This is a genomic window from Agromyces sp. NPDC055520 (genome assembly GCF_053619715.1).
Genome location: NZ_JBSHJY010000021.1, coordinates 1 through 53,989, shown reverse-complemented (window position 1 = coordinate 53,989; position 53,989 = coordinate 1). Strand labels below are relative to the sequence as shown.

Genomic DNA, 53,989 nt, shown 5'->3' with positions numbered 1-53,989 from the left:
ACGTAGCCCGAGTTCACGCCCTTGGCGAAGGTGATGAGGTCGGGCCGCACGTCGTACCCGTCGAACGCGAACCAGCGCCCGGTGCGGCCGAACCCGGCCATGACCTCGTCGAGGATGAGCACGATGCCGTGCCGGTCGCAGAGTTCGCGCACGCCCGCGAGGTAGCCGGGCGGCGGCACGAGCACACCGGCCGTGCCGGGGATCGTCTCGAGCAGCACCGCCGCGATCGACGACGGCCCCTCGGCCTCGATCACCCGGCGCAGGTGCGTGAGCGCCCGCTCGGCCTCTTGCTCGGGCGTCGTCGCCCAGAACTCCGAGCGGTACAGGTAGGGCCCGAAGAAGTGCACGTGCCCCCGTGCGTATTCGTTGGGGATGCGACGCCAGTCGCCCGTCGAGACGATCGCCGCGCCGGTGTTGCCGTGGTAAGAGCGGTAGGTCGAGAGCACCTTGTCGCGGCCCGTGTGCACTCGCGCCATGCGGATGGCGTTCTCGTTGGCATCGGCGCCGCCGTTCGTGAAGAACACCTTGCGGAACCCGGATGGCGCGCGCTCGACGATGCGCTTGGCGGCCTCGCCGCGCGCGAGGTTCACGGTCGACGGCGCGACCGTGGTCAGCAGTTCGGCCTGCTCCCTGATCGCCTGCACGACCGAGGGATGCTGATGGCCGATGTTGACGTTAACGAGCTGGCTCGAGAAGTCGAGGTACTCGCGGCCGGCGTGATCCCACACGCGGCAGCCGCGGCCGCTCGCGATCACGAGGTTCGAGGGGGTGGCCTGCGCCGACCACGAGTGGAAGACGTGGGCTCGGTCGAGCTCGCGCGCGACCTCGTCGAGGCCGGCCGTGAGGCTGCCTCCGGTGTTCGTGTCGGTCATGGCTTCGCTGCCCTTCCTACCCGTTCGCTTCAGTGGGGTGGATGCCGCGTGGCCGGCGCGTGATCGTCGGCCACGCGGCATCCGCTATTCATGTTCTGTTGTGCGTGCGCTCAGTTGCCGCCCTCTTGGAGTTCGACCTCGATGGGCTTGAAGTTCTCGCCCGTGACGTCGACGCCGTCGGCCTTCAGCTCGTCGAGCGCCTTCGTGATCCACTCGTTCGACCACGCCGATGCCGGCGGCTCTTCGGTGATGGGGCTCGCGCCCGACTCGTTCACGGCGCTGAGCGCGCCCTTCACGGTCGCGTCCCAGGCGGACTCGTCGATCATGCCGATGCCCTCGGGCGACGGCCAGATGAGCTTGTTGGTCTCGTTGACCATCCACAGCTCGTGGCTCGGCCCCCAGCCCGACCCGGCGGCGATCGTGATGTCGGATGCCTCCTGCGGGTTCTCGGCCGCGTAGATCCAGCCCTTGATGACGGCCTTGAGGAACTTGACCGTCGTGTCCTGGTAGTCGGTGTCGTCGGCGAGGCGCGCGGTGTCGGCCCAGATCGCGTCTTGCAGCATCGCACCCACGGTGTCCTGGTACGAGATGACGTTGAAGTCCTCGGGCTGGTACAGCTCGCCCGTGTCGGGGTTCGGCGTCTCGAGCAGTTGCGCGTACTCGTTGTAGGTCATGGCCTGCGCCGCGTCGATGTCGCCCTGCAGGAACGCGTTCATGTTGAAGTCCTGCGTGATGATCTGCACGGTCGAGGAGTCGAGGCCCTCGGCGGCCATCGCCGCGAAGATCTCCCACTCGTTGCCGAAGCCCCACGAGCCGATCTTCTTGCCCTCGAAGTCGGCGACCGAGTCGATGCCGGAGTCGGCCCACGAGACCTGCAGGGTGCCCGACTTCTGGAAGATCTGGGCGATGTTCGTGAGGTTCGCACCCTGTTCGATCGAGCCGAGCACCTTCGGCACCCATGCGATCGCGTAGTCGACGTCGCCGTTGGCGAGCGCGTCCTGCGGCACGATGTCGCCGCCCGACGGGATGATCTCGACGTCGAGCCCCTCGTCTTCGAAGTAGCCCTGGTCGGCTGCCGCGAAGTAGCCCGCGAACTGCCCCTGGGGCAGCCACTGCAGCTGGAGCTTCACCGGCGTGAGGTCGCCGCCGCCGTCTCCGGTGTCGCCGCCGGCGTCACCGCCGCCGCTCGAACACGCCGTGAAGACGAGGGCTGCCGCGAGGGCGAGCCCGCCGATCGTCGCCGAGCGACGCATGCTGTGCTTCATGTCAGTCCTCTTTCTCTCACTTGCGATTGGTGGTGCGATTGGTGCGGGTGGTGCAGTTGGTGCGGTCGGTGCCGGTCATCGGGGGCCTCCAGACCCGCGGCGCTGCAGCAGCCGTTCGAGGGCGAGCGTCGCGAGATAGAAGATGAGACCGAGGGCGATGGATGCCACGACGTACGCCCATGCCCGTGCGTACGCGCTCGATGCGGCCGACGTCGAGATGAGTCCGCCGAGGCCGCCGCGCGGCCCGCCGAAGTACTCGGCGACGAGGGCGGAAATCACGGCGAGCGACGAGGCGATGCGGATGCCGGTGAGGATGAAGGGCCGAGCGGTCGGCAGGGTCAGCGCGCGCAGCACCTGGCGCGGGCTCGCCGCGTACGCCTTCATGAGGTCGCGGTGCACGGGCGTCGTCTGCCGGAACCCGCGGAGCGTGTTGATGAACACGGGCACGAACGAGGCGAGCGCGGCGATCGCCTGCCGTCCGAACTGACTGTCGGCGCCGAACATCGAGTTCAGCACCGGGGCGAGCGCGACGATCGGGATGACGGCGAGCGAGGCCACGACGGGCGCGCTCATCTGGTCGATCGGGCGCCACCGCGCGGCGAGCGCGGCGATCACGATGCCGAAGATCGAACCGACGATGAGGCCGAGCAGGGCGTTGGTGCCGGTGAGCAGCGTCGCCTGCACGACCGAGGGCCAGTAGGCGATGAGCTCTTCGACGATCGACGCCGGGCTCGGCAGCAGGTAGTCGCTGACGCCCACGACGCTCACGAGGAACTGCCAGATGCCCAGCCCGATGACGCCGACCGCGATCGGCGCGACGACGCGCAGCGTCGACTCGGTGCGCGGGCTCATTCCGGTGCTCGTGCTCTGGCCGGTGCTCGTGGCGACGGTCGACATCAGCGCGTCTCCACTCCGCGCGGTCCGGCGCCGACCGGCGATCCCGAGCCGCCGTGCAGCGCCTCGCGCACCGCGGTGACCATGTCGAAGAAGCCGCGCTCCTCGCGGAGCTCTTCGGTGCGGGCCGCCCGCTGCGCTTCGACGCCGAGCCGCATCGGCACGATCTCTTGGATGCGCCCCGGCCGCGGTGACATGACGACAACGCGGTCGGAGAGGAACACCGCCTCGGGAATCGAGTGCGTCACGAACACGACGGCCGCACCGGTCTCGGCCGAGATGCGCACGAGCTCGGTCTGCATCTTCTCGCGCGTCATCTCGTCGAGCGCACCGAACGGCTCGTCCATGAGCAGCAGTCGCGGCTGCTCGGCGAGCGCGCGGGCGATCGCCACGCGCTGCTGCATGCCGCCCGAGAGCTGGTCGGGGTAGCGGTCGGCGAAGTCCGAGAGGCCCACCATGTCGAGCAGTTCGGTCACGCGGGCACTTCGAGCAGCGCCGTTCCGACCTCGCCCAGAAGATGGCGCGCCGTGCAGTTCGAGCGGCAGCGCGACGTTGCCCGCGACCGTGCGCCAGGGCAGCAGCCCTGCCGACTGGAACGCGATGCCGTACTCCTGGTCGAGCCGTGCCTGCTTCGCCGACTTGCCGAACACCGAGACCGTGCCCGAGCTCGGCTGGTCGAGATCGGCGACGAGGCGCATGAGCGTCGACTTGCCGCAACCGCTCGGGCCGATGAGCGAGACGAACTCACCCGCCGCGACCGTGAGGTCGATCGAGTCGAGCGCCTGCACCTGCCCACTGCGGGTCTCGAAGACCTTGTCGACCCCGCTGATCTCGACGGCGCTGATCTCGACGGCGTTCATCACCCCGGCTGCATCGGTCATGCGGCCTCCTCCGTTCGTCGGTAGTTCTTGAGGATCACGCCGAGCAGCGCGACCGACCCCGCGGCCACGAGCCCGAGCACGATCGAGCCGAAGATCGGCCCCCACGCCTTCGCCGGGTCGCCCGACGCCTGCCCCGCGAACTGGATGAGGATGCGGCCGATACCGCCCTGCAACCCCGTCGAGACCTCGGCGACGACGGCGCCGATCACGGCGTTCGCCGCGCCCAGCCGCAGCGCGGGCAGCAGGTACGGCACGGATGCCGGGAAGCGCAGCTTCACGAGCGTCGGCCAATATCCCGCGGCATAGGTGCGCATGAGCTCGGTGTGGATGCGGTCTGGCGACTGCAGGCCCTTGAGCGCACCGATCGCGATCGGGAAGAACGCGAGGTAGCTCGCGATGAGGGCGACCGACATCCAGTCCTGCCACTCGAACGAGCCGATCTCGACACGCGAGCCCCAGCTCTTCACGACCGGCGCGAACGCGATCAGCGGCACGGTCTGGCTCAGCACGATCCAGGGCAGCAGCCCCCACTCGGCGAGCCGCCAGCGCTGCATCACGAGGGCGAGTCCGATGCCGACGACGACGCCCACGAGCCATCCGACCGCTGCGATGCCGAGCGTCGTGAGCGCGGCCAGCGCGACGACGGCCCAGAGCGGCAGCGCATCGTCGGCCCGGGTGACCGGCTCTGCGAGCCGGGTGCCCATGCTCCACACGTGCGGCATCGCGAGATCGGTCGTGCGCGGCAGCACTCGGAGGCCGGCGATGACGACACCGTCGGCCGGGGCCAGCAGCTTGTACAGCTCCCAGACGGCCGCGACGACGAGGATGCCGCCGAGGCCCCATGCGACCTTGGCCATCATCGGTGGTCGAGTAGCGCCGCGCGGAGCGCGACGCGTATCGAGACCACGCGCGTCGGATCTCGATACGCGGCCGCCTTCGGCGGGCGCTACTCGATCACCGGTCACCGTCATGCCTTGGCCGTCAGGTGCTCGGAGAGCGCAGGGATCACGGTCTCGCCGTAGACCCGCAGCGTCTCCTCTTTGTTGTCGTGCTGCAGGTAGCCGGCGAACTGGTCGACGCCGAGCGCCTTCAGCTGCTCGAGCTTCTCGATGTGCTGCTCGGCGGTGCCGAGCAGACAGAACCGGTCGACGATCTCGTCGGGCACGAAGGTCGTGTGCGCGTTGCCGGCGCGGCCGTGCTCGTTGTAGTCGTAGCCCTCGCGCGCCGTGATGTAGTCGGTGAGCGCCTCGGGCACCGTTCCCTGCGCGCCGTACTTCGTGACGATGTCGGCGACGTGGTTGCCCACCATGCCGCCGAACCAACGGCACTGATCGCGCATGTGCTGCCAGTCGTCGCCGATGTACATGGGCGCGGCGACGCAGAACTTGATCGACATCGGGTCGCGACCCGCGGCCTCCGCGGCATCCCGAACGTGCTTGATCATCCAGGCCGCGATGTCGACGTCGGCGAGCTGCAGGATGAATCCGTCGCCCACCTCGCCCGCGAGCGTGAGCGCCATCGGGCCGTAGGCCGCGACCCACATCTCGAGCTCGGAGCCGCGGCTCCACGGGAACTGCAGCTGCGAGCCGTGGTACTCGACCGGGCGCGAGTTCGCGAGCTCGCGGATGACGTGGATCGCCTCGCGGAGCTCGGCGATCGTCACCGGCTTGCCGTTCGTCACCCGCACGGCCGAGTCGCCGCGGCCGATGCCGCACACGGTGCGGTTGCCGTACATCTCGTTGAGCGTCGCGAACACCGAGGCCGTGACCGTCCAGTCGCGGGTCGCCGGGTTCGTCACGAACGGGCCGACCTTGATGCGCTGCGTCTGCGCGAGGATCTGGCTGTAGATGACGTACGGCTCCTGCCAGAGGATGTGCGAGTCGAAGGTCCAGACGTGGCTGAACCCGTGCACCTCGGCGAGCTTCGCGAGTTGAACCGTGCGCGATGCCGGGGGGTTGGTCTGCAGGACCGCTCCGAATTCCATGTTGTTCCGTTCTGTCCGGTTCTGTCCGGTCTCGATACGCTCGCTGCGCTCGCTACTCGACCACCGGGTTGTTCAGATGAGGGATGTGTCAGATCAAGTACGTGCTGAGGCCGCGCTTGAGGAACCGGCCGTCGCCCTTGGCGCCGAGGTACTCGTCGCCGTCGACGATGACCCTGCCGCGCGAGAGCACGGTGTCGACGTGTCCGTCGATCTCGAAGCCCTCCCACGCGGAGTGGTCCATGTTCATGTGGTGCGTCTTCTCGTACCCGATCGAGGTGTGCCCGTTCGGGTCGTAGACGACGACGTCGGCGTCGGCGCCCGGCTGGATCACGCCCTTCGTGCCGTAGAGGCCGAACATGCGGGCCGGGGTCGTCGAGGTGAGTTCGACCCAGCGCTCGAGCGTGATCTCGCCGGTCACGACACCCTGGTACATGAGGTCCATGCGGTGCTCGACCGAGCCGATGCCGTTCGGGATCTTGCGGAAGTCGCCGAGCCCGAGCTCTTTCTGGTCTTTCATGCAGAACGGGCAGTGGTCGGTCGAGACCATCTGCACGTCGTTCGTGCGCAGCGCCTGCCACATCGCGTCCTGGTGCCGCTCCTCGCGCGAGCGCAACGGCGTCGAGCACACCCACTTGGCGCCCTCGAAGCGCCCCCACTGCTCGCTCGATGCGCCGAGCTGCTCTTCGAGCGAGAGGTAGAGGTATTGCGGGCACGTCTCGCCGTAGACGTTCTGCCCCTTGTCTCGGGCCCAGGCGAGCTGCTCGACGGCCTGCTTGGCCGACACGTGCACCACATAGAGCGGGGCGCCCGTGAGCTTGGCGAGCATGATCGCCCGGTGGGTCGCCTCCTCCTCCATCTCCCAGGCGCGAGCGACACCGTGGTAGAACGGGTCGGTCTTGCCCTGCTCGGCCAGCTGGGCGGCGAGCACGTCGATCGCGGGGCCGTTCTCGGCGTGCATCATCGTGAGCATGCCCGTGTCGCGCGAGACCTGCATCGCCTTCAAGATCTGCGCGTCGTCGGAGTAGAAGACACCCGGGTAGGCCATGAAGAGCTTGAAGCTCGAGATGCCCTCGTCGGGCAGGCGGCGCATCGCCGCGAGCGAGGCGTCGTTCACGTCGCCGACGATCTGGTGGAATCCGTAGTCGATCGCGCAGTTGCCCGCCGCCTTCTCGTGCCACGCCGCGAGGCCGTCTTCGATGCGCTGCCCGTAGGTCTGCACCGCGAAGTCGATGATCGAGGTCGTGCCGCCCCATGCGGCGGCGCGGGTTCCGGTCTCGAAGGTGTCGGATGCCTCGGTGCCGCCGAACGGCAGCTGCATGTGCGTGTGCGCGTCGATGCCGCCCGGGATGACGTACTTGCCGGTCGCGTCGATGACGCGGTCGACGTGAGCCGCGACATCCGTGCCCAGAATGCTCGAGCCCGGCTCGAGTACGGCACGGATCGTCTCGCCGTCGACGAGCACGTCGGCGGCGCCGCGACCCGTGGCGCTGACGACGGTGCCGCCGGTGATGAGGGTGGTGGTCATGTCTGCTCCTTACCCTTACGGCTTCGCGATCTTCGTGTAGGAGTCGGGGCGGCGGTCGCGGTAGAACTGCCAGTCGTCGCGCATCTGCTGCACCATGTCCATGTCGAGGTCGCGCACGAGTACCTCTTCGTGGTCGCTCGAGCCCCGCTCGCCGACGAAGTTGCCCCGCGGGTCGATCACCTGGCTCGTGCCGTAGAAGTCGACGGCGAGCTCGCCGTACTCGTTGTCTTCGCGGCCGACGCGGTTGGGCTGCAGCACGAAGTACCCGTTGGCGACGGCGGCGCACGGCCCCTCGACCTCCCACAGGCGGTTCGAGAGCCCCGGCTTCGTGGCGTTGGGGTTGAAGACCATGTGCGCGTCGTTCAGGCCGAGTTCGCGCCAGCCCTCGGGGAAGTGCCGGTCGTAGCAGATGTACATGCCGACCCGGCCGACGGCGGTGTCGAACACCGGGTAGCCGAGGTTGCCGGGGCGGAAGTAGAACTTCTCCCAGAACCGGTCGAGGTGCGGCAGGTGATGCTTGCGGTACTTGCCGAGGATCGTGCCGTCGGCGTCGACCAGCACCGAGGTGTTGTAGTAGACGCCGGTCTCGGCCTCTTCGTAGATCGGCAGCACCATGACGGTGCCGAGCTCTTTCGCGACATCGGCGAAGCGCTGCACGATGGGCCCCTCGGCCGACTCGGCGAAGCGGTAGTACTTCTGGTCTTGCGTGATGCCGAAATAGGGGCCGTAGAACAGCTCTTGGAAGCACACGACCTCGGCGCCCTGCGCCTTCGCATCCCGCGCGAACTGCTCGTGCTTGTCGAGCATCGAGGCCTTGTCGCCGGTCCAGGTCGTCTGCGTGATGGCCGCTCGGACGATCGTCATGTCATCTCCTCCGTCGGTCGGCGTCGTTGCCGTGCACTCGGTGGGCGTGGAACAGAACTGCTCACCGGGTGGTGCCATGACGCCGAGATCGTGTTTCCGGACCACCTCGTCCGGAATTACCGAACGGGTGCGCGACCCGTTCTGTTATTGTTCGGCGTGAACATTTCTCTTGTGTTTCACAATGTGTCGTTGTGGTTACTCATCTTGTCCCTCCCGCCGCGTTGAGGCAATGGTCGCGACGGGTTTCGCACGATTGGATGTCGCATGGCCGGTGTTCGAATCGACGGCGCAGAGCTCATCGCGCTCGCTGAATTCGGCGAGCCGACGCCCCGCGGCATCGCCGGAGTGATCGCGCGACTCGTGAACTCGGGCGAACTCGCCGTGGGCACGCGCCTGCCGACGGTGCGCGAGCTCGCGAGCGAACTCGGCGTCAGCCCCGCCACCGTGAGCGGGGCCTGGCAGGCGCTCTCGCGCAGCGGCCTCATCGAGTCCCGCGGTCGCGCGGGCAGCTTCGTGCGCCCGCTCTCGCAAGTGTGGCTCGCGCCGCGGATGCGCGGCATGGCCGCACCGAACGACCCCGTGCGCCTCGACCTCTCGCGCGGCACGCCCGACCCGTTGCTGCTGCCGGCGCTCGGCCCGGCGCTGTCTCGCGTCTCGGCCCGCGCCGAGACCGGCAGCTACCAGGCCGAGCCAGTGATCCCCGGGCTCGCCGCGGCGCTCGCCCGATCGTGGCCGTCGGAGGCCGAGGCGATCATGGTCGTCGACGGCGCCCTCGACGCGGTGTCGCGCACCCTCGACGAGGTCGTGCGCTACGGCGACCGTGTCGTCGTCGAGAGCCCGGGCTTTCCGCCGTTCCTCGACCTGCTCGACCTGCTCGGGGCCGAAGCGGTGCCCGTCGACGTCGACGACGAGGGCATGACGGTCGACGGGCTCGCCCGGGCGCTGCTGCAGCAGCCCGTCGCGGTGATGCTGCAACCCCGAGCGCAGAACCCCACCGGTGCGTCGATGACGGCCGCCCGGGCCGAGGCGTTGGCGCGCGTCATCCGCTCGCCTGAAAGCGCCGATGGTGCCGGCGGCGTCGTCGTGATCGAAGACGACCACTCGGGCCTGATCTCGATCGCTGGCGACGTGACGCTCGGCACCTGGCTGCCCGACCGCGTCGTGCGCGTGCGCAGCTTCTCGAAGTCGCACGGGCCCGACCTGCGCATCGCCGCCGTCGGCGGGCCGCGCGACCTCATCGACCGCATCGCCGCGCGCCGCATGCTCGGGCCCGGTTGGACCTCGCGGATGCTGCAGACGATCCTGCTCGAACTGCTCACCGACGGCACCTCGCTCGACGAGGTGGCCGAGGCGCGGCGGCAGTACTTCACCCGGCAGCGGTCGCTCGGCGACGCGCTCAGGGCGCGCGGCGTGCCCGTCGCCGCGGCCGACGGGGTCAACCTGTGGATGCCGGTGCTGAGCGAACGCTCAGCGCTCGTGCAGCTCGCGGCCGACGGCATGCGGGTCGCGGCCGGCACGCCGTTCCTCGCCGCCGGCTTGGAGGCCGGCAACGGCCGCGCGCGGCCCGGCAGCGAGTTCGTGCGGGTGACCGTCGGCATGGTGCGCGGCGACTTCGACGAGGTCGCGGACGCGCTCGCGACGGCCGCGCAGCACGTCGTGGCGGGCGGGTACTGAGTCGCGGGGGCTCAGCGGGTGCGGTCACCCCGCCGCGACGCCGCCCGGCACTCGCGCGTAGTGGTCGGGGCTCATCGTGAGCTCGGCCTGACCCCCGGTGATCGAGCGGAGCTCGAGCACGTAGCGCGCGAGCTCGGCCTCTGGCACGTTCGCCACGATGCGGGCGCGACCGCCGTCGGCGAGCTCGGTCGCGCTGACCCGCCCGCGGCGGCCCGAGAGGTCGGTCAGCACCGTGCCCTGCAGTTCGCTCGGCACCGTGACCGTCACGAGCGACACCGGTTCAAGCAGCACCGTGCCCGCCTCGGCGAGCGCCGCCTTGACCCCGATCGATGCGGCCGTGCGAAAGGCCATGTCCGACGAGTCGACCGAGTGCGACTTGCCGTCGACGAGTTCGACGCGCACGTCGACGACCGGATGCCCCTGCGGACCCCCTGCCCCGAGGGCGTCGCGTGCGCCCTTCTCGACCGCGGGGATGTACGAGCGCGGCACGGCACCGCCCACCACGGAGTCGACGAACTCGAACCCGCCGCCGAGCGGCATCGGCGAGACCTTCAATTGCACGACGGCGAATTGGCCGTGCCCGCCCGACTGCTTCTTGAGACGCCCCTCGACCTCGGCGCCGCCCGCGATCGTCTCGCGGTACGCGATGGGCGCCGGCGAGGTCGTGACGTGCACGCCGAACACGCGCGCGAGCCGCTCGACGGCGACGTCGATGTGGGTGTCGCCGAGGCCGCGGAGGATCGCCGCGCCGCCCGTGTGGTCGATCTCGAGGGTCGGGTCTTCGGCGACGATGCGGGCGAGCGAGGCCATGAGCTTCTCGTCGTCGGACTGCGTCACGGGTGCGAGGCTCACCGCGAACACCGGTTCGCGCCGCGGCAGCGCCGCGGGCCGCGCGGTGCCGTTGGCGCGCGTCCACAGCAGCGATCCCGTCGGCGAGTCGGTGAGTTTCGCGACGGCGCCGATGTCGCCGGCCCGCAGCACGTCGGCCGGCAGGTGTTCGGCTCCCCGCAGCCGGAAGAGCCCGTGCAGTCGCTCGTCGGCACCGGTCGTGGCGTTGGTCAGGCGGTCGCTCGGGTGCACGACGCCCGAGAGTACCTTGAGCATCGACACGTGCCCGACGAAGGGGTCGGCGACCGTGCGGAAGACGTGCACGAGCGTCTCGCCGTCGAGGTTCGGGGCGACAGCCACCTCGGTGCCGCCCATCGTGATCCGGCCGTCGTGGTCGAGCGCAGTCGGCGCGAGGGCGCAGACGAGGTCGGCGACCCGGTCGACACCGGTTCCGGTCGTCGCCGAGCAGACGACCACCGGGATCGCAGTGCGGGTCGCGACCTCGCGGGCGAGGGTCGCCTGCAGGTCGGATGCCGCGGGCTCGCGCCCCTCGAGATACGCCTCGAGCTGCTCGTCGTCGTGCGACACGATCTCTTCGGTCACCTCGACGTGCAGCCGGTGCTCTTCGGCCTCGGCGGAGGCAGGCATCGCCTCGTCGTGATGGCGACCCGTCTCGTCGTACACGAGCGCCTGCTCGCTCAGCACGTCGGCGAGCGCCGTGAAGTCGTGCTCCTCGCCGAGCGGCAGTTCGAGCGGCACGATGCGATCACCGAAGGCTTCTCGTAGTTCGGCAAGCACCCGGTGGAAGTCGGCGCGGGCCTTGTCCTCCTGCGTGATGACGACGACGAGCGGCACACCGGCCGACTGCGCCGCGGCCGCGGTCGACCTCGTGCCCGCCGTCACGCCGTCGACCGCGCTCACGGTCAGCACCGCGACATCCGCCACCGCCAGTGCGGTGTCGAGGCCGCCGACGAAATCGGGGTGCCCCGGGGCGTCGGCGAGGGTCATGGCGTGTTCGGTGCCGTCGGGGGCCGTCCACGCCAGGTACGCGAGGGAGAGCCCGAGGGTCATGCCTCTCGCGATCTCCTCGGGCTCGTGGTCACCCGTCGTGGTGCCCTGTTCGACGCTGCCCGCCCGTGGGATCGCGCCGGCGCGGAGCAGCAGCGCTTCGAGCAGGGTCGTCTTGCCGGAACCCGCTGCGCCCACGAGGGCGACGGTCCGGTGGGTCGGGGTCGATGCCGAGTTCATGGGGCCTCCCGCGCCGGCGGTGCTGTCCGTCCATCGTGTACCCGGCGGGCGACGAGCGCCAGCCCCCTGCGTTCGGCGTGCGCTTGGCGTGCGCTCGGCGCGCGCTCAGCGTGCGCTGACGAACCGCACGCCGACCTGCTCGAGCTCGCGCATCGCGGGCGAGGCGGCGTCGGCGTCGGTCACCACGCCCGCCACGTCGTCGAGCGGCAGCACGCGATAGGTCGAGGCGGCGCCGATCTTCTCGGTGCTCGCGAGCACGTAGGTCTCGGCGGCCGATCGCGCGAGCGCGCGCTTCATGGCCGCCTCCTCGGCATCGCCGGTGGTGAGACCGGCCTCGGCGTGCACGCCGGTGACGCCGAGGAAGAACAGGTCGGCGCTCACCTCGCGCAGCGCCTCGACGGCGATCGCGCCGCAGGTGACCATCGAGTGCCGGTAGACCCGGCCGCCGATGAGCTGCAGCTCGATGTTCTCGTGCTCGCCGAGCGCCACGGCGATCGTCGGGCTGTGCGTGATGACCGTCGCGTGCAGCGAGCGCGGCAGCGCGCCCACGAGGGCGAGCGTGCTCGTGCCGCCGTCGAGCAGCACGGTCGAGCCGGGTTCGACGAGGTTCGCGGCGGCGGCGGCGATGCGGTGCTTGCTCTCGGGCGCGATGCGCGTGCGCGCCTCATAGGGCTCGACGGCGGGCGACGCGGGCAGCGCACCGCCGTAGACCCGCTGGCACAGGCCTGCAGCCGCGAGCTCGCGGAGGTCACGGCGAATGGTGTCCTCGGAGATGCCCAGATCGGCCGCGGCATCGGCGGCCACGATTCGGCCGTCGCGCTGCAGCAGCTCGAGCAGCAGTTCACGGCGTTGCGCGGCGAGCATGCACGTTCCTCCTTGTTTTTGTACATTCTTGCACGTTATGGTGGCCGACATGTCGAAACCACTGCTCATCCTCATCGCCGGCCCCTACCGATCGGGCACCGACGGCGACCCCGCCCGCATCGCCCGCAACCTCGAGCGCCTCGAAGAGGCGTCGTGGCCGATCTACGAACGCGGCCACGTGCCGATGATCGGCGAGTGGGTCGCGCTGCCGATCCTGCGGGCGGCCTCGACGGATGCCGCGCTGCCCGGGGCGCCCGACGGCGACGTCATGTACACCACCGCCCACCGCCTGTTGCAGCACTGCGACGCCGTGCTGCGTCTGCCCGGAGCCTCCCACGGCGCCGACCAGGACGTGCGCATCGCGGAGGCACGCGGCATCCCGGTGTATCGCTCGATCGATGAGATCCCGGTACGCGCCCCCGAGGCCGCCGCCTAGGCTTGGCGGGTGCAGATCACGGTGCTCGCTGGCGGAGTCGGAGGCTCGCGCTTCGTGCGCGGTGTGCGCGAGGAGTGCGCGCGGCGCCGGCCCGACCCTTCGACAGGCTCAGGGCACCGCGCCGACGTGGGCACCGAGGCATCCGTCACCGTCGTCGTGAACACCGGCGACGACCTCTGGCTCGCCGGCCTGCGACTCATGCCCGACTTCGACTCGCTGCTCTACTCGCTCGCGGGCGTCAACGACACCGAGCGCGGCTGGGGTCGTGCGGGCGAGACCGAGCGCGTCTCGGCCGAGCTTCGAGAGTGGGGCGTCGGCTGGCCGTGGTTCACCCTCGGCGACCTCGATCTCGGCACGCATCTCGCGCGCACGGCGTGGCTCCGCGAGGGCGCTACGCCGAGCGAGGTGGCGCATCGTCTGCAGCAGCGCTGGCCGCTCGGCGTGCATCTGATCCCTGCGACCGACACCGAGGTCGACACGCACGTGCTCGTGGCCGACCCCGACGAGCTCGGCGGCGAGCGCGAGATGCACTTCCAGGAGTGGTGGACCCGCTACCGCGCAACCCTGCCCGCGATCGCATTCCGTCAGCGGAATATCGAGCGGGCTCGCCCGGCACCCGGCGTCATCGAGGCGATCCTCGGGGCCGACGTCGTGCTCATCGCCCCGTCGAACCCCGTCGTCTCGATCGGCACGATCCTCGCCGTACCCGGAATCCGCGAGGCGCTCGCCGAGACCTCGGCCCCCGTCGTCGGCGTCTCGCCGATCATCGGGGGCAAGGTCGTGCGCGGCATGGCCGACGCGTGCCTCGCCGCGATCGGCGTCGAGACGAGCGCCGAAGCGGTCGGCCGACACTACGGCGCGCGGTCGGCCGGTGGCCTGCTCGACGCCTGGCTCGTCGACGAAGCGGATGCCGCGGCGCTCGCGTCGCTCGAAGAGGCAGGGCTCGACGCGGCATCCGCCCCGCTCTGGATGCACGACCTCGACACCTCGGCCGCTCTCGCCGGCGCGGCCATCGACCTCGCGGTCGCTCGGCGCTGACGCGAGCGGTGGTCGATCCCCTCGATCGGGCGTAGCCTGTCGAGGTGGTCGAGAGCGTCGGCGAGGCGTCCCGCGAGGGGATGACCGCCGCCGAATGGGTCGTCGAGAATCGCGGCGAACTGCTCAACTTCGTGCACCGCGACGAGTCCGGCCAGCAGCAGCGAGTTCCTCCCTCTCCACTCCGGCCATCGTTCCATGGAGCCGCTCGCGGACGTAGGATGTGAGCGACCGCCGGTGGGATTTCACCGGTCGCGATGGCCCGGGATTGGGCCGTGTGTCACCGACCTCGTCGGATTCGTTTCGCACGCACTCCCGGAGGCCTCATGCCCGTTCGTCGTTCTCGCCGCCCGTTCCACGCCCGTCTCGCGTCGGGCCTCGCCGCCCCCGCCGTCGCGACCCTGCTGCTCGCGGGCTGCGCGAGCACCGTGGCCGCGAGCCCTGGCGGCGACCCCGCGGCATCCGACACCGCGAACGCGGCGTACCCGCTCACGATCGACAACTGCGGCACCGAGGTCACCTTCGACTCGGCGCCCGAGCGCGTCGTGGCGATCAAGTCGTCGACCCTCGAACTGCTGCTCGCGCTCGGCCTCGAAGACCGCGTCATCGGGTCGGCGTTCAGCGACGGGCCCGTGCCCGAGGCGTACGCAGACGCCGCGTCGGGCATCGACGTGCTTTCAGACAAGGTGCCGTCGCAAGAGGCGACGCTCGCGGCGGAGCCCGACCTCGTCTTCGCCGGCTGGGAGTCGAACCTCTCGGCCGAGGGCGCGGGCGACCGCGAGACGCTCGCGAAGCTCGGCGTCGCGAGCTACGTGGCACCGGCGGCGTGCAAGGGCGAGGGCTACATGCCGAATCCGCTCACCTTCGACGAGGTCTTCCGCGAGTTCGCAGAGGCCGGCGACATCTTCGGCGTTCCGGATGCCGCGGCCGACCTCGTCGCGTCGCAGCAGGCCGAGCTCGGGGCGATCGAGCCGAACACCGAGGGGCTCACGGCACTCTGGTACAGCTCGGGCGACGAGACGCCGTTCGTCGGCGCGGGCATCGGCGCGCCGCAGATGATCATGCAGGCCGCGGGCCTCGAGAACATCGCGGGCGATGTCGAGGACACGTGGACCTCGATGGGCTGGGAGGCGATCGTCGCCGCGAACCCCGACGTCATCGTGCTCGTCGACGCCGCCTGGAACACCGCCGAGCAGAAGATCGCGCACCTCGAGTCGAACGCGGCGACCGCGGCGCTGCCCGCCGTGCAGGCGAAGCGGTATCTCGTGGTCGACTTCCCGGCGACCGAGGCGGGCGTGCGCAACGTCGGCGCGGTCGCGTCGCTCGTCGAGCAACTCGGGTCGCTCGGCTGATGACACGCACCCCCGGTGGTCGAGTAGCGAGCGCCAGCGAGCTCACGCACGGTGGTCGAGTAGCGAGCGCCAGCGAGCTCACGCACGGTGGTCGAGTAGCGAGCGCCAGCGAGCGTATCGAGACCCCCGCACCGAACAGCGGGTCACCCGGTCTCGATACGGGCGCTGAGCGCCCTACTCGACCTACGGGTCGGCGCAGCCGCGTCTGGCCGTGGGCGCTCGCGCTCGGCGCAGCCCTCGCGGCATCCGTCGTCGCGGCCGTCACTATCGGCCCGGCCGGGCTCGCCCCCGCCGACGTCGTCGCGAGTGTCGCCGCCCACCTCGGCATCGGCGAGCCGACGCTGAGCCCCCTCCGCGACGGCATCGTCTGGGAGCTGCGGATGCCCCGCGTGCTCACCGCCGCCGCGGTCGGCGCCGGCCTCGCGCTCTGCGGCGCGGTCATGCAGGCGCTCACGCGCAACCCCCTCGCCGACCCCTACCTGCTCGGCCTCTCGTCGGGCGCATCCGTCGGCGCGGTGATCGTGATCGTGCTCGGCGTCGGGCTGCTGCTGCCCCTCGCAGCCTTCGCCGGCGCCCTCGCCGCCCTCATCGCGACGCTCGCCCTCGCGAGTACTGCCGGGCGAGGCGGCGCCGGCCCCGGAGGCGCCGCCGGCGGCCTCTCCCCCACCCGCACCGTGCTCGCCGGCCTCGCCGTCTCGGCGATGTTCGGTGCCATCACGAGCCTCGTCATCTTCTGGAGCGCCACGGGCGACAGCTACCGCGAGATCCTCAACTGGCTGCTCGGCTCGCTCGCCGGCACCGACTGGGTCTCGGTCGCGATCGCGGGCGGGGCGCTCGTGTCCATCGGCACACCGCTCGTCGCGAGCGCCCGCACGCTCGACGCCTTCGCGTTCGGTGACGCCGCGGCATCCGCTCTGGGTGTGAATGTCGGCCGCAGCCGGGTGCTGCTGCTCGGCGGCACCGCCCTGCTCACCGGCGCCCTCGTCGCCGTGAGCGGGTCGATCGGATTCGTCGGCCTGATTCTGCCGCACGGCGTGCGCCTGCTCGTCGGTTCGCGCCACCGCGCGCTGCTGCCGCTGTCGGCGCTCGCCGGCGCGCTGTTCCTGATCTGGGCAGACACCGCGGCGCGCACGCTCTTCGACCCCCGCGAACTGCCGGTCGGCATCATCACGGCGCTCGTCGGCGGACCGGTCTTCGCCCTGCTGCTCATGCGACGGAGGGTCTCGTGACCGACGGCCTCGATCTCTCACGCGTGCGTTTCTCGCGCACCGGTCGCCTCATCGTCGACGACATCGACGTCACCGTTCCCGCCGGCTCCCTCGGCGCGCTGCTCGGCCCCAACGGCGCCGGCAAGTCGACGCTGCTGCATCTCATCGCCGGCATCGAACGAGCGGATGCCGGTGCGCTCGCGTTCGCCGGCAGCGACCTCGCCGCCCTGCGCCGACGCGATCGGGCGCGCCGCATCGCCCTCGCCGAGCAGCAGACGCACGACTCCCCCGAACTGCGGGTGCACGAGGTCGTCGCGCTCGGCCGCACCCCGCACCTCGGGCCCTGGTCGGGCCTCGGCGAGCGCGACCACGCCGTCGTCGCCGAGTCGCTCGCGGCACTCGGGCTGGAGCCCCTCGCGACGCGCGAGTACTCGACACTCTCGGGCGGCGAGCGGCAGCGGGTCAACCTCGCTCGTGCGCTCGCACAGGAGCCCGAGCTGCTGCTGCTCGACGAGCCGACCAATCACCTCGACGTGCGGGCGCAGCTCACGAGCCTCGAGCTGCTGCGCGCCCTCGCCGGGTCGGGGCGCACGGTGCTCGCGGCGCTGCACGACCTCGGGCTCGCGGCGTCGTACGCCGATCACGTGATCGTGCTCGACGGGGGCCGGGTCGTCGCCGCAGGTGTGCCGGCCGAGGTGCTCGAGCCCGGGCTCATCCGCGAGGTCTGGGGCGTCGAGGCCGAGGTGCTCGCGCACCCGTCGACCGGGCGGCCGCTCATCGCCTACTCGGGGGTCTCAGCTCCACGTGCCCAAGAGGTCGCGCTCGACGCACCCCGGTGACGGCTCGACTCAGGAATTCGGCGACTGCCCCTCGACTGCCTCGACCTGCACGCGACTGTTGCGCGCGATCTGTTCGGTGGCGTCTGCGATCCGGCGCAGTGCGCCGATGATGCTGCTGCCGCCGAGGATGACGAGCACGCCGAATCCGAGAACCAGGATGATCATGCCGCGAGCATAGTGGCCGACGGTCGCATGATGCCCATGCAGGGATATCCGGGAGGGGGCACGACTGCTGCGGCCGCCATGCCACGAACTCCCCGCACATACTGCTCCAACGCGTAACCTGAGGGCATGACGCGAGCGGCGTATGAGGCGCAGCCCAGAGACGAACTCCTCGAGGGCATCGTCGACGAGTTCCTGCACAATGCGCCGCGCGGCCGACGGCTCATCGCGGTCGGCGCGGCGGCGACGGCCGATGCTGAGCGCTTCGCCGATGACCTCGCGAGGTCGCTCGTCGCGCACGGCCAGACCGCCGTGCGCGCTTCCATCGGAGATGACGACGAGGCGACGCTCCGCGCCAGGGTCGTCGAGCCGTTCCGGTCGGGCACCATGCCCGAGGCATCCGGTGCCGCATTCGACGACGCCGTGCTCGTCGTCGACGGTCGGCACCTGCTCGACGACGGCGCTCGCGGCATTTGGCACTTCTCGCTGTGGCTGCTCGCGGGCGACGAGCTGCCGCACTCCGGGGCATCCGTCGTCGTGGATATCACCGACCCGGCAGCGCCGAAGCGCTTCTACTACGACTACTGCGCGCTGCCGCCGAGCGTCAACCGGCCCGGGTTGCGCTGACCGCGCGAGCCGTCACGACAGCACGTCCTTCGTGAGGAAGCGGCTGACGGCCAGCGCGCCGAACACCACGAGGTAGCCGGCCTGCAGCAGGACATTGTCGGCGAACGAGCTCCACACGGCGGGGTCGCGCAGCAGGTCGCCGAAGCCGAGCCAGTAGTGCGTGAAGAGCCACGGATGCAGCGCCTCGAGTTGCGGCAGTGCATCCATGATCTGCGACACGACCGCGAGGATCGCCGTCGCCGCCATCGCGCCGACCGGCACCGTCGTGAGCGTGGAGAGGAACAGCCCGATCGCCGACATGCCGAGGAGCGACACCGTCACGTATGCGGCGATCGCGAGGAAGCGCAGGAGCGCCGCGCCGACGCTGACCGACGTGCCCGAGAGCAGCGTCACCGGTCCGATCGGGAACAGCGCCCAGCCGACGAGTGTGCCGACCACGACGACGGTGAGCGCCGCGGCCGCGCAGAAGGCTGCGGCGGCGAGGTACTTGACGACGAGCAGGCGGATGCGCCCGGCCGGCGCGATGAGCAGGTAGCGCAGCGTGCCGTGGCTCGCCTCGCCGGCGATGGTGTCGCCCGCGACGACGCCGATCGTGAGCGGAAGGAAGAGCGGGGTCGCGACGAGGATCGCCGTGACGCCGACGAACAGCCCGTTGTTGGTGATCTGGTCGAGGAACGCCGGCCCGCGCCCGCTCGGCGCGTCGCCGGCGATGCGGAGCGCGACGCCGATCAGGATCGGGATGAGCGCGAGGGCCGCGAGCAGCGCCCAGGTGCGGCGCCGACGGAAGAGGGTGAGCAGCTCCGAGCCGAGCAGGGAGAGGGTGCCGCCGGCCGCTGCAGCGGGTCTCGATACGGCTGCTTCGCGGCCTGCTCGACCCACGGAGGCGGGCGCTTCGCCCTCATTCGACGACATCGAATCCCTCGCCCGTGAGTTCGACGAACCGCTGCTCGAGGCTCGCGTGCACGACCTCGAAGCCGCGCACCCGCACCCCGTCGGCGACGAGCGCCGCGACGACCGCCTCGGGCGCGGGATCCGATACAGCGAAGCGAGCAGCGACGGCGGAACCGTCGAGCTCGCCGTCGAGCTCGCCGTCGACGCGCAGGCCGAGCTGCTGCAGCACCCGTCGAGCGGCCGCCCCATCGGGCGTGCGCACGAGCACGCGCGCGTCGCTCTCACCGCGGAACTCGTCGAGGGTGCCCTGCGCCACGAGTCGCCCGGCACGCATGACACCGACGTGGGTGCAGACCTGCTCGACCTCGGCGAGCAGGTGGCTCGAGACGAACACGGTCGTGCCGTCGCCGGCGAGCGAACGGATGAGCGCGCGCACCTCGCGCGTGCCCTGCGGGTCGAGGCCGTTCGTCGGCTCGTCGAGCACGAGCAGCTCGCGCGGCATGAGCAGCGCGTTCGCGAGGCCGAGGCGCTGCTTCATGCCGAGCGAGTAGGCGTGCACCTTCTTGCGGGCGGCGTGCGAGAGCCCGACGCGGTCGAGCGCGTCGGCGACCCGGGCTGCGCGACTGCCCCGCGGCGCGCGGCGGTCGGCGGCATCGAAGCGTCGCAGGTTCGCCTCGCCCGAGAGATACGGCGAGAACGCCGGTCCCTCCACGAGCGCCCCCACGCGCGGCAGCACCGCATCGACGTGCCGCGGCATGTCGGTGCCCAGCACGCGCGCGTCGCCCGCGGTCGCCGCGACGAGGCCGAGGAGCATCCGGATCGTCGTGGTCTTGCCCGAGCCGTTCGGCCCGAGGAAGCCGAACACGGCGCCCCGCGGCACCGCGAGGTCGAGGCCGTCGACGGCGAGTTGCGAACGGAAGCGCTTGCTGAGGCCGTGCGTCTCGATCGCGAGGTCGGGCACGCGCGGCGCCTCAGCGGCCGTTCGCGACGTCGAGCAGGCGGTCGGCCGTCACGGCGCCCGCGAGCACGCGCCCGTCATCGGTCAGCAGCACGGTCACGAGCGAGGTCTGCAGAAGGCGGCCGCCGTCGACGGGCTGCGTGAGCGTGCCGAGCATCGCGGATGTCTCGCCGCCCGCGCCGACCGCTGCGCCCGCGCCGCCCGCGCCGACCGGAAGTTCGACCACGGTCGACCAGCCGTCGCCGTGCACGATGGGCTGCGGCATCCGCTCGCTCGCCTCGCCCGTACCCGCGGCGCGCTCGGCCTGCAGCTGCTCGAGTTCGGCGAGCGTCGGGATCGGCACCTCGTGTTCGGTCACCGCAGTGCCCTCGGGCGGGGTGAACGCGAACACCGAGGCATCCGGAGCCTCGAACGAGACCTCGGTGAATGCGACGCTGAACGCCGGCTCGGCGGCGCCGCGCGCGGTGACGGATGCCGCGAGCGCGACGCCCGTCTCGCCATCGATCGCGACCGTGATCTCACCGACGAGCGTCTCGGCATCGCGCGGCTGCAGCACGAGTTCGTAGACCTCGCGACCGGCGACGCGCGCATCGGTGCCGACGGAGACCTCCGTGGTCTCGTCGAGCGTCGCGAGCGCCCGGTCGAGCACCTCGTCGGGAGTCGGGAGCGGGGTGCCGAGCTCGGCCTCGAGTCGAGCGCGCGCCTCGTCGGCGTGAGTCTCGGCCTCGGCCTTCACCTCGTTCTTCAGGGCATCGAGCGCTGCGCGATCGACCGTGACGTGGGTCGCAGCCCGCTCGGCGGAGTCGTAGACCCAGGCGCCGTCGGGCGAGAGGTAGACGTTGCGTTCGGCGAGCGGATCGAGCACCTGCAGCCGCGCGTTCGACCCGTCGAGGTAGAGGCGGGCGGTGTGCGTTCCCGTCGCGAGCGAGATGAGATCTGCGAGATCGGTGGCGGATGCCGCGTCGCCGGTGATTTCGTCTCCCGGGCCGCCCATCGCACCCGTCAGCCCGGAGAGGTCGGGGAGCCCGAGCTCGGAGCTCTGCTCGATCGTTCCCGACAGGGCGTCGACATCGCTGGATGCTGCGAGCTCGAGCAGCTGCTCGGGCGTGAGGTCGGGCAGGTCGACCGCGGCATTCGCCTGCATCGGCACGAGCACGACACCGATGCCGATCGCGATCGGCGCGGCGATGGCGGGGATCCAGCGGCTGAACCTGCGGGATGGCCCCGTGGCCGGGGTGCGCATGTATTCAGGCTACGCCGCGGCGCGGCATCCGTCATCGATCGGCGGTGAACGCACAGGATCATGGGGCTTCGGGCACCCGACCACCATTGCGAGCCGGCCGCCCCGGGGGCTACGGTGTGGGGCAACGTCATCGATGTGCCCAATTCTGGGGGTTGTCATGGTCAACGTCACTCACCGCACCGCGTTCCGCGCCCTGAGCCTCGCCGTCGGCGCCGCGCTGGCCGTCACCGGCGTCGCGCTCGCGGCACCAGCGTCGGCCGCCGGGCGCCCGGCCCCGCCGGCACCGTCGACCTCGACGGGCTACGGCGGCGCCGTGTCATCCGTCGATGCCGAAGCGAGCGCCGCCGGCCTCGAAGTGCTGCGCAAGGGCGGCAACGCCGTCGACGCTGCGGTCGCGACGGCCGCGGCGCTCGGGGTGACCGAGCCCTACAGCGCCGGCATCGGCGGCGGCGGCTACCTCGTGTACTTCGACGCGGCGACCGGCGAGGTCACCACGATCGACGGGCGCGAGACCGCGCCCGCGGCCATGCCGACCGATGCGTTCATCGACCCGGCCACGGGCCAGCCGTATCCCTTCGGCGCGGCCGTGTCGTCGGGCCTGTCGGTCGGCGTGCCCGGCACGCTCGCGACCTGGGAGGCGGCGCTCGACCGGTTCGGCACCGAGTCGCTGCACGAGATGCTGAAGCCGTCGATCCTGCTCGCGACGCGCGGGTTCCGGGTCGACGAGACGTTCGCCCAGCAGACGGCTGCCAACCAGGCGCGGTTCGCGGCGTTCCCAGCCACGGCCGAGCTGTTCCTGCCGAACGGCGCCCCGCCCGTCGTCGGGTCGACGTTCACGAACCCCGATCTGGCCAAGACGCTCCGCGAGATCGCGGTGCATGGCACCGACGTCTTCTACGAAGGCGCGCTCGCCGATGAGATCGCCGCCATCGTGCAAGACCCGCAGACCGATGCGGCCGCCACGCTGCCCGCGTTCCCCGGCCACCTGACGGCCGACGACCTCGCCGACTACACCGTGCTCGAGCAGGCCCCGACCCACATGCAGTACCGCGGGCTCGACATCTACGGCATGGCGCCGTCGTCGTCGGGCGGCACGACGGTCGGCGAATCGCTCAACATCCTCGAGAACTACGACCTCGCCGCCGAGTCGGCGCCGCAGGCCCTGCACCTCTACCTCGAGGCCACGGCGCACGCCTTCGCCGACCGCAACGCCTACGTCGGCGACCCGGCCTTCGTGGACGTGCCGACCGAGACCCTGCTGAGTCAGGACTTCGCCGACGCACGGGCCTGCGTGATCGATCCGGATGCCGCATCGGTCAAGCCCGTCGCACCTGCACCGCTCGACGCAGCGGGCTGTGAGACGACAGCCCTCGCCGATCCCGTCGACACCGAGAACATCTCGACGACGCATCTCTCCGTCGTCGACCGGTGGGGCAACGCGGTCGCATACACCCTCACGATCGAGCAGACGGGCGGCTCGGGCATGACCGTGCCCGGGCGCGGATTCCTGCTGAACAACGAGCTCACCGACTTCAACTTCGTGCCGAACCCCGCCGACCCGAACACGGTCGAACCCGGCAAGCGCCCGCGCTCGTCGATGTCGCCGACCATCGTGCTCGACGGCGGCGACGTGCGCTACGTGGTCGGCTCGCCCGGCGGCTCGACGATCATCACGACCGTGGCGCAGGTGCTCGTGAACCGCATCGACCTCGGCATGAGCCTGCCCGAGGCGGTCGCGGCGCCGCGTGCGTCGCAACGCAACACGGTGAACGTCTCGGCCGAGCAGGCGTTCCTCGACGCCTACGCCGCCGAGCTCACTCCGTACGGCCACCGATTCGGCTCACCGGCCGAGATCGGCGCGGTGGCCGCGATCGAGGTCGGCGCCGACGGCCTCATGACGGCGGTCGCCGAACCCGTGCGGCGCGGCGGCGGCACGGGGCTGGTGGTCGAGCCGCTGGTCGAGTAGCGACGAAGGAGCGCATCGAGACCCGTTGCGGGATCTCGATACGGCCCTGGCGGGCCTACTCGATCAGCGGGGGCCCGCCCAGTGCGCTGACGAGCTCCGAGGGCGGCGCGTACTTGAAGCCGACGTGGGAGGCCGTGAAACCGAGGCGATCGTAGAACCGGTGCGCATCGTCGCGGGCGGCGTCGGAGGTCAACTGCACGAGCGCAGCGCCCATGCCGGGCGCGACCTCCATCGCCCAACGGATCATCCGGCCACCGATGCCGGCCGAGCGCCGGTCGCTGCGCACACGAACGGCCTCGATCTGCAGTCGCATCGCGCCGCGTCGCGCCAGACCCGGGATGAGCGTGAGCTGCATCGTGCCGACGACGCCGTTGGCGGCGGATTCGGCGACGAGCAGCAGCTGTGCCGGGTCGCGATCGATCGCCGCGAACGCCTGCTCGTAGGCCGACCGGTCTTCGGGCCGGTTGCGGTCGCCCCGCCCGGCGCTGACCGGATCGTCTGCGAGCAGGTCGAGGATCGCGTCGAGATCGCCGCGCGTCGCGCGACGCAACTGCAACTCGGGCCCGAGGTCGACCGGGAGTTCGGGATGCACGTCGGCCACCGGTTCAGAGCGCGCGCAGCCGCGGCGCGAGGTCGCGCGCGAAGAGTTCTTGGAACCGGGCCTGGTCGTGACCGGGCGCGTGGAAGACAAGGTGGTTGAACCCCGCGTCGACGTAGCGCTTGACCCCGGCCACGACCTCGTCGGGGTCGCTGCCGACGATCCAGCGCTTGGCGATCTGCTCGATCGGCAGCGCGTCGGCGGCCCGCTCCATCTCGACGGGGTCGGTGATGTCGTGCTTCTGCTCTGCAGTGAGCGAGAGCGGCGACCAGAACCGGGTGTTCTCGAGCGCTGCGGTCGGGTCGGTGTCGTACGAGAGTTTGATCTCGATCATCCGGTCGAGGTCGTCGAAATCGACAGCACCTGGTCCCTGAGCCTGTCGAAGGGCGAGCCCCTCTTTCACCGCCGGGACGAGCTGCTCGGTGTAGAGCTCCATGCCCTTGCCCGAGGTGCAGATGAACCCGTCGCCCGCGCGCCCCGCGTACTTCGCGACGGTCGGCCCGCCCGCGGCGATGTACACGGGCACCGGGGCATCCGGCCGGTCGTAGATCGACGCATCGTGCGTCGAGTAGTACTCGCCCTCGAACGTGACCTGCTCGTCGTCCGTCCAGAGCGCACGCATGAGCCGCACCGCCTCACGCAGCCGCGCGAAGCGCTCGCGGAACTCGGGCCAGTCCTGTTCGCCCGCCCCGCGGAAACCGGTCGCGATCTCGTTGAGCGCCTCGCCCGTGCCGAAGCCCGCGATGATGCGCCCAGGGTAGAGGCAGCCGAGGCTCGCGAACGCCTGCGCGAGCACCGCCGGGTTGTAGCGGAACGTCGGCGTCATGACGCTCGTACCGATGCGGATGCTCGAGGTGCGCTCGCCGACAGCGGCCATCCACGCGAGCGAGAACGGCGCGTGCCCCCCGTCGTGCCGCCAGGGCTGGAAGTGGTCGCTCGTGAACACCGACTCGAAGCCGTTGCCTTCTGCCGCGACCGCGATCTCGACGAGCTCGCGCGGGGCGAACTGCTCGGCTGAGGCCTTGTATCCGAGGGTGAGCGTCATGGGTCGATCCTCGCATGATCGGCGACGACCGCGCGGGTGTTGCGCCCGACGCCGAGCGCGAGGGCATCGGCGAGCGCCTCGATCGTGTCGACGTCGCGCCTGAGGCCCGCAGACGCCTCGAGCTCGACGAACCCCGCTGCGACGTGCCGGGCGGCCGAGTCGGCGCCGAAGTGCGGCCGCAGTTCAGTGCCCGCAGCAGCGGTCGCGAGGGTCGTGCCGGTGCCGTCGGCGTCGCGAACGAAGGCGAGCGGATGCCGCGTGGCGGCGTCGAGCGCGGCATCGAGTTCCTCGGGCTTCACGGCGGGCAGGTCGCCCAGCAGCACGCCGATGTTCGTTCCCTGAGCCTGTCGAAGGGGGCTCGGCGTACTTCCCTTCGACAGGCTCAGGGAACGAACGTGTTCGAGGCCGAACTCGATCGCCCGCGTCAACCCGCGCGGCCCGCCCGCCGGCTCGGGCAGGAACTCGGCCTCGCCCGCGAGCGACGGATCGTCGCCGACCACGACGACGCGCGCCACCGACCGTGCCGCGAGCGCGGCGGCGATCGTGTCGAGCGCGAACGCCAGCGCGAGCTCCTCCCGCTCGGCCGGCGGCACCGCAGCGGCGAGCCGGGTCTTCGCGCCGGCCGGCGCCTTCACGGGGATCACGAGGGTCCACGACGCGATCGGCCACGCGGCATCCACCGGTCTCGTCACGCTCTGGCCCCCGGTCACGCGCGGAGCCCCGGCAGCACGTCGCGACCGAAGACCTCGAGGAACGCGGCCTGATCGCGGCACGCGTTGTGCAGGTAGATGCGGTCGAAGCCGAGGTCGAGGTGGCGCTGGATTTCGGCGCGGTGCGCGTCGGGGTCGGCCGAGACGAGCATGCGGCCGGCGAAGTCCTCGGGGCGCACGGTGCGGGCGAGCTGTTCGAACTCGAACGGCGAGCGGATGTCGCCGCGCGGGATGCGCAGCCCGCCGTTCGGCCACTCGGTGAGCGCGCCGCGCATCGCCTCTTCATCGGTGGGCGCCCACGAGAGGTGCAGCTGCAGCACCTTCGGCATGCGGGCGGCATCGCGGCCGACCTCGCGCGCACCCTCGCGGAACCGGGTGAGCAGTGCCGCGAGCTTCTCGGCCGGCGCACCCGTCGTGATCATGCCGTCGACGGTGCGACCGGCGCGCTTGGCCGTCACCGGGCCCGAGGCCGCGACGAAGATCTGGGGGGCGACCGCGGGCATCGTCCAGAGCCGGGTCGACTCGAGCGTGAAGTGCTGGCCGGAGTGGCGCACATCGCGCCCGGCGAGCGAAGCGGCGAAGAGCTTCTTGATCACGTCGACCGCTTCGAACATGCGGTTGATGCGGTCGGGCGCCTCGGGCCAGTACGGCCCGACGACGTGCTCGTTCAGCGCCTCGCCCGAGCCGAGGCCGAGCCAGTGGCGCCCCGGATGCATCGACGCGAGCGTCGCGCTCGCCTGGGCGACGACGGCCGGATGCATGCGGAACCCCGGCGTCGTCACGCCCGGGCCGAAGTCGCCGCGCGTGCGTTCGCCGATCGCGCCGAGCACGCTCCACACGAACGCGGACTCGCCCTGCGCGGGGATCCACGGCTGGAAGTGGTCGCTCGCCATCACGCCCGTGAAGCCGTGCGACTCGGCGAGCGCGCTGAGCGCGACCACCTCTGCGGGTGGGAACCGCTCGAGCATCGCGGCGTAACCGATGTGTGCTGGCACGCCTCTATCTTCGCGCGGCCGGGGGTCGAGTAGCGACGAAGGAGCGTATCGAGACCGGGTGCGGGGTCTCGATACGCTTCGCTACTCGACCACCGAAATTACTCGACCCCCGGAGGTTCAGTCCGCGGCCGCGAGCGGCCCCTCGGCCTGCGACTCGTCGAAGCCGTCGCGGTAGCCCTCGTTATAGGCCTCGTCGGCGCCGACGCGGAAGAGGTCGCGCTCGGCCGGCCGCTGGATCGACCGGGCACCCGGCAGGTCGAGGTCGCCGACGAGGTGCCCGAGTCCGCGAACGACCGCGACGGGCACGCCCGAGGCCTTGCCCTTGACGAGTTCGGCGGCACCGGCGATCTCGTCGGCCACGCACGGCATCGTGACGGCGAGGGGTTTGCCCGAGGCATCCGTCGCCCCTCGCAGGTCTTCGAAGACCGCGACGCCGGCCGCACCGATCGCGATGTCGGTCTGGCCCTCGCGCCACGGCCGCCCGAGGGTGTCGGAGAGCAGCACGCCGACCCGCGCGCCCGTGAGCGCACGGATGCCGGTGGCGAGGGCGCGCGCCGAGGCATCGGGGTCGACGGGCAGCAGCAGCACCGTGCCGTCGGGCGCGTTGGAGGCGTCGACACCGGCGGCGGCGCCGATGATGCCCTGCCGGTTCTCGACGATGCGGGTCACGCCGCCTTCGAAGGCACGGGATGCCACGACGCGCACGGTCTCGTCGGTGATGGCCTGCTCGCGGTCGGCCGCCGCGATCACACGCCCCTCGGCCTTCGAGACGATCTTCGAGGTGATGACGAGGATGTCGCCGTCACCGAGCTCGCTTCCGGTCGTGCTCGCCGTCGCCTCGACGATGAGCACGGCGAGGTCGTCGCCCTTGCCGATCTCGGGCAGGCCCTCGACGCCTTCGATGCTGAACTTCACGGTCGCCCCCCGGATCATGCGTACCTCGATCTTCGCAGCATCGGGCGCCGCATCGCCAGAACGCAGCCGATGCGCTGCCGGCACGGTGCCGCCGACGCGGCGCTGCGATATCCTCCCGGCATGGCCACCGACGGCATCGACTCCCCGGTCGGCGCGCGCGACGAGACCCCCATCGAGCGCCTCGATCGCAACTGGGGCGACATCCTGCAAGAGCTGCGCGCGACGCAGACCGGCACGCAGATCATGACGGGCTTCCTGCTCGCGGCGGCGTTCCAGCCGCGGTTCCTCGAACTCGACGGCTACCAATTATGGCTCTACCTCGTGCTCGTGGCGCTCGCCTGCATCGCGACGCTGCTCGGCTTCGCACCCGTCATCCTGCACCGGCAGTTGTTCGGGCGGCAGCAGAAGCAGCGCATCGTGCAGCGCGGCAACCGCCTGCTCCTCGGTCACCTGCTCGTGTCGACCCTGCTCGCGGTCGGCGTCGCCGGGTTCATCTTCGAGCTGGCGCTGAACCGGGCGGCGGGCTTCATCGCCCTCGGGGTCGCGCTCGTCGCGGCGGCCGCGCTCTGGATCGTCGTGCCGAGGCTCGCGACGAAGCGGTCGTGAGCGCCGCCGCGCCCGTTGGTCTCACCGGGCAGGTTCGTGTCACCAGGCCCGAATAGGCTTGACCGTATGCGCATCGCCACCTGGAACGTCAACTCGATCCGCGCCCGCGTCGGGCGCACCGTCGAATGGATGGTGCGCGAAGACGTCGACGTGCTCGCGATGCAAGAGATCAAGTGCAAGCCCGAGCAGTTCCCGATCGAGGCGTTCGAAGAGGCGGGCTACGAGGTCGCGATCCACGGGCTGAACCAGTGGAACGGCGTCGCGATCGCGAGCCGCTCGCCGATCGGCGAGGTCGAGACGTCGTTCCCCGGCATGCCGGGCTTCCTCAAGGGGCTCGAGGGCCCCGACCAGCCGCAAGAGGCACGAGCCATCGGCGCGACCGTCGACGGCGTGCGGGTGTGGAGCCTCTACGTGCCGAACGGCCGCTCGCTCGACGACCCGCACTACACCTACAAGCTCGACTGGCTCGCGGCGCTCACCGAGTACACGCGCGCCGAGACATCCGCTCGACCTGAAGTGCCGTTCGCGCTCATGGGCGACTTCAACATCGCGCCGCTCGACAGCGATGTCGGCGACCCCGCCCTCGTCGTCGGGCAGACCACGCACGTCTCACCGGCCGAGCGGCAGGCGTTCTTCACGCTCGAGAACGCCGGTGTCGCCGACGTCGTGCGGCCGCTCGTTCCCGAGGGCTACACCTACTGGGACTACAAGCAGCTGAAATTCCCGCGCAACGAGGGCATGCGCATCGACTTCATCCTCGGGTCGGCCGCGTTCGCAGAAGCGGTGACGGATGCCTCGATCCACCGCAACGAGCGCAAGGGCGACGCCCCGAGCGACCACGTGCCGGTGCTCGTCGAACTCGCGATCGGCGATGACGACGACGACCGGCCGATGATCTTCTAGGGTCGTGCCCGACGTGACGGACACCGCAGCTGTCACCCCCGCCCCGCTCGCCCCCGAGCGTCGCGCCGTGCTCGTGCGCCGCATCCGGCTCGTCGTCGCGGCGACCATCACGTACAACGTGATCGAGGCGATCATCGCCCTCGCCGCGGGAACGGCGTCCTCGTCGGCCGCGCTCATCGGATTCGGGCTCGACTCCATCGTCGAGGTGCTCTCGGCCGCCGCGGTGGCCTGGCAGTTCGCCGCACCCGACCCGCACAGACGCGAGCGCAGCGCCCTTCGTCTCATCGCCGTCTCGTTCTTCGGCCTCGCGCTCTTCGTCACGATCGATGCGGCCCGTGCCCTGCTCGGCGCTTCGGAGCCCGAGCACTCCACGGTCGGCATCGTGCTCGCCGCCGTGAGTCTCGCCGTCATGCCGCTGCTGTCGTGGTTCGAGCGCCGCACCGGCCGCGAACTCGGCTCGGCCTCCGCCATCGCCGACTCGAAGCAGACGCTGATCTGCGCCTACCTCTCGGCCGCGCTGCTCGCGGGGCTGCTGCTCAACAGCCTGCTGGGCTGGGCGTGGGCCGACTCCGTCGCCGCCCTCGTCATCGCCGCGTTCGCCGTGCGCGAGGGCATCGAGGCCTGGCGCGGCGACGCGTGCACGGTCCCGGTCTCGGTGCTGACGGGCGAGCGCGAGGATGAGCACGAGGGCGGGCACGACGACTGCTGCTGAGCGGGCGGCGAGTAGCCCCAGCCCATGCTCGCTCCCAGCCGGCGGCGATACCCTCGAACACGTGACAAGCTCCCCCGACCTCCTCGTCGACGGCCCGTTCACGGGTGCGACCCTCGGCGGCCGATACCGGCTCGGCGACCTCATCGGCCGCGGCGGCATGGCGAGCGTCTACCGCGGCGAAGACCTGAGCCTCGGCCGCCCCGTCGCCATCAAGGTGTTCGCCGAAGCGGCCGCTGGCATCGACGACCTCGCCCGCCGGCGCTCTGAGACGGCCCTGCTCGCGAGCGTCGAGCACCACTCGCTCGTGCGCCTCTACGACGCCGCACATGACGACGCGATCGACCGCGAGTACCTCGTCATGGAACTCGTCGACGGTCGCGATCTGCGCCAGACCCTGCGGCTCGGCCCGATCAGCGAAGCGGATGCCGCGGGGCTCGCCGCCGACCTCGCCGAGGCGTTGCACGTGATCCACGAGCGGGGCATCGTGCACCGCGACGTCAAGCCCGCGAACGTGCTGCTCTCGCCGGCGCATCTGCCGACCCGCAGCTGGAACGCGAAGCTCGCCGACTTCGGCATCGCCCGGCTCATCGACGACGCCCGCCTCACCCGCACCGGAGCGTACGTCGGCACGCCCGGCTACCTCAGCCCCGAGCAGGTGAGCGGCCACGCGCCGGGCACGGCCGCCGACATCTACTCGCTCGGACTCGTGCTGCTCGAGGCGCGCACGAGGCAACAGGCGTTCCCCGGCCCGGCCTCCGAGTCGACGATGGCGCGACTCGTGCGCGACCCCGAGATCCCCGCCGAGCTCGGCCCCGAGTGGGTCGAGCTGCTTCGGGGAATGACCGCCCGCGAGGCATCCGCTCGGCCCTCGGCCCTCGAGGTCGCGATGGCCGCCGGTCGGCTCGACACGAAGCCGACGGGCACGGATGCCGCGGCGACCGTGCTGCACGAGGCATCCGATGCCCCTACTCTCATGCTGCCGACCGAGCGCGTCGGAACCACCGCGGGCGCGGCGGCCCCGGCGACCGCTGCGACGGTCGTGCTCGGCGCCCCCGTGGCGAGCGACGGCGACGTCGCCGCGCGTGCGGTGGCCTCGGCGTTCGACCCGGCCCCGACCCGGTCGCGGCGCTGGCTGCGCCCGGCGATCGCCGTGGGATTGCTCGTCGTGATCGCGATCGGGGCGCTGCTGCTCGTGCCGCCCGTGGTCGCGAGCCTCACCGAGCCGCCGACGGCACCCGCCGAGCCGCTGCCCAGTGTGCCCGGCGAGCTCGGCGTGCACCTCGAACAGCTCGACGAGGCGGTGACCCGATGACGCGCGCACGTCGCCGCGGCGCGCTGACCGCCCGCACCGCGCTGGGTGCCGGCCTCCTCGCCGGCTCGCTCGTGCTCGGGCTCGCGGCCTGCAGCCAGTCGCCCGAGGCGGTCGACGCGAGCCTGCACGCCTCGGTCGTGCGGGTCGCCGAGCGCGCCCAGTCGGGCGACCACCTCGGGGCGATCGCCGCACTGGCGCTGCTCGACAACGAGGTGACCGCGGGCGTCGAGTCCGGTGCGATCGGCGAGGATCAGGCGGCCGACATCCGCGCGGCGATCGCTCTCGTGCAGGCCGACCTCGAGGCCGCCGAGGTCGCGAGCACCCCGGCGCCGACGCCGACCGACGACGATGACGACGACAACGACAACCGCGGTCCGGGCAACAACAACGGCAACGACAAGAAGCGTGACAAGGGCGACGACGACTGAGCGGATGCCGGCTCCACGGCGACCCACCGTCTCGAACCTTTTCAGGGGCGGCCGGTGAAGCGGTCCATCGAGCGGTAGACGCCGAAGCCGCCGCCCACCACCACGTCGAAGACGCGCGTCGGCAGCAGCCCGCGCAGGGCGCGCGAGAGGCGCACGCTGCGAGGCAGTTCGAGCAGGGGTCGCCCCTCGAGCATCGCCCGCCACACGCGGTCGACGACGTACTCGGGGTCGAGCACGGGCGCGAGCAGCGGGCCGCGAGCACCGGCGAACATGCCGGTCGCGATGTAGCTCGGCGTGACCGTGGTCACCTTCACGTTGCCGTGATCGGCCTGCTCGAGCTCGAGACGAAGCGAGTCGCTCCAGCCGATGAGGGCCGCCTTCGACGCCGCGTAGACCGACATCCGCGGATTCGCGAGCGTGCCGGCGGCCGAAGCGATGTTCACGATGCGGGCCGCACGGTAGGCGTTCGAGATCATGCCGGGCAGGAACTCGCGCGCGATGTACATCGGCGCGAGCGCGTTGACCTGCATCGTCGCCCGGGTGTCGTCGCCGTTGTCGGTGTTCCAGAAGTAGCGGTTGCCGCGCACGATGCCGGCGTTGTTGATGAGCACGTCGGGGTTGCCGACCTCGCGCCGCACCCGCTGCGCGGTCTTCGCGATCGCCCCGAGGTCGCCGACGTCGACGACGAACGACTGGATGCGGGTGCGCCCCTTCGAGATCGCGCCCAGCTCGTCGACGGAGCGTGCGAGGGCGGCCGCGTCGCGATCCCACAGGGTGACGGATGCCGCGTGCTCGGCCACTGCCCGCTGGGCGTACATGCGTCCCATGCCGCCGGCGGCCCCGGTGACCAGGACCTTCGCGCCGCGCACCGTTCTCGTCATCCGTCCATTGTCGCCCACCACGCGGCATCCGCTCGCCCTTCCGACGTTGGTCGGCGCCATGGCAGCATTGGCGGATGACCGACGACGTGACCCTTCGCCCGAAGACCGACGCAGAGACCGCAGCGTGGCTGCCCGTCGCAATGGCGGCGTACGAAGAGGCGCGAGCGCGCGCCGGCGATACTCCCGAAGAAGCGCTCGCGGGGCGGCGCGCCTCTGAAGAGCAGTACTTCCCCGACGGCCGCCTCATCGACGGGCACGCGCTCTTCACGGTCGTGGCCGATGGCGAGGACGCCGGCTGGCTCTGGGTCGGCCCCATGGTCAACCCGGCGAACTGGTTCGTGTACGACGTCGAGATCCACGAGACGCACCGCCGCCGCGGGATCGGCGCCCAGGCGATGCGGATGGCCGAAGACGTCGCTCGCGAGCACGGCGCCGAGCACCTTCGCCTGAACGTGTTCGGCTACAACGACCCCGCGATCCGTCTCTACGAGGGCCTCGGCTACGACACGGCCGCGATCCACATGCAGAAGGTGCTCTGAGCGCACATGCATCAGGCCCCGGCGCTCGCCAGGGCCTGATGGGTCGTGCGCCTCACCGGAGGCGCTCCGAGGATGCGCCGTGCTCGAGGTCGTGCTGACGACGCAGTTCGTCGGCGGAACGGGCGTCGGCCTGCTTCGCCGAACGGACCGCTTCAGCGGCTGCGACCGACTGCACGGATGCGACGGCATCATGGGCATGCAGTTCGGCACGCATCGCGGCGGCCTCCTGTCGTGACTGCTCCAGGAACTGTTGTTGAGACTGCAGTTGGGACTGCTGCCGGCTGCCCGGCTCGCTGTCGAGGCCCTGTGCGCCGGCGCAGCCACTGAGTACGACGAGGAGTGCCACGGCTGCGCCGGCCACCGCCCCCGTCTTCGTGGTGTTCATGATCGGGTTCCTTCCCATTCGTGATTTGAATATTCCTCACGTTATGGAATGGTCCATTCGTCGACATCCGTGCATCTACCGAACGTCGTTCGGTGCTGGCCTCCGTGCCGGCACGTGCACGCACCGGCGCGCCTCAGTGGCAGCACCCGCGCCGACCTCGCGACGGCGACCACGGCGACGGATGGTGATCTTCGCCGCGACTTCGGCTTCTCATGCAAGAATCCTGCGCCGGAGCACAACCAATCGCGGAGCTTCGGCTCGTAGCCTTGAAGGGCACGGCGAATCGCGCCGCGCAGCGCGGCTCCGCGCACCGAACGCCACCACTCACAACGCACCCTCATCGAGGATCGGAGGTTCACATGTCGAGCAACACCACGATCGACGCCGTCATCGGCGAACCCGAGGTTCTCGAGGACGCCGTGACGGCCGCCGACCTCGCACTCGCCGACGGCGTCGAGACGGATGCCGCGTGGCTGACGTTGCGGGACTCGGCGACGGCACTTCAGGCGTTGCAGGTGAAAGACGGCTCGGTACCCCCTTCGACGGACTCGGGGACCGATTCGATCGACGAGGCATCCCGTCTCGTCGACGCGATCGTCGAGTCGATCGAGGCGCTCGCCCCGCGGTTCCCGCACGAGGCCGACTACCTCGCGGCCTCGATCGTCGACTTCCGTCGCTGGCAGGCCGAGGGCTTCGGCGTGCCCGACTTCCTCGACTCGCTCGTCGAGTTCCAGCCGCAGCGGCACCGCATCGACGGCATCCGCCACCTCGTGGTCTTTCCGATGGTCACGCAGAACGGCTCGCCCGACCGGCACGTCGAGGCGCTCATCGTCGAGACGATCTGGCCCGAGTTCATCGCGAAGCTCGAGGCCGGCGACTACGGCAACAAGCTCTTCGTGAGCCTGCGCCTCGTCGACTTCACTCCCGGGTACGACACGAACTCGGCGGTGCTCTTCCCCGAGACGGTGGCGATGCGCGAGATCCCGCCGTTCACCTGGGGCGCGATCTTCCAAGACCGCGAAGCGGCACGCTACCGCCGGGTCGTGCGCGCGGCATCCGACATCACGAAGCTCGAGCTGCCCGCCGACGCGGCGGCGCTGCTCGACGACCAGGAGCTCGCCGAGCGCACGTTCGTGATGTGGGACATCATCCACGACCGCACGCACATGCGCGGCGACCTGCCGTTCGACCCCTTCATGATCAAGCAGCGCATGCCGTTCTTCCTCTACTCGCTCGAAGAGCTGCGGTGCGACCTCACCGCGTTCCGCGAGTCGGTGAAGATCGAGCGGGCACTGAACGCGCGTCTCGCTGCAGGCGAGGAGCTCACCGAGGTCGAGGAGCAGATGCGCTCGACCGGCAAGCTCGTGCAGTACGCCGTGATCTTCGACCGCATCTTCCGCTTCGCGATCACGGGCTCGCGCGTGCGCAACTACGACGGGCTCGGCGGCCAGCTGCTGTTCGCGTGGCTGCACCAGAAGCACGTGCTCGACTGGACCGACGTCTCGCTGAGCTTCGACTGGGCGGCCGTGCCCGACGCGGTCGTCGAACTCGGCGATGCGATCGACGAGCTGTACTGGAAGTCGATCGACCGCCCGAAGACGGTGCACTGGCTCGCCGCCTACGACCTCGTGACGAGTGTCGTGACGCCGAACCCGGCGTCGGTGTGGGCCGAGGGGCTGCCGCGCGAGGTGCTCGCCGGTCCGCCGAAGGGCTACACCGACCTCGTGATGGACGACGAGTTCCCGCTCTCGATGTTCTACGAGGCCCTCGACAAGAAGATGAAGCCCGTCATCGAGTCGACCGTCGGCATCACGGCGCACTCGCCGGTCGAGTAGCGACGAAGGAGCGTATCGAGACCTCGTAACGTGGTCTCGATACGCTTCGCTACTCGACCGACGAAACTCGAAGGAGAGCGCACACATGACCGATCTCGCGAACCGCACGGTGCTCATCGCGGGAGCGACGAGCACCTCCGGCCGGGCGGTCGCCCGCGCCCTGCTCGATGCGGGCGCCCGCGTGGTCGCCGTCGGCAGCGACGAGGGCCGCATCGAGGCCCTCGAAGCCGAGCTGCCGGGCGTGATCGGCGAACGCGCCGACCTCACCGACGGCGACGACGTGCTCGAGCTCGCGATGCGCGTGCACGCGCGGGTCGGCGACGTCGACGGGGTCGTGCACCTCATCGGCGGATGGCGTGGCGGTGGCGGCATCGCCGGCCAGACCGAAGAGGACTACCGCGTGCTCGAGCGCTCGTTCACGGCGCTCCGCTACGTGAGCCGCGCCTTCTGGGACGACCTCGTCGCCTCCCCCGCCGGCCGCATCGCGATCGTCTCGTCGACGACCGTCGAACGGCCCACCGCGGGCGGTGCGAACTACACGGCGATCAAGGCGGCGAGCGAGTCGTGGATGCGCTCGCTCGCACAGGGGTTCGACACCGCTCGACGGGCTCAGGGTCCGGACGGGGGCGGCGCTGCGGTCACCTTCCGCGTGCAGTCGCTCGCCGGCCTCGAAGACCGGCTCGCGGCATCCGTCATCGAGCTCTGGGGCGTGGATGCCGCGGGGCTGAACGGGCGCGTCGAGACCCTGTCTGCCTGACTCGAACGTCGAGGCGCTGTCGGCCTGCGTCGACGCGCCTGCCTGAACTCGCCCTATTCGACCGGCACGTCGGGCGTCGCGGTCCCGGCATCGGGCGTCGCCGCCCCGGCGTCGGGCGTCGCGGTCGGCGGCGGAGGCGGGGGTGCCGGCGCCTTCGGCGGCACGACCGGCTTCGCCTGGTCGGCGCGCACGGCCTCGCCGAGGCATCCGTCGTTCTCGCCGCCGTCGCCCTCGAGCGCGAGTCGCCAAGCCGCCTCGGCCTCGGCGGTGAGGCCCTCGGGCATCGCGGGCGCCGTCGACCTCGGATTGCGCGGCTCGGTGGTCCACCACGTCCACTCGCGGTACTCATGGCCGGCTTCGGCCATGCACTCGCGCACGAGTTGCTGGAAGCCGAGCCAGGCCTGCTGTTCGTCGGCCGTGGGGATCGGATCGGGCACCGGCGTCGTGGGGCTCGGTGCGGGGGTCGGCCCGGGCGTCGGGGCCGGGCTCGCCTTCGGCGATGTCGGCGAGCCGGGCAACGGGGCGTCGTCGGTGTCGGCGCCGTCGGCCACGGCCTGCCGGCCGTCGCCCTGCGCCCCGCCGGCCTCGACGACGAGGTCGCCGGCGCCCGTCGCAACGGGTCGCGGCGAACGCGCGTCGTAGAGGGCGGGCGCACCCGTCGTCGCCGCGGCGACGCCGACGAAGATCGAGCCGATGAAGAGCGCCGCGACGGCGGCACTGAGAATGACGGTCTTCCGCATCGGGCACCTCCCGCCGCGATTCGGGAACGACCGCTCGGGCCGCTCGGGCGTGTCCGAACCATGCTACATGACCCCCGAATTGGGCACCCTGCCGGCCGGCTGCTGCTCTGCACCGACCAGGGCTGCGTCACCCGATCGGCGGGCCCTGCTCGGTGATCTCGTCGGGTGAGCCGGGCGACTCGGGCGAACCGGTCGACTCGCCCGTCGCGACATCCGCCGGCGAGCCCTGTCGGCGACTCAGCCACAGGAACGGCACGGCGAGCGCCTGGATGCCACCGCTCAGCATGAGCGAGCCGGGGTAGCCCCACAGGTCGGCCGAGCGGCCGAGCACGGGCTGGATGACGGCGCCGCCCGTGCTGCCGAGCAGCGAGTCGAACGAGAGCACGGTCGCGCGTTGCTGCGAGGGGATCATGTCGTTCAGGTACGCCTGCTGCACGGGGCCGGCGGCCGCGTCGACGAGTCCCCAGAGCACGAGCAGCACGAGCGCGATCCAGAAGTCACGCGTCACGCCGAGGGCGAGCAGCACGAGGCTCGAGACGACGAGGCTCAAGATGATGGTGGTCGTGCGCTTGCGGAACCACCGGCGCACCCAGGGTGCCACGAGACCGCCGATGACCTGCGAACCCGACAGGATCGCCGCCGCGAGACCCGCGATCGAGTAGGCGCCGGTGTCGCCCCAGAGCTCGACGAGATAGGGCTGCAACGCGTAGAAGACGTAGAAGCCGACGCCCGTCGTGAAGAACGACGCGAACATGACGTAACGCACGGGCGGCCGCCCGAGCCCGTACTTGACCGACGCGTTGAACACCTCCTTCGTCGCCGCGATCGGGTGCGCCCGGCCCGCCGGTGTGAACCCGAGGTCGTGCATGACGATGGCGGCGACGACGAACATGACGACGAGGATGCCTGCGCGGATCAGGAACGGCACCCCGAGGTTCGTGGCCTGCGCGACGACGCCGCCCGCGATCGATCCGATGAACATCGCCGCGCCGGAGACGGCGAGTCCGCGCCCGAAGACCCGCTCGAGCCCGCCGGTGTAGCCGGTCGCGGCGAGCGCGTCGACGAGCCATGCCTCGACGGCGCCCGAGAAGAACGTGAACCCGAGCCCGAGCAGCACCGAGACGATCGCCCACATCCAGAAGGGCGAGTGCCCGACCCACAGCAGGTAGTAGAGCGCGGTCGTCACGGCGAGGGTGACGGTGCCGAGCAGGTAGGAGACCCGCCGGCCGAGCGTGTCGGCGACGACCCCCGTCGGCACCTCGAAGATCACCATGCCCACCGAGAAGAAGGCGTTCGCGGCGAACGCCTCGAAATTCGAGAGGCCGGCGTCGAGCAGGAACAGCGTATTGACGCCCCAGATGAACGAAGCGGCGAGCGTGTTGCCGATCAGCAGCGTGAAGTACGCCGCCTGCACCCGGCGGGCGGCGTGATTGACCGCCATCGGCTCGCTCACCCGCCCATCCTCCTCCTGACGTTCCGTCGACGGAAGCGCTACGCTCGCGGCATGATCCGCTTCCTCATCCGCACGGCCATCTCGCTCGTGACCGCCGCTCTCGGCCTGCTCATCGCGTCGTGGATCCTCCCCGACTTCCACATCGAGTGGGGCGGGTTCCTCGTGGCGATCCTCGTCTTCACGATCGCCCAGGCGGTGCTCGGCCCGTTCATCTTCAATGTCGCCCGGCAGCACGCCTCGGCGATCCTCGGCGGCATCGGCCTCGTCTCGACGTTCGTGGCGCTGCTGATCGCGTCGCTCTTCCCGGGCGGCATCACGATCGACGGCTGGGTGACCTGGATCCTCGCGACGCTCACCGTCTGGATCATCACGGCGCTCGGCACGTGGCTGCTGCCCCTCATCTTCCTCAAGGAGAAGGTCAAGGGCGCCAAGGCCTGAGCCGCGGCATCCGCTGGGCCCCGTACCTCTTGCTCAGCGCGTGACGGTGCCGGCTCAGTGCATGTTGTCGTTGCCCGACTCGTGCACGGCCCGGCCCCAGCAGCCCGCATCCTCCCAGCGGTAGGCGGCGCCGCCACCGGCGTTGCCGTCGAGTGCGAGCCGCCACGCGGCGCGCTCGTCGTCGCTGAGCCCGGCGGGCTCAGCCGACTGCGCCGCCGGGTTCCACCACTCCCAGTAGAGGTACTCGTGCCCGGCCTCGGCCATGCATTCGCGCACGAGCTGCTGGAAGTCGAGCCAGTTCTGGCGCTCGGTCGGCAGCGCCGGGTCGGCGGCCGGTTCGGATGCACCGAGCGGATGCCCCGCGGCCCGGGCCTCGGCCTCGGCCGCGTTGCCCACTCCGGCGCAACCGGCGCTCGGGTTCGCCGCATCCGGGCCGTACAGCGCCTGCGTCCAGAGCACCGAGGTCTCGAAGTCGAGGCCCTTCGGCTGGGGGCTGCCGCCGAGCCACCACTGCCACTCGAGGTACTCGAAGCCCGCCGCGCGCATGCAGTCGCGAATGACGAGCTGCTTGCCGAGCCACTCCGACCGCGCCTCGGGGGCCACGTACTGGTCGTTCAGCGGGTCGAGGTAGGGGTTGTAGTCGGCCGCCATGGTGCCGGTGCCCGGCTCTGCCGGCATCTGCCCGACCGAGCCGAGACCGGCGGTCGTGGTCGAGGCGGTGGCCCGCGGGTCGGCGCCGTCGGCGCGGTCACCGGCGTCGCCCGCGCCGCTCGCCGAGGACGCGACGGCCGAAGGCCGACCTGCGTCGTAGGCGGCCGCGCCGAGCGCGACGATGGAGGCGCCGCCGAGCACGGCGCCCGAGATCGCGGCGATCGCGGCGATGCGTTGCACGTTCATGCGGTCATTCCTTCCGGTGCGGGCAGGGTGGGTGCGGGCAGGGGCGATGCGGGGTCGCCCAGGGGTCGGCGTCGTGTCGACGGTCGGCGTCGCGACGCCCAGAGCCCCTCGGCCGCCGGCAGCCACCAGGCGGCCATCGCGACGAAGAAGAGCACGCCGGCCGCGGTCAGCACGCGATTGATGAGCATCGCCTGGCTGAGCGACGAGGTGTAGAACTCGGTGAGCGTGGTGCTCGTGGCGATGAGCGCGTACATGCCGTAGCGAAGCAGCACGTAGCTCGCGGCGGCGAGCCAGAGCGCGCCGAGCCAGCGCGCCTGGGGCATGAGCGTGAGCGCCGAGCCGATGAGTGCGAGTCCGAGCCCCACGACCCCCGAGGCGACGAGATCCCAAGCGCCCGACCACGAGCCGTCGGCGAGACCCGCCCCCACGCGCACGACGACGAGCACGCCCCAGGCGAGCAGCAGCGCGGTCGCGAGGTGCGCGAGCGCCGGCATCACGAGCGGAAACGAGCCGTTCGGCGCGGTCAGGGCCGCCCCGCGCAGCCGGGCGAACCGCCACGCGAGATCGGCCGGAACCCCGCGGATCGCCCGCAGCATGATGGAGCGCCCGACGCCGCGTGCGCCGCGTGCGCCGCCCGGCGCCTGGTCGGATGCTGCGGCCGCCCGCTCCTCGAAGACGTCGGACTCGAGCTCGGCGAGTCGGTCGGCAGCGACCTCGTCGGGCAGGTCGCTGGTGTACCAGCGGCCCCAGGCGAGCACAGCGCGGTCGCTGCGGTGAACGAGCCGAGCGGATGCCGCCGGCTCACGAGGCGCGGCGGTGACGCGCTCCGCGGTCATGCGAAGGCCGCCTTGCCCGTCGCTTCGGTGACCCGGCGCGCGTCGAGCTCGCTGCGGTACGCGAGCTCACCGGCGCCGGTGATGCGATAGAGGCGGCGCCGCGGGCGCCCCTCGGCGGCACCGATCGCAACGTCCTCCCAGGCGGATTCGAGCAGACCCCGCTCGCTCAGTCGGGCGAGGGCTTTGTAGAGCGTGCCGTGGGCGGTGAGCGCAGCGGCATCCGTACGCTCTGCGATGCGCTTGGCCAGCGCGAAGCCGTAGAACTCGCCGACGTCGCCCTGCAGCTCCATGCCTGCGGCGAGGATGTCGACCTCGAGGTCGACGAGTCTTCCTTCACGTCTGCGCGCCATGGTGAAAAGAATAGGAAGATATCTTCCCTGAGGCAAGCGTTCGCACGATACCCACTTGGCTCAGTTGAGCACGAGCGACGTGACCGCCCCGATCAGCCAGCGCTCGAACTCTGGCTGACTCCAGCCGGCTCCCTCGACCAGCTGTTCGTACGCCTCCGGCGAGGCGATGAAGGAGAGCACGTCGGCGAGCCGGTCGCGCTCGTCTTCGCCCAGGGCGTCGGCCCGAAGCATCCCCCGCTCGATGAAGAGATCGATCGCCGCACGGAAGTCGGCGTGCCTGCGCACCTGCTGCGCATCCAATGCCTGGCGCACGAGCGGGTCCGAGGTGCCGGCGCTCACGAGGCTGCGCCAGAGCCGCCCGGCGCGCGCGTTCGCCTCGGCGACGAACCGCACCCAGGCGGCGAGCAGCTCGTCGGGGTCGCGCATCTCCACGATGCGACGGCCGACCTCGCGTTCGCTGATGCCTTCGTGCCCCTCGTCGCCGGCGAACGCCTGCTCGAACGACGCCAGCAGCAGTTCTCGCTTGGGGCCGTTGAGCTTCACGGTCTCGACCGAGACGGATGCCGCGTGGGCGATGTCCGCGAGCGAGGTGCCCGCGTATCCGGCCGAGGCGAAACTCGCGCCGGCCGCGGCGAGGATCCGGCGTCGGGTCGCCGCCGCCTGCTCGGCACGGAGGGTCGATCGATAGCTGCGCGCGGGCGCAGGCTTGGACGGGTCGATCGGGGTGGACATATTGACTATCCTATCGGGGTAGTGAATACTCTGGAAGGCACATCAAGTCTATTGGAGTTCTCTTGTCATCCATCCTCATCGCCAGCACCCCCGTGCACGGCCACGTGGCCCCTCTGCTCGCCGTCGCCCGCCATCTCGTGATCGGCGGCCACCGGGTGCGGTTCCTCACCGGTTCCCGTTTCCGTTCGGCGGTTCGCGAGACCGGCGCCGAGTTCCTCGCGCTGCCGGCCGACGCCGACTTCGACGATCGCGACCTCGAGACCGCCTTCCCGGGCCGCGTCGGCCGCACCGGCCCCGACGGCATCCGTTACGACATGTCGACGATCTTCCTCGCGCCGGCCGCGAGCCAGTTGCGCGCGGTCGATGACGCGCTGCTCGCGGCCTCGACCGATGTCGTGCTGTTCGAGGGGCTCTTCCTCGGCATGCTCGGGCTGCTCTCGCGCCCGGCGTACGCGCGGCCGAAGACCGTGAACCTCGGCATCTTCCCGCTCGGCATCGAGAGCGTCGACACCGCGCCGTTCGGCCTCGGGGTGCTGCCGAAGCCCGGCATGGCCGGGCGCATCCGCAATGCCGCCCTCGGCATCGTCGCGAAGCACCTCGTCTTCGGCGGCGTGCAGCGCGCCGCCGAGCACTTCGTGCTCGAACGCACGGGCGAGCGGCTCGAGGCCTTCTTCCTGAACTCGGCGGCCCTCGCCGACGCGGTCGTGCAGTTCACCGTGCCCGGTTTCGAATACCCGCGGCGCGAGCTCGCGGCATCCATTCGCTTCGTGGGGCCGGTCTCGCGAACGGTGGCATCCGATCACCCGCTGCCCGAATGGTGGCACGAGCTCGACGGCTCACGGCCGGTCGTGCACGTCACCCAGGGCACGATCGCGAACACCGACTTCGACGAGCTCATCGCTCCGACGATCGCGGGGCTCGCGGGCTCCGACGCCCTCGTCGTGGTCAGCACGGGCGGTCGGGATGCGGCGAGCCTGCGGCATCCGCTGCCCGGCAATGTGCGCGTCGCAGAGTTTCTGCCCTACGACCGGCTGCTGCCGCTGACCGACGTGATGGTGTCGAACGGCGGCTACGGCGGCGTGCACTACGCGCTCGAGCACGGCGTGCCGCTCGTCGTCGCCGGTATGACGGAGGACAAGATCGAGGTCTCGGCGCGCGTGCAGTGGTCGGGCGTCGGCGTGAACCTGCGCACCAACCGGCCGTCGCCCGAGCAGGTGCGGGCGGCCGTCGATCGAGTGCTCGCGGAGCCCGGCTATCGCGTGGCGAGCGAGCGCATCGGCGCGGAGATCGCGGCATCGGAGGGGCTCGCCGGGCTCGATCGCGTGATCGAGGACGTGCTCGGGGTCGCGGTCGCGGCCTGAGGGCGCCCGCCGCCGCCCGCTGACCGCGAGTGTTCAGAACCGCCGCGTGAACGGCGCGGGCTTCCGCATGCGCACGAGCAGCACGATCGGAATCGCCCGTGCAGCGACATCCGTGGGATGATGGTTTCATCAATCCGCAAAGCCGTGGAGGTCGCGTGCTCTCCGATCCCAACCGCCCGCTGTACGAGGTCAAGGCCGGACTCTTCAAGGGCCTCGCGCATCCGATCCGCATCCGCATCCTCGAGGTGCTCTCGGCCGCGCCCGAGGCGTCCGTCTCCGAGCTCATCGCCGCGACCTCGCTCGAGGCCTCCCACCTGTCGCAGCACCTCGCGGTGCTGCGACGCAACCGGCTCGTCGTCGGCGAACGCCGAGCGAGCCAGGTGTACTACCGGCTGGCGTACCCGCAGGTCGCCGATCTGCTACGCGTCGCCCGAGCGCTGCTCGGCGAGATCCTCGAGACGACGCAGCGCCAGCTCGTCGAGCAGGGCGGGCTGCCCGAGATCCCGCCGGTGAGCGTGCCGTCATGAGTTCGTCTCGGTGGGGCCGGGCCGCGCGCCGCCTGCGCACGCTCGCGCCCGCGGCATCCGACTACCGCGACCTTCGCCGCACGTGGCGCGGTGACCTGGCCGCCGGCCTGACGGTCGGCATCGTCGCGTTGCCGCTCGCCCTCGCGTTCGGCGTGAGCTCGGGCGCGGGCGCCGAGGCGGGGCTCGTGACGGCGATCGTCGCCGGGTTCGTGGCCGCGGTGTTCGGCGGCTCCAACGTGCAGGTGTCGGGTCCGACCGGCGCCATGGTCGTCGTGCTCGGCCCGATCATCGCCGCGCAGGGCATGGGCGTGCTCGCGGTCGTCTGCCTGTTCGCCGGACTCATCGTGCTCGCCGCCGGCGTCTTGCGACTCGGCCGCGCGGTGAGCTACATCCCGTGGCCGGTGATCGAGGGCTTCACGCTCGGCATCGCGGTGATCATCTTCCTGCAGCAGGTGCCCGCGGCGCTCGGCGTCGCCCCCGGCCCGAGCCCGAACGCCGCGGTCGCCGCCGCCGAGGCGATTCCCACCGCCGCGTTGCCCGAGCTCGCGTGGAGCCTCGGCATCGTCGCCGTGGTGGCGGCGATCATGCTCGTCGCGCCGCGCATCCACCCCCGATTCCCCGGCTCGATCGTCGCGATCATCGTCGTGAGCGTTGTTGCGGCCGTGTTCGGCCTGCCGGTCGACACGATCGGGCAGCTGCCGGTCGGCCTGCCCGCACCCGTGATGCCGAGCGCCGACTGGGCGACGCTCGCGGGCCTCGCCGGCCCCGCCTTCGCGGTCGCCGCCCTCGCCGCGATCGAGTCACTGCTGTCGGCCCGCGTCGCGGCCTCGATCTCCGACACCGGCCCGTACGACGCCGACCGCGAGCTCGTCGGCCAGGGCCTCGCGTCACTCGCGGCCGGCTTCTTCGGCGGCATGCCGGCGACGGGGGCGATCGCCCGCACCGCCGTGAACGTGCGCTCAGGCGGGCGCACGAGGCTCGCCTCGATCACGCACGCCGCGGTGCTGCTCGTGATCGTCTCGTTCGGGGCGGCGATCGTCGCCGAGATCCCGCTGGCCGCCCTCTCGGGCGTGCTGATGGTCACGGCGTTCCGCATGATCTCGATCGCGACCGTGCGCACGGTCGTCGGGTCGACGCGGGCCGACGCGATCGTCTTCGTCGTCACGGCGATCATCACCGTGAGCTTCGACCTCATCTACGCCGTGCTCATCGGCATCGCCGCAGCGGCGTTCTTCGCCCTGCGCGCCCTCGCCCGGTCGAGCGGCGTGCACCGCGAGGAACTGCCGGGGCCGAGCGAACCGGGCGACGACCGCATCGCCCTGTTCCGCCTCGAGGGCGCCCTGTTCTTCGGCGCCGCCGAGCGCATGCTCGAGCGCGTCGGCGACATCCACGACATCGAGGTCGTCATCATCCGGATGTCGCAGCTCCAGATCCTCGACGCCACGGGTGCGCAGGTCGTCACCGAACTGATCACCTCGCTCGAACGACGCGGGGTGACCGTGCTCGTCAAGGGCATCCAGACCCGGCACATGCGACTGGCCGCGCGGGTCGGCGTGATCGCGTCGCTCCGGCATCAGAACCACCTCTTCGAGGAGCTCGGCCCGGCCGTCGAGCACGCGCGCAGTCACGTACGGCGCGCGGCGGCGTCGACCGGCTGAGCGCACTCGAGCGCGCAGCATCCGCTCACCTGGAGAATTCGGCGAAGCGGAAACCGGATTCGCCCGCCCTGTCGATTTCCGGCCGACGAGCGCGTCGGTATGGTGTCGGCACGAATCGGTGCCGCAGGAGAGAGGATGTCGACATGTCCAAGTACCTGATCCTGATCTATCAGGACGAAGCCGCCCCCCAGTCGGAGGGCGAGACGGTCAACCCCGCCTACCGCGAATTCATCGAGCGCCGCGCGAGCTCGATCCTGGGCGGCGCTGCGCTCGAATCCCCCGCCGTCGGCACCACCGTGCGCCGCGACCACGACGGCAACGTCGTCGTGACCGACGGCTTGTTCGCCGAGTCGAAGGAGGTCATCGGCGGATACTTCCTGATCGAGGCCGCCGACCTCGACGAGGCGCTCACGATCGCGGCAGAGGTGCCGGCCGGTGCGGGGGTCGAAGTGCGGCCGGTGCGGATGGTCAGCTGATGGGGCCGGCCGCCGGCACGACGCCCGCCTCCGCCGAGGTCGCCGCCGCGGTCGCGGAGGCGCATCGCCGGGAGTGGGCGTTCGTGCTGGCGGCCACCATCCGGGTGGCGGGCGACATCGACACGGCCGAGGAGGCCGTGCAGGACGCGTACGCCGGCGCACTCGCCACTTGGGGGGCCCGCGGCATCCCCTCGAATCCTGGTGCGTGGCTGACCACGACGGCGCGACGACGCGCGCTCGACCTGCATCGCCGCGATGCCACCGCGCGCCGAGCGCTGCCGAAGCTCGTCGAACCCGAGCCGCCGCCCGTCGACGAACTCGCCGACACCGGCGAGTCGATCCCCGACGACCGGCTCGCCCTCGTCTTCACCTGCTGTCACCCGGCATTCGCCGTCGAGGCGCGCGTGGCACTCACCCTGCGCCTCGTCTGCGGCCTCTCGACGGCGGATGTCGCGCGCGCGTTCCTCGTGCCAGAGACTACGATGGCCGCCCGCATCACCCGCGCGAAGCACAAGATCACGACGGCCGGCATCCCCTACCGCGTGCCGGCACCCGACGAACTCGCCCCGCGCGTCGCGAGCGTGCTCGACGTGGTGCATCTCGTCTACACGACCGGCCACACCGCACCCTTCGGTGCCGACCTCATGCGCCGCGACCTCGCCGAGCGCGGTCAGGAGCTCGCGCGCCTCCTGCGCCTGCTGCTGCCTGACGACCCGGATGCCGCGGGGCTGCTCGCCCTCGTCGTGCTCACCGATGCACGCCGCGATGCCAGGGTCGACGAGCACGGCGAACTCCTGCTCATGGAGGACCAGGACCGCTCGCGCTGGAACCGTCGGGCGATCGCGGAGGGGGCGGCACTCGTGCGCGAGGCGCTGCGGGCCAGACCGCCCGGCCGCTACGCGCTGATGGCGGCGATCGCGGCGGTGCACGACGAGAGCCCGTCGTGGTCGGAGACGGACTGGGCCGAGATCCTCGGCCTCTACGATCTGCTGGTCGAGGTCTGGGTCTCGCCCGTGGTGCGGCTCAACCGGGCGATCGCGCTGGGCTTCGCGGTGGGCCCGGCCGCCGCGCTCGCAGAACTCGACGAGCTCGCATCAGACCCCCGCCTCGCGCGCTACCCCTACCTCGCGGCGGCGCGGGCCGATGCCCTGCGGCGTCTCGGGCGTCGCGGCGAGGCGCGACTCGCGTACGAGGAGGCGCAGATCCTCACCGACAACGCGGCGGAGCGGGCGTTCCTCGCCGGCCGGCTGCGGGCACTCGACGAGAGTTGAGCCCAGGGACCCGCAGCGCGATCTCCGCCGCCCGACGGATCCGGCCGACGCGACCGCTCGCTAGCGTTGAGGCATGACCACCGCCGCGACCCCGCCCGTCGAGGCAGCGCCCGTCGAGGCGGCGCTCGTCGAGGCGGCGCCCGCCGTCGAGACCGCACCGCCCGTCGTCGAGGGCGTCGAGTGGGTGCGCCCGCGCCCAGGGCGCCGCGCCCTGCGCAACGACGTGCTGCTCGCCCTCGCGCTCGCCGTCGCCACCGCAGCCACCGTGACCCTCTACCGCATCACCGGATGGGGCGAAGACACCCCCTGGTGGGGCTCGGTGATCTGGGTCGCCGCAATGACCCTCCCGCTCGCAGCACGCCGCATCCAGCCCGAGATCGTGGCGCTCGTGGCATCCGCGACCTTCATCGTCGGCGGTATCGTGCCCGTCGGTGACGCACTCTTCAGCAACATCTGCCTGTTCGTCGCGATCTACACGGTCGGCGCGTGGAGTCGCAGCCGCCTCCGGGCGACGATCGTGCGCGGCATCATCGTCGTGGGCATGTTCGGGTGGCTGTTCTGGGGTCTCATCCACTACTCCGCCGTGCAGGACTACCTGCCCGACTTCTCCCGCGAGGGAGCCCTCTCGCCCTACCTCGCGTACGGCCTCATCAACGTGCTCACGAACCTGCTCTACTTCGGCGGCGCGTGGTACTTCGGCGACACGGCGTACCGATCGGCGCGGTCGCGTGCCGAACTCGAGCAGCGCACCGCCGAGCTCGCCTCCGAGCGCGAGCGCACGCGGGCCCAGGCCGTCGCGATCGAGCGGCTGCGCATCGCCCGCGAACTGCACGACGTCGTCGCGCACCACGTCTCGGTGATCGGCGTGCAGGCGGGCGCAGCACGACGCGTGCTCGCGAAGGATCCGGCCGCTGCGGCGACCGCTCTGTCCTCGATCGAGTCGAGCGCCCGCGACGCCGTCGACGAGTTGCACGGGCTGCTCGGCACCCTGCGGGGCGACAGCGAGACCGCGGCATCCACCGTGCTCGACGACGACCTGGCCGCGACCGCCAGCACCTCGACGCGCGGCATCGCCCGTCTCGACGAGCTCGTGGCCGAGAGCGCGGCGAGCGGCCTGCCCACGACCCTCGCGATCGTCGGCGACGCCGCACCGGTCTCGGCCGTCGTCGACCTCAGCGCCTACCGCGTCGCGCAGGAGGCGCTGACGAACGTGCGCAAGCACGCGGGCGCCGCAGCGACCGCCGAGGTCAGGGTGCGCTGGGCCGAGCAGTCGGTCGAGGTCGAGGTGACGAACACCGGCGCGGTTCGACGAACGTCGGGCGATGCGGATGCCTCGGGCCGCCGCCTCGGCCAACTCGGCATGCGCGAGCGGGTCGCCGCAGCCGGCGGGCGGCTCGAGCTCGGGCCTCGGGTGCGCGGCGGCTACCTCGTGCGCGCGGAGTTCCCGCTGCGGCGCACCGAGGAGGTGCCCGCATGAGCATCAGCGTGCTCGTGGTCGACGACCAGTCGCTCGTGCGCGGCGGGTTCCGCACGATCCTCGACTCCGAAGACGGCATCGAGGTCGTCGGCGAGGCCGCGAACGGCGAAGAGGCGATCGCGGCCGTCGCGGCGCTCTCGCCCGACGTCGTCTGCATGGACGTGCAGATGCCCGGCATGGACGGACTCGAGGCCACACGGCGAATCACGGCCGACGAGACATCCGCTGCCGCCGTGCTCGTGCTCACGACCTTCAATCGCGAGGACTACCTCTTCGCCGCCCTCGAGGCCGGGGCGAGCGGGTTTCTGCTGAAGAACTCGAGCCCCGAGCAGCTCATCGACGCGGTGCAGGTGGTCGCGCGGGGCGACGCCCTGCTCTCGCCGGATGTCACGCGGCGCGTGATCGAGGCCGTCGCGGGCGCTTCGAGTGGTCGAGTGACGAGCGTCGGCGAGCCCACCGGTGGTCGAGTAGCGAGCGCCGGCGAGCGTATCGAGACCTCCATCGAGCTCGACACGCTCACCGATCGCGAACGAGAGGTGCTCGAGCACCTCGCCGCCGGCCTCTCGAACGCCGAGATCGCGGGGCGGCTCTGGGTGGGCGAGTCGACCGTGAAGTCCCATGTGTCGAAGGTGCTCATGAAGCTCGGCCTGCGCGATCGCGTGCACGCGGTCGTCTACGCCTACGAGCATGGCGTGGTGCGAGCACAACGGTGATCGCTCCGTCAGACGGCAGCACCGGGATCGCCGGCCTCGTGGCCAAGCGAGACTGCGGCGTTCGAGGCGTCGAGGTGCACGATGCGCGCCAGAAGTGCGGGCGGTGGCATCCTCTATCTGCGCGTGCTGTGATCCTCACCAGATTCCTCAGCGGCCGGTCTGCGTCGCACCGAACTTGGACTGGCATACTCGCTGCATGATTGACTCACCGTCGTCTGCCGAGGGCACGACAGCTGCACCCGGTTGGTATCCAGACCCCGAGGCAGCCGACATGCTGCGCTGGTGGGATGGCGGCGCATGGTCGGAGTCAGACTTCAAGCTGGCACCGAGACATTTCCGTACTGCTCCGGTGAACCTACTCGCGCTGGATGCACCACCCCCGACCTCCGAAACAGGACGAGCAGAGGCGGGGTGGCACCCGGATCCCGAGACGCCGGGGATCCTTCGCTGGTGGGACGGCGACGAGTGGTCGCAGACCGATGTGCGACCGGACGGTGAGTCGGGGTATCCCTGGTGGCATCCCGCAGGCTGGCGCGAACGCGTCGGGCCGTTCACACGTGCCGGTTCCCTGTTCAATGTCGCCGTCTGCACGCTCATCGCCATCCCGAGTCTGAGCGTTCTCGGACCACCGTACGACGCCATTCGGATCATCCCGATCGTTCTGCTCGAGACGACGTTCGTCGCGCTCGCGATCCGCGCTTGGTGGCCGCGCTGATCGTGGCGGAATTCCGACCGCTCAGCCGAGCTCGCGCAGCTGCGCCGTGTGCTCGCTCGGGGTGTCGCCGGTGTTCACGGTGCCGCGCGGTTCGATGAGCATCGCCGAGACCTCGCCGTCGGCGCGGGGGCAGTGCTCGACGCCCCTGGGCACGACGTAGACGTCGCCGGCGCCGAGCTCGACGTCGCCGCCGCGCAACTGGATGACGAGCCGGCCCGAGACGACCATGAAGAACTCGTCGGTGTCGGGATGCGTGTGCCAGGTGAACTCGCCCTGCGCCTTGAACACCTTCACGTCGTAGTCGTTCACGCTCGCGAGGCGGTGCGGCTGCCAGTGCTCGGAGAAGGAGTCGAGGGCCGCCTGCAGGTTGCGCACATCGCTCGCTTCGTCGGTCATCGCGTCATTCTCCTCTTGACGCGGGCGCGCCGTCGACGTAACGTAAGCGAATCATTAATTAAGGAGTTGCTTACATGCAGCAGGGGCCCGACGAGCTCAGCCTCGTGTTCCAGGCGCTCGCCGATCCGACGCGACGCGAGATCCTCTCGCGACTCCGCGGCGGCCCGACGACCGTCGGCGAACTGGCCGAGCCCTTCGCGATGAGCCGGCCGGCGATCTCGCAGCACCTCAAGGTGCTCGAGCGCGCCGGGCTCATCGAGCGCACGGCGACGGCCCAGTGGCGCACCTGCACCCTCCGCACCGAGCCGCTCGACGAGGCATCCGCCTGGGTCGAGCGCCATCGCGGCGAGTGGAACGCGCGCTTCGACCAGCTCGACGAGCGACTCCGTGAGTTGAAGGGACCGACGGATGCCTGAGCAGACCGCCTCCGCAACGAAGCAGTTCACCATCACGCGCGTCTTCGACGCACCCCGCGAGGTCATGTGGCGCGCGTGGACCGACCCCGACGAGGCCGCCGCGTGGTGGCACCCCGCCGGCGTCGTGACCCCGCGCGAGAGCGTCGAGCTCGACGTGCGCCCCGGCGGGCGCTACCGCTACACGATGATCGCGCCCGACGGCTCGGAGTATCCCACGGCGGGCGTCTACCACGAGGTCGTCGAGCCCGAGCGGCTCGTCTTCACGTGGGGTGTGCCCGGCGACGACGAGGCCCCGGTCGTCACCGTGACCCTGGCCGAACTCGGCGAGCGCACCGAGATGACGTTCCATCTCGTCGGCATCGCCGGGGTTCCGGGCGATGAGAACGTCTACGACGGCTGGGCGAGCGCGTTCGACGTGCTCGACGCGCGACTCGACGCGCGACTCGACCGCCCGCTCGCCGACGGAGGGCAGCACTGATGGGCCGCCTCACCGTTGAGCAGATCGTCAGCGTCGACGGGTACGCGGCCGACGAATCGGGCGGCCTGGACTTCTTCCTCGCGGCCGGTTCCGTCGATCCGGCCGACCCCGACCAGGTCGCCTTTCTCGAGGGTGTCGACGCGATCCTGATGGGCGCGAACACCTACCGGATGTTCGCGGGCTACTGGCCGAACGCCGACCCGGTGGCCGAGCCCGTCGCCGAACCGATAAACCGCCTCCCGAAGTTCGTCGTCTCGCACTCGCTCGAGCGAGCGCCGTGGGGCGACGGCGAGATCGAGGTGCTCGCCGGCGATGCTGCCGACGCGGTCGCGGCGCTGAAGCACCGCGTGAAGTCGATCGTGGTGTGGGGCAGCCTCACGCTCACCGACACGCTCTTCAGAGCGGGACTCGTCGACGTGCTGCGCCTGCGCATCGTGCCGGTGCTGATCGGCGCCGGGCGTCCGTTCACCCCGGCCGACCTGGGCGACCGACCGCTGACCCTCGACCACACCGTCGCTCACCCCAGCGGGCACATCGGCACCACGTACCTCGTGCGCGGCGCGTCGGACTGAGGACCCTCCCCCTCAGTGCGGAGACGAGCCGACGGCGACGGCTCGTCGCCGGCCGCGAGTCCCCCGCACGACGGATGACGCGAGCATGCGGCATCCGTACCGTGGAGCCATGCTCGAACTTCACGACGTCACCAAGCGCTACGGCGAGCGCCTCGCCCTCGACCACGTGAGCTTCACCGTCGGCGACGGCCGGCTCACCGGCTTCGTCGGCGGCAACGGAGCCGGCAAGACCACGACGATGCGCATCGTCCTCGGCGTGCTCGCCTCCGACGGCGGCACCGTCACCCTCGGCGGCGGGGCGCTGACGAGCGCCGACCGGCGCCGCTTCGGCTACATGCCCGAAGAACGCGGCCTCTACCCCAAGATGAAGGTGCTCGAGCAGACCGTCTACCTCGCCCGACTGCACGGCTGGAGCGCGGCCGCCGCGCACCGCAACGCCCTCGAGCTGCTCGAGCGACTCGGCCTCGGCGAGCGTACGAACGACACGATCGAGTCGCTCTCGCTCGGCAACCAGCAGCGGGCCCAGATCGCGGCGGCGCTCGTGCACCGCCCCGAGGTGCTCGTGCTCGACGAGCCGTTCTCGGGTCTCGACCCCATGGCCGTCGAGACGGTGCAGGGCGTGCTGGCGGATGCCGCGGCATCCGCCAGCGTGCTCTTCTCCTCGCACCAGCTCGACATCGTCGAGCGCCTCTGCGACGACCTCGTCATCATCGCGGGCGGCCGCATCGCCGCCGCCGGCAGCGGCGACACGTTGCGCGCCGAGCACGGCTCAGAACGATGGGAGCTGCTGACGTCGGGCGACGTCGGTTGGCTGCGTCAGCAGCCCGGCATCCGGGTCGCGGATTTCGACGGCGGCTGGGCCGTCTTCGAAGCCGAATCGGATGCCGCGCGGCAGGCCGCCCTCGCTGAAGCCGTCGCCCGCGGCGAGGTCGTCAGCTTCACCCGCGAGCACACGACGCTCGCCCAGATCTTCAAGGAGGTCGTGCGGTGAACACCGAGACACGCGCTTCGACAGGCTCAGCGAGCATGCAGGCCGAGCATCGCACGCCGAGCTTCGCCGAGACCGTCAGGCTCATCGCGGGCCGCGAGATCACGATGCGCATGCGCAGCAAGGCATTCCTCATCTCGACGGGCGTGCTCATGCTCGCCGTGCTCGCCTCGGTCGTGCTCGGCAGCGTGTTCGGCTCGCAGTCGGAGCTGCCGAAGGTGGCCGTGGTCGCCGGAGCGACCGACGTCGTCGCGGGCAACCCGGCGCTCGAGGCGGTGCCCGTCGCCGATCAAGACGCCGCCGAGCAGTTGCTGCGCGACGGCGACGTCGAAGCGATCGTGACCCCCGCGGCATCCGAACCGCTCGGCATCGTCGTGATCGGCCTCGAGGCGGCGCCGACCTCTGTCGTGGCCGCCCTCTCGGTGAGCCCGACGGTCGAACTGCTCGCCCCGGCCGCGGTCGACCCGATGCTCGCCTACTTCGTCGCCTTCGGCTTCGGTCTCGTGTTCTTCATGTCGGCGCTCACGTTCGGCACGACGATCGCTCAGTCGGTCGTGGAGGAGAAGCAGACGCGCGTCGTCGAGATCCTGCTCTCGACGGTGTCGGCGCGTGCGCTGCTCACCGGCAAGGTGATCGGCAACAGCGTGCTCGCCTTCGGGCAGATCCTCGCGATCGCGGTGCTCGCGATCCTCGGCCTGCTGCTCACGGGGCAGCGCGTGCTGCTCGGCGGGCTCGGCACCTCGGTCGTGTGGTTCGTCGTGTTCTTCGCGATCGGCTTCGTGATGCTCGCCGCGCTCTTCGCCGCGACGGCGGCACTCGTCTCGCGCGCTGAGGACATCGGCTCGGTCACGACGCCCGTGACGATGCTCGTGATGATCCCGTACTTCCTGGTGATCTTCTTCAACGACAACCCGACGGTGCTCGCGATCATGAGCTACGTGCCGTTCTCGGCACCCGTCGGCATGCCGATGCGCGTCTTCCTCGGCAGCGCCGAGTGGTGGGAGCCGTTCGTCTCGCTCGCGATCCTGCTCGCCACGGCGGCGCTCGCAGTCTGGGTCGGCGAGCGCATCTACCGCAGCTCGCTGCTGAAGACGGGCGCGCGTGTGCCGTGGGGCGAGGCGCTGCGCGGTTAGGCTCCGCCCCTGCCCCTGCCCCCTGCCCCCTCCCCTGCTGCCTGCTCCTGCCCCCTCTCCCCCTGCCCCTGCACCTGCACCTGCCCTCCCCCTTCCGCCGAACGGGCACTCATGGTCCCCTCTCC

General features: G+C 71.1%; 58 protein-coding genes (1 of these 58 cut by a window edge). 30 read left to right on the top strand and 28 right to left on the bottom strand.

Going from position 1 to position 53,989, the window contains the following annotated elements; genetic code table 11:
• The 8 genes from ACWGST_RS10510 to ACWGST_RS10475 form a co-directional block, all read right to left on the bottom strand.
• Positions 1 to 872, bottom strand: the 5' portion of a protein-coding gene (locus ACWGST_RS10510) for an aminotransferase class III-fold pyridoxal phosphate-dependent enzyme (RefSeq protein WP_452046609.1). It extends 463 nt beyond the left edge of the window; the window shows 872 of its 1,335 coding nt (coding positions 1-872); it begins with the start codon at positions 870 to 872; its stop codon lies off the left edge, out of view.
• Between the two features lie 110 nt (positions 873 to 982).
• Entirely contained in the window at positions 983 to 2,137 is a 1,155-nt protein-coding gene (locus ACWGST_RS10505) for an ABC transporter substrate-binding protein (RefSeq protein WP_452046608.1), read from the bottom strand.
• A gap of 75 nt (positions 2,138 to 2,212) precedes the next feature.
• Positions 2,213 to 3,034, bottom strand: a complete 822-nt coding sequence (locus ACWGST_RS10500) for an ABC transporter permease (protein WP_452046607.1) — start codon at positions 3,032 to 3,034, stop codon at positions 2,213 to 2,215.
• Complete coding sequence (locus ACWGST_RS10495; RefSeq protein WP_452046606.1) at positions 3,034 to 3,912, bottom strand: ABC transporter ATP-binding protein; 879 nt, start codon at positions 3,910 to 3,912, stop codon at positions 3,034 to 3,036. The genes ACWGST_RS10500 and ACWGST_RS10495 overlap by 1 nt, the downstream gene beginning before the upstream one ends.
• Entirely contained in the window at positions 3,909 to 4,772 is an 864-nt protein-coding gene (locus ACWGST_RS10490) for an ABC transporter permease (RefSeq protein ID WP_452046605.1), read from the bottom strand. Before ACWGST_RS10490 ends, ACWGST_RS10495 begins: the two co-directional genes overlap by 4 nt.
• A 107-nt stretch (positions 4,773 to 4,879) precedes the next feature.
• Entirely contained in the window at positions 4,880 to 5,896 is a 1,017-nt protein-coding gene (locus ACWGST_RS10485) for a TIGR03842 family LLM class F420-dependent oxidoreductase (RefSeq protein WP_452046604.1), read from the bottom strand.
• An 88-nt stretch (positions 5,897 to 5,984) separates the two neighbouring features.
• The gene (gene hydA, locus ACWGST_RS10480; RefSeq protein ID WP_452046603.1) at positions 5,985 to 7,421 is read right to left on the bottom strand and encodes a dihydropyrimidinase; all 1,437 of its coding nucleotides are present in this window, start codon (positions 7,419 to 7,421) and stop codon (positions 5,985 to 5,987) included.
• Between the two features lie 15 nt (positions 7,422 to 7,436).
• Positions 7,437 to 8,285, bottom strand: coding sequence for a nitrilase-related carbon-nitrogen hydrolase (locus tag ACWGST_RS10475; protein WP_452046602.1), 849 nt, complete (start codon positions 8,283 to 8,285; stop codon positions 7,437 to 7,439).
• A 264-nt stretch (positions 8,286 to 8,549) separates the two neighbouring features.
• Between ACWGST_RS10475 and ACWGST_RS10470 the strand changes: the two genes are divergently transcribed.
• Positions 8,550 to 9,959 (top strand): aminotransferase class I/II-fold pyridoxal phosphate-dependent enzyme, encoded by a 1,410-nt coding sequence (locus tag ACWGST_RS10470; RefSeq protein ID WP_452046601.1) that lies wholly within the window; start codon positions 8,550 to 8,552, stop codon positions 9,957 to 9,959.
• A 24-nt stretch (positions 9,960 to 9,983) separates the two neighbouring features.
• On the opposite strand, the gene ACWGST_RS10465 is transcribed toward ACWGST_RS10470, so the two are convergent.
• Positions 9,984 to 12,035, bottom strand: coding sequence for an elongation factor G (locus ACWGST_RS10465; protein WP_452046600.1), 2,052 nt, complete (start codon positions 12,033 to 12,035; stop codon positions 9,984 to 9,986).
• Between the two features lie 105 nt (positions 12,036 to 12,140).
• Positions 12,141 to 12,899, bottom strand: a complete 759-nt coding sequence (locus ACWGST_RS10460; protein WP_452046599.1) for a DeoR/GlpR family DNA-binding transcription regulator — start codon at positions 12,897 to 12,899, stop codon at positions 12,141 to 12,143.
• 49 nt (positions 12,900 to 12,948) lie between these two features.
• Between ACWGST_RS10460 and ACWGST_RS10455 the strand changes: the two genes are divergently transcribed.
• From ACWGST_RS10455 to ACWGST_RS10435, 5 genes are all read left to right on the top strand, one after another.
• A complete protein-coding gene (locus ACWGST_RS10455; RefSeq protein WP_452046598.1) occupies positions 12,949 to 13,335 on the top strand; it encodes a DUF4406 domain-containing protein in 387 nt (128 codons plus the stop codon).
• 9 nt (positions 13,336 to 13,344) lie between these two features.
• Positions 13,345 to 14,373, top strand: coding sequence for a 2-phospho-L-lactate transferase (cofD, locus tag ACWGST_RS10450; RefSeq protein WP_452046597.1), 1,029 nt, complete (start codon positions 13,345 to 13,347; stop codon positions 14,371 to 14,373).
• A gap of 323 nt (positions 14,374 to 14,696) precedes the next feature.
• The gene (locus tag ACWGST_RS10445) at positions 14,697 to 15,722 is read left to right on the top strand and encodes a putative F420-0 ABC transporter substrate-binding protein (RefSeq protein ID WP_452046596.1); all 1,026 of its coding nucleotides are present in this window, start codon (positions 14,697 to 14,699) and stop codon (positions 15,720 to 15,722) included.
• Positions 15,722 to 16,951 (top strand): putative F420-0 ABC transporter permease subunit, encoded by a 1,230-nt coding sequence (locus ACWGST_RS10440; RefSeq protein WP_452046595.1) that lies wholly within the window; start codon positions 15,722 to 15,724, stop codon positions 16,949 to 16,951. The genes ACWGST_RS10445 and ACWGST_RS10440 overlap by 1 nt, the downstream gene beginning before the upstream one ends.
• A complete protein-coding gene (locus ACWGST_RS10435) occupies positions 16,948 to 17,769 on the top strand; it encodes an ATP-binding cassette domain-containing protein (RefSeq protein ID WP_452046594.1) in 822 nt (273 codons plus the stop codon). The genes ACWGST_RS10440 and ACWGST_RS10435 overlap by 4 nt, the downstream gene beginning before the upstream one ends.
• A gap of 9 nt (positions 17,770 to 17,778) precedes the next feature.
• Here the strand turns inward: ACWGST_RS10435 and ACWGST_RS10430 are convergent, their stop codons facing one another.
• Positions 17,779 to 17,934 (bottom strand): hypothetical protein, encoded by a 156-nt coding sequence (locus tag ACWGST_RS10430; protein WP_452046593.1) that lies wholly within the window; start codon positions 17,932 to 17,934, stop codon positions 17,779 to 17,781.
• 126 nt (positions 17,935 to 18,060) lie between these two features.
• Between ACWGST_RS10430 and ACWGST_RS10425 the strand changes: the two genes are divergently transcribed.
• Positions 18,061 to 18,558, top strand: coding sequence for a hypothetical protein (locus ACWGST_RS10425; RefSeq protein WP_452046592.1), 498 nt, complete (start codon positions 18,061 to 18,063; stop codon positions 18,556 to 18,558).
• Between the two features lie 12 nt (positions 18,559 to 18,570).
• On the opposite strand, the gene ACWGST_RS10420 is transcribed toward ACWGST_RS10425, so the two are convergent.
• The 3 genes from ACWGST_RS10420 to ACWGST_RS10410 are packed head-to-tail and all read right to left on the bottom strand — an operon-like array spanning position 18,571 to position 21,650.
• The gene (locus ACWGST_RS10420) at positions 18,571 to 19,470 is read right to left on the bottom strand and encodes an ABC transporter permease (RefSeq protein WP_452046591.1); all 900 of its coding nucleotides are present in this window, start codon (positions 19,468 to 19,470) and stop codon (positions 18,571 to 18,573) included.
• Positions 19,457 to 20,410, bottom strand: a complete 954-nt coding sequence (locus ACWGST_RS10415; protein ID WP_452046590.1) for an ABC transporter ATP-binding protein — start codon at positions 20,408 to 20,410, stop codon at positions 19,457 to 19,459. Before ACWGST_RS10415 ends, ACWGST_RS10420 begins: the two co-directional genes overlap by 14 nt.
• 10 nt (positions 20,411 to 20,420) lie before the next feature.
• Complete coding sequence (locus ACWGST_RS10410) at positions 20,421 to 21,650, bottom strand: LolA family protein (RefSeq protein ID WP_452046589.1); 1,230 nt, start codon at positions 21,648 to 21,650, stop codon at positions 20,421 to 20,423.
• 157 nt (positions 21,651 to 21,807) lie between these two features.
• On the opposite strand from ACWGST_RS10410, the gene ggt reads away from it, so the two are divergent.
• Positions 21,808 to 23,616, top strand: coding sequence for a gamma-glutamyltransferase (gene ggt, locus ACWGST_RS10405; RefSeq protein WP_452046588.1), 1,809 nt, complete (start codon positions 21,808 to 21,810; stop codon positions 23,614 to 23,616).
• 55 nt (positions 23,617 to 23,671) lie between these two features.
• On the opposite strand, the gene ACWGST_RS10400 is transcribed toward ggt, so the two are convergent.
• The 5 genes from ACWGST_RS10400 to cofE form a co-directional block, all read right to left on the bottom strand.
• Entirely contained in the window at positions 23,672 to 24,208 is a 537-nt protein-coding gene (locus tag ACWGST_RS10400) for an N-acetyltransferase family protein (RefSeq protein ID WP_452046587.1), read from the bottom strand.
• A gap of 13 nt (positions 24,209 to 24,221) precedes the next feature.
• Positions 24,222 to 25,259, bottom strand: coding sequence for a glucose-6-phosphate dehydrogenase (coenzyme-F420) (fgd, locus tag ACWGST_RS10395; protein WP_452046586.1), 1,038 nt, complete (start codon positions 25,257 to 25,259; stop codon positions 24,222 to 24,224).
• A complete protein-coding gene (cofC, locus tag ACWGST_RS10390; RefSeq protein WP_452046585.1) occupies positions 25,256 to 25,969 on the bottom strand; it encodes a 2-phospho-L-lactate guanylyltransferase in 714 nt (237 codons plus the stop codon). Before cofC ends, fgd begins: the two co-directional genes overlap by 4 nt.
• Complete coding sequence (locus ACWGST_RS10385) at positions 25,966 to 26,964, bottom strand: TIGR03557 family F420-dependent LLM class oxidoreductase (protein WP_452046584.1); 999 nt, start codon at positions 26,962 to 26,964, stop codon at positions 25,966 to 25,968. Before ACWGST_RS10385 ends, cofC begins: the two co-directional genes overlap by 4 nt.
• Positions 26,965 to 27,081: 117 nt before the next feature.
• Positions 27,082 to 27,897: a coenzyme F420-0:L-glutamate ligase gene (cofE, locus tag ACWGST_RS10380; protein ID WP_452046583.1), complete on the bottom strand. Its 816-nt coding sequence runs from the start codon at positions 27,895 to 27,897 to the stop codon at positions 27,082 to 27,084.
• 102 nt (positions 27,898 to 27,999) lie between these two features.
• Here cofE and ACWGST_RS10375 point away from each other — a divergent pair, with 102 nt between their 5' ends.
• From ACWGST_RS10375 to ACWGST_RS10355, 5 genes are all read left to right on the top strand, one after another.
• Entirely contained in the window at positions 28,000 to 28,485 is a 486-nt protein-coding gene (locus tag ACWGST_RS10375; protein WP_452046582.1) for a DUF6328 family protein, read from the top strand.
• Positions 28,486 to 28,551: 66 nt separating this feature from the next.
• Positions 28,552 to 29,388, top strand: coding sequence for an exodeoxyribonuclease III (locus ACWGST_RS10370; RefSeq protein WP_452046581.1), 837 nt, complete (start codon positions 28,552 to 28,554; stop codon positions 29,386 to 29,388).
• Between the two features lie 13 nt (positions 29,389 to 29,401).
• Complete coding sequence (locus ACWGST_RS10365) at positions 29,402 to 30,100, top strand: cation transporter (RefSeq protein ID WP_452046580.1); 699 nt, start codon at positions 29,402 to 29,404, stop codon at positions 30,098 to 30,100.
• 61 nt (positions 30,101 to 30,161) lie between these two features.
• Positions 30,162 to 31,412 carry a serine/threonine-protein kinase gene (locus ACWGST_RS10360; RefSeq protein WP_452046579.1) on the top strand — a complete coding sequence of 417 codons (1,251 nt, stop codon included), beginning with the start codon at positions 30,162 to 30,164 and terminating at the stop codon, positions 31,410 to 31,412.
• Positions 31,409 to 31,840, top strand: a complete 432-nt coding sequence (locus tag ACWGST_RS10355) for a hypothetical protein (RefSeq protein WP_452046578.1) — start codon at positions 31,409 to 31,411, stop codon at positions 31,838 to 31,840. Before ACWGST_RS10360 ends, ACWGST_RS10355 begins: the two co-directional genes overlap by 4 nt.
• 41 nt (positions 31,841 to 31,881) lie before the next feature.
• Here the strand turns inward: ACWGST_RS10355 and ACWGST_RS10350 are convergent, their stop codons facing one another.
• Complete coding sequence (locus ACWGST_RS10350) at positions 31,882 to 32,721, bottom strand: SDR family oxidoreductase (protein ID WP_452046577.1); 840 nt, start codon at positions 32,719 to 32,721, stop codon at positions 31,882 to 31,884.
• Between the two features lie 74 nt (positions 32,722 to 32,795).
• On the opposite strand from ACWGST_RS10350, the gene ACWGST_RS10345 reads away from it, so the two are divergent.
• Positions 32,796 to 33,260, top strand: a complete 465-nt coding sequence (locus ACWGST_RS10345) for a GNAT family N-acetyltransferase (RefSeq protein WP_452046576.1) — start codon at positions 32,796 to 32,798, stop codon at positions 33,258 to 33,260.
• 52 nt (positions 33,261 to 33,312) lie between these two features.
• Here ACWGST_RS10345 and ACWGST_RS10340 read toward each other — a convergent pair whose 3' ends face one another.
• Entirely contained in the window at positions 33,313 to 33,645 is a 333-nt protein-coding gene (locus ACWGST_RS10340) for a hypothetical protein (RefSeq protein ID WP_452046575.1), read from the bottom strand.
• A gap of 359 nt (positions 33,646 to 34,004) precedes the next feature.
• Between ACWGST_RS10340 and ACWGST_RS10335 the strand changes: the two genes are divergently transcribed.
• Positions 34,005 to 35,480 carry a DUF6421 family protein gene (locus ACWGST_RS10335; protein ID WP_452046574.1) on the top strand — a complete coding sequence of 492 codons (1,476 nt, stop codon included), beginning with the start codon at positions 34,005 to 34,007 and terminating at the stop codon, positions 35,478 to 35,480.
• An 85-nt stretch (positions 35,481 to 35,565) separates the two neighbouring features.
• The gene (locus ACWGST_RS10330; RefSeq protein ID WP_452046573.1) at positions 35,566 to 36,237 is read left to right on the top strand and encodes an SDR family NAD(P)-dependent oxidoreductase; all 672 of its coding nucleotides are present in this window, start codon (positions 35,566 to 35,568) and stop codon (positions 36,235 to 36,237) included.
• Between the two features lie 53 nt (positions 36,238 to 36,290).
• On the opposite strand, the gene ACWGST_RS10325 is transcribed toward ACWGST_RS10330, so the two are convergent.
• A complete protein-coding gene (locus tag ACWGST_RS10325; protein ID WP_452046572.1) occupies positions 36,291 to 36,977 on the bottom strand; it encodes a hypothetical protein in 687 nt (228 codons plus the stop codon).
• Positions 36,978 to 37,104: 127 nt separating this feature from the next.
• Positions 37,105 to 38,418 carry an MFS transporter gene (locus ACWGST_RS10320; RefSeq protein WP_452046612.1) on the bottom strand — a complete coding sequence of 438 codons (1,314 nt, stop codon included), beginning with the start codon at positions 38,416 to 38,418 and terminating at the stop codon, positions 37,105 to 37,107.
• A gap of 63 nt (positions 38,419 to 38,481) precedes the next feature.
• Between ACWGST_RS10320 and ACWGST_RS10315 the strand changes: the two genes are divergently transcribed.
• On the top strand, positions 38,482 to 38,868 hold the full coding sequence (locus tag ACWGST_RS10315; RefSeq protein ID WP_452046571.1) for a phage holin family protein: 387 nt from the start codon (positions 38,482 to 38,484) through the stop codon (positions 38,866 to 38,868).
• A gap of 54 nt (positions 38,869 to 38,922) precedes the next feature.
• Here the strand turns inward: ACWGST_RS10315 and ACWGST_RS10310 are convergent, their stop codons facing one another.
• From ACWGST_RS10310 to ACWGST_RS10295, 4 genes are read right to left on the bottom strand one after another with little or no spacing between them, the layout of a single operon-like run.
• Positions 38,923 to 39,765 (bottom strand): hypothetical protein, encoded by an 843-nt coding sequence (locus tag ACWGST_RS10310; RefSeq protein ID WP_452046570.1) that lies wholly within the window; start codon positions 39,763 to 39,765, stop codon positions 38,923 to 38,925.
• Complete coding sequence (locus tag ACWGST_RS10305) at positions 39,762 to 40,601, bottom strand: hypothetical protein (protein ID WP_452046569.1); 840 nt, start codon at positions 40,599 to 40,601, stop codon at positions 39,762 to 39,764. The genes ACWGST_RS10310 and ACWGST_RS10305 overlap by 4 nt, the downstream gene beginning before the upstream one ends.
• A complete protein-coding gene (locus tag ACWGST_RS10300) occupies positions 40,598 to 40,951 on the bottom strand; it encodes a PadR family transcriptional regulator (RefSeq protein ID WP_452046568.1) in 354 nt (117 codons plus the stop codon). Before ACWGST_RS10300 ends, ACWGST_RS10305 begins: the two co-directional genes overlap by 4 nt.
• Before the next feature lie 60 nt (positions 40,952 to 41,011).
• Positions 41,012 to 41,683: a TetR/AcrR family transcriptional regulator gene (locus ACWGST_RS10295; RefSeq protein WP_452046567.1), complete on the bottom strand. Its 672-nt coding sequence runs from the start codon at positions 41,681 to 41,683 to the stop codon at positions 41,012 to 41,014.
• Positions 41,684 to 41,745: 62 nt separating this feature from the next.
• On the opposite strand from ACWGST_RS10295, the gene ACWGST_RS10290 reads away from it, so the two are divergent.
• The 8 genes from ACWGST_RS10290 to ACWGST_RS10255 all read left to right on the top strand — a co-directional run bounded on the left by ACWGST_RS10290 (position 41,746) and on the right by ACWGST_RS10255 (position 49,881).
• Complete coding sequence (locus ACWGST_RS10290) at positions 41,746 to 43,044, top strand: glycosyltransferase (RefSeq protein ID WP_452046566.1); 1,299 nt, start codon at positions 41,746 to 41,748, stop codon at positions 43,042 to 43,044.
• Between the two features lie 155 nt (positions 43,045 to 43,199).
• Positions 43,200 to 43,571: an ArsR/SmtB family transcription factor gene (locus ACWGST_RS10285; protein WP_452046565.1), complete on the top strand. Its 372-nt coding sequence runs from the start codon at positions 43,200 to 43,202 to the stop codon at positions 43,569 to 43,571.
• Positions 43,568 to 45,229 carry a SulP family inorganic anion transporter gene (locus ACWGST_RS10280; RefSeq protein WP_452046564.1) on the top strand — a complete coding sequence of 554 codons (1,662 nt, stop codon included), beginning with the start codon at positions 43,568 to 43,570 and terminating at the stop codon, positions 45,227 to 45,229. The genes ACWGST_RS10285 and ACWGST_RS10280 overlap by 4 nt, the downstream gene beginning before the upstream one ends.
• A gap of 143 nt (positions 45,230 to 45,372) precedes the next feature.
• Positions 45,373 to 45,705: a YciI family protein gene (locus ACWGST_RS10275; protein WP_452046563.1), complete on the top strand. Its 333-nt coding sequence runs from the start codon at positions 45,373 to 45,375 to the stop codon at positions 45,703 to 45,705.
• On the top strand, positions 45,705 to 46,976 hold the full coding sequence (locus tag ACWGST_RS10270; protein WP_452046562.1) for an RNA polymerase sigma factor: 1,272 nt from the start codon (positions 45,705 to 45,707) through the stop codon (positions 46,974 to 46,976). Before ACWGST_RS10275 ends, ACWGST_RS10270 begins: the two co-directional genes overlap by 1 nt.
• Positions 46,977 to 47,049: 73 nt before the next feature.
• A complete protein-coding gene (locus ACWGST_RS10265) occupies positions 47,050 to 48,453 on the top strand; it encodes a sensor histidine kinase (RefSeq protein ID WP_452046561.1) in 1,404 nt (467 codons plus the stop codon).
• On the top strand, positions 48,450 to 49,166 hold the full coding sequence (locus ACWGST_RS10260) for a response regulator (protein ID WP_452046560.1): 717 nt from the start codon (positions 48,450 to 48,452) through the stop codon (positions 49,164 to 49,166). The genes ACWGST_RS10265 and ACWGST_RS10260 overlap by 4 nt, the downstream gene beginning before the upstream one ends.
• Positions 49,141 to 49,881 (top strand): DUF2510 domain-containing protein, encoded by a 741-nt coding sequence (locus ACWGST_RS10255; RefSeq protein WP_452046559.1) that lies wholly within the window; start codon positions 49,141 to 49,143, stop codon positions 49,879 to 49,881. The genes ACWGST_RS10260 and ACWGST_RS10255 overlap by 26 nt, the downstream gene beginning before the upstream one ends.
• Before the next feature lie 21 nt (positions 49,882 to 49,902).
• Here the strand turns inward: ACWGST_RS10255 and ACWGST_RS10250 are convergent, their stop codons facing one another.
• A complete protein-coding gene (locus ACWGST_RS10250) occupies positions 49,903 to 50,277 on the bottom strand; it encodes a cupin domain-containing protein (RefSeq protein ID WP_452046558.1) in 375 nt (124 codons plus the stop codon).
• 74 nt (positions 50,278 to 50,351) lie between these two features.
• Here ACWGST_RS10250 and ACWGST_RS10245 point away from each other — a divergent pair, with 74 nt between their 5' ends.
• The 5 genes from ACWGST_RS10245 to ACWGST_RS10225 all read left to right on the top strand — a co-directional run bounded on the left by ACWGST_RS10245 (position 50,352) and on the right by ACWGST_RS10225 (position 53,864).
• Entirely contained in the window at positions 50,352 to 50,693 is a 342-nt protein-coding gene (locus ACWGST_RS10245) for an ArsR/SmtB family transcription factor (protein ID WP_452046557.1), read from the top strand.
• Positions 50,686 to 51,171, top strand: coding sequence for an SRPBCC family protein (locus ACWGST_RS10240; RefSeq protein ID WP_452046556.1), 486 nt, complete (start codon positions 50,686 to 50,688; stop codon positions 51,169 to 51,171). Before ACWGST_RS10245 ends, ACWGST_RS10240 begins: the two co-directional genes overlap by 8 nt.
• Complete coding sequence (locus ACWGST_RS10235) at positions 51,171 to 51,743, top strand: dihydrofolate reductase family protein (RefSeq protein WP_452046555.1); 573 nt, start codon at positions 51,171 to 51,173, stop codon at positions 51,741 to 51,743. Before ACWGST_RS10240 ends, ACWGST_RS10235 begins: the two co-directional genes overlap by 1 nt.
• Before the next feature lie 109 nt (positions 51,744 to 51,852).
• Positions 51,853 to 52,734 carry an ABC transporter ATP-binding protein gene (locus ACWGST_RS10230; RefSeq protein ID WP_452046554.1) on the top strand — a complete coding sequence of 294 codons (882 nt, stop codon included), beginning with the start codon at positions 51,853 to 51,855 and terminating at the stop codon, positions 52,732 to 52,734.
• On the top strand, positions 52,731 to 53,864 hold the full coding sequence (locus ACWGST_RS10225; RefSeq protein WP_452046553.1) for an ABC transporter permease: 1,134 nt from the start codon (positions 52,731 to 52,733) through the stop codon (positions 53,862 to 53,864). The genes ACWGST_RS10230 and ACWGST_RS10225 overlap by 4 nt, the downstream gene beginning before the upstream one ends.
• Positions 53,865 to 53,989 lie beyond the last annotated feature (125 nt).

What these genes read in the sequence shown, in the direction of transcription:
- ACWGST_RS10485 (WP_452046604.1), bottom strand. Translation starts at nt 5,896, where the DNA reads ATGGAATTCGGAGCGGTCCTGCAGACCAACCCCCCGGCATCGCGCACG.
- ACWGST_RS10490 (WP_452046605.1), bottom strand. Translation starts at nt 4,772, where the DNA reads ATGATGGCCAAGGTCGCATGGGGCCTCGGCGGCATCCTCGTCGTCGCG.
- ACWGST_RS10370 (WP_452046581.1), top strand. Translation starts at nt 28,552, where the DNA reads ATGCGCATCGCCACCTGGAACGTCAACTCGATCCGCGCCCGCGTCGGG.
- ACWGST_RS10460 (WP_452046599.1), bottom strand. Translation starts at nt 12,899, where the DNA reads ATGCTCGCCGCGCAACGCCGTGAACTGCTGCTCGAGCTGCTGCAGCGC.
- ACWGST_RS10495 (WP_452046606.1), bottom strand. Translation starts at nt 3,912, where the DNA reads ATGACCGATGCAGCCGGGGTGATGAACGCCGTCGAGATCAGCGCCGTC.
- ACWGST_RS10345 (WP_452046576.1), top strand. Translation starts at nt 32,796, where the DNA reads ATGACCGACGACGTGACCCTTCGCCCGAAGACCGACGCAGAGACCGCA.
- ACWGST_RS10300 (WP_452046568.1), bottom strand. Translation starts at nt 40,951, where the DNA reads ATGGCGCGCAGACGTGAAGGAAGACTCGTCGACCTCGAGGTCGACATC.
- ACWGST_RS10265 (WP_452046561.1), top strand. Translation starts at nt 47,050, where the DNA reads ATGACCACCGCCGCGACCCCGCCCGTCGAGGCAGCGCCCGTCGAGGCG.
- ACWGST_RS10505 (WP_452046608.1), bottom strand. Translation starts at nt 2,137, where the DNA reads ATGAAGCACAGCATGCGTCGCTCGGCGACGATCGGCGGGCTCGCCCTC.
- ggt (WP_452046588.1), top strand. Translation starts at nt 21,808, where the DNA reads ATGGTCAACGTCACTCACCGCACCGCGTTCCGCGCCCTGAGCCTCGCC.
- cofE (WP_452046583.1), bottom strand. Translation starts at nt 27,897, where the DNA reads ATGATCCGGGGGGCGACCGTGAAGTTCAGCATCGAAGGCGTCGAGGGC.
- ACWGST_RS10470 (WP_452046601.1), top strand. Translation starts at nt 8,550, where the DNA reads ATGGCCGGTGTTCGAATCGACGGCGCAGAGCTCATCGCGCTCGCTGAA.
- ACWGST_RS10280 (WP_452046564.1), top strand. Translation starts at nt 43,568, where the DNA reads ATGAGTTCGTCTCGGTGGGGCCGGGCCGCGCGCCGCCTGCGCACGCTC.
- ACWGST_RS10320 (WP_452046612.1), bottom strand. Translation starts at nt 38,418, where the DNA reads ATGGCGGTCAATCACGCCGCCCGCCGGGTGCAGGCGGCGTACTTCACG.
- ACWGST_RS10350 (WP_452046577.1), bottom strand. Translation starts at nt 32,721, where the DNA reads ATGACGAGAACGGTGCGCGGCGCGAAGGTCCTGGTCACCGGGGCCGCC.
- ACWGST_RS10325 (WP_452046572.1), bottom strand. Translation starts at nt 36,977, where the DNA reads ATGCGGAAGACCGTCATTCTCAGTGCCGCCGTCGCGGCGCTCTTCATC.
- ACWGST_RS10410 (WP_452046589.1), bottom strand. Translation starts at nt 21,650, where the DNA reads ATGCGCACCCCGGCCACGGGGCCATCCCGCAGGTTCAGCCGCTGGATC.
- ACWGST_RS10275 (WP_452046563.1), top strand. Translation starts at nt 45,373, where the DNA reads ATGTCCAAGTACCTGATCCTGATCTATCAGGACGAAGCCGCCCCCCAG.
- ACWGST_RS10240 (WP_452046556.1), top strand. Translation starts at nt 50,686, where the DNA reads ATGCCTGAGCAGACCGCCTCCGCAACGAAGCAGTTCACCATCACGCGC.
- ACWGST_RS10310 (WP_452046570.1), bottom strand. Translation starts at nt 39,765, where the DNA reads ATGAACGTGCAACGCATCGCCGCGATCGCCGCGATCTCGGGCGCCGTG.
- ACWGST_RS10375 (WP_452046582.1), top strand. Translation starts at nt 28,000, where the DNA reads ATGGCCACCGACGGCATCGACTCCCCGGTCGGCGCGCGCGACGAGACC.
- ACWGST_RS10465 (WP_452046600.1), bottom strand. Translation starts at nt 12,035, where the DNA reads ATGAACTCGGCATCGACCCCGACCCACCGGACCGTCGCCCTCGTGGGC.
- ACWGST_RS10355 (WP_452046578.1), top strand. Translation starts at nt 31,409, where the DNA reads ATGACGCGCGCACGTCGCCGCGGCGCGCTGACCGCCCGCACCGCGCTG.
- ACWGST_RS10340 (WP_452046575.1), bottom strand. Translation starts at nt 33,645, where the DNA reads ATGAACACCACGAAGACGGGGGCGGTGGCCGGCGCAGCCGTGGCACTC.
- ACWGST_RS10440 (WP_452046595.1), top strand. Translation starts at nt 15,722, where the DNA reads ATGACACGCACCCCCGGTGGTCGAGTAGCGAGCGCCAGCGAGCTCACG.
- ACWGST_RS10455 (WP_452046598.1), top strand. Translation starts at nt 12,949, where the DNA reads ATGTCGAAACCACTGCTCATCCTCATCGCCGGCCCCTACCGATCGGGC.
- ACWGST_RS10255 (WP_452046559.1), top strand. Translation starts at nt 49,141, where the DNA reads ATGGCGTGGTGCGAGCACAACGGTGATCGCTCCGTCAGACGGCAGCAC.
- hydA (WP_452046603.1), bottom strand. Translation starts at nt 7,421, where the DNA reads ATGACCACCACCCTCATCACCGGCGGCACCGTCGTCAGCGCCACGGGT.
- ACWGST_RS10475 (WP_452046602.1), bottom strand. Translation starts at nt 8,285, where the DNA reads ATGACGATCGTCCGAGCGGCCATCACGCAGACGACCTGGACCGGCGAC.
- ACWGST_RS10295 (WP_452046567.1), bottom strand. Translation starts at nt 41,683, where the DNA reads ATGTCCACCCCGATCGACCCGTCCAAGCCTGCGCCCGCGCGCAGCTAT.
- ACWGST_RS10245 (WP_452046557.1), top strand. Translation starts at nt 50,352, where the DNA reads ATGCAGCAGGGGCCCGACGAGCTCAGCCTCGTGTTCCAGGCGCTCGCC.
- fgd (WP_452046586.1), bottom strand. Translation starts at nt 25,259, where the DNA reads ATGACGCTCACCCTCGGATACAAGGCCTCAGCCGAGCAGTTCGCCCCG.
- ACWGST_RS10250 (WP_452046558.1), bottom strand. Translation starts at nt 50,277, where the DNA reads ATGACCGACGAAGCGAGCGATGTGCGCAACCTGCAGGCGGCCCTCGAC.
- ACWGST_RS10420 (WP_452046591.1), bottom strand. Translation starts at nt 19,470, where the DNA reads ATGTCGTCGAATGAGGGCGAAGCGCCCGCCTCCGTGGGTCGAGCAGGC.
- ACWGST_RS10315 (WP_452046571.1), top strand. Translation starts at nt 38,482, where the DNA reads ATGATCCGCTTCCTCATCCGCACGGCCATCTCGCTCGTGACCGCCGCT.
- ACWGST_RS10230 (WP_452046554.1), top strand. Translation starts at nt 51,853, where the DNA reads ATGCTCGAACTTCACGACGTCACCAAGCGCTACGGCGAGCGCCTCGCC.
- ACWGST_RS10330 (WP_452046573.1), top strand. Translation starts at nt 35,566, where the DNA reads ATGACCGATCTCGCGAACCGCACGGTGCTCATCGCGGGAGCGACGAGC.
- ACWGST_RS10430 (WP_452046593.1), bottom strand. Translation starts at nt 17,934, where the DNA reads ATGATCATCCTGGTTCTCGGATTCGGCGTGCTCGTCATCCTCGGCGGC.
- ACWGST_RS10445 (WP_452046596.1), top strand. Translation starts at nt 14,697, where the DNA reads ATGCCCGTTCGTCGTTCTCGCCGCCCGTTCCACGCCCGTCTCGCGTCG.
- ACWGST_RS10260 (WP_452046560.1), top strand. Translation starts at nt 48,450, where the DNA reads ATGAGCATCAGCGTGCTCGTGGTCGACGACCAGTCGCTCGTGCGCGGC.
- ACWGST_RS10270 (WP_452046562.1), top strand. Translation starts at nt 45,705, where the DNA reads ATGGGGCCGGCCGCCGGCACGACGCCCGCCTCCGCCGAGGTCGCCGCC.
- ACWGST_RS10335 (WP_452046574.1), top strand. Translation starts at nt 34,005, where the DNA reads ATGTCGAGCAACACCACGATCGACGCCGTCATCGGCGAACCCGAGGTT.
- ACWGST_RS10425 (WP_452046592.1), top strand. Translation starts at nt 18,061, where the DNA reads ATGACGCGAGCGGCGTATGAGGCGCAGCCCAGAGACGAACTCCTCGAG.
- ACWGST_RS10305 (WP_452046569.1), bottom strand. Translation starts at nt 40,601, where the DNA reads ATGACCGCGGAGCGCGTCACCGCCGCGCCTCGTGAGCCGGCGGCATCC.
- ACWGST_RS10235 (WP_452046555.1), top strand. Translation starts at nt 51,171, where the DNA reads ATGGGCCGCCTCACCGTTGAGCAGATCGTCAGCGTCGACGGGTACGCG.
- ACWGST_RS10500 (WP_452046607.1), bottom strand. Translation starts at nt 3,034, where the DNA reads ATGTCGACCGTCGCCACGAGCACCGGCCAGAGCACGAGCACCGGAATG.